The sequence below is a fragment of the Yersinia sp. 2542 StPb PI genome (assembly GCF_048593855.1).
Taxonomy (GTDB): Bacteria; Pseudomonadota; Gammaproteobacteria; order Enterobacterales; family Enterobacteriaceae; genus Yersinia; species Yersinia enterocolitica_E.
Window position 1 is genome coordinate 1 of the sequence record NZ_JAZGQA010000012.1, and the last position, 45009, is coordinate 45009.

The window sequence follows — 45009 nt, forward strand, 5'->3', positions numbered from 1 at the left end:
GAATGGTTTCAGCCGATGCAATAAAGCCTGCGTATTCTCTTAATGAAATAGGGCTTTTCTCTCAGTTAATTCGTAAAGCGAATATTTAAGAAAGACTTACAGACAGCCGCTTTGTTGCTAAAAAAAGGAGCAATATGTCGACATTGACCAGGGGATAAAACGCAGCAGTGGAAAAGAGAAAGGGAGTTATTAGTGTTTAGTACAATAAACAATTTCAGTTTTATTTCTAATAAACCGGGTGTGCCACCAGACAACGCACAGCTATCTGGATGAACTTACGCAGTCATGTAATTTGGGTGAATACCCGTTGTTAACATCAAATTTGCAGGAACTCAGGGCATAAAAAAAGCGTGGACTAAGCCACGCCAATTCTACTGTTCTGAGTGAGAACTAAAACTTAACTGGTCGCTTTTGCCGCCCAGGTATCACGCAAACCGACAGTACGGTTAAATACCAAGGCATCAGGGCGTGAATAGCGGCTATCAGTACAGAAATAACCTTCACGTTCAAATTGATAGGTTCGCTCTGGAACTGCATCAACCAAACCTGGTTCAACAAAACCCTGACGGATAATCAACGACTCAGGATTGATGGTAGACAAGAAGTCTTCCGCCGCCGCAGGGTTTGGTACGCTAAACAGACGGTCATACAGGCGAATTTCTGCCGGCAATGCATGCTTAACAGAAACCCAATGAATAACGCCTTTAACTTTGCGCCCATCGGCTGGATCTTTGTTTAAGGTTTCGGCGTCATAACTGCAATAAAGCGTAGTCACATTGCCTTCTGCGTCCTTTTCGACACGTTCAGCTTTGATAACATAGGCATTACGTAAGCGCACTTCTTTGCCTAGTACCAAACGCTTGTACTGTTTATTCGCTTCTTCACGGAAATCGGCGCGATCGATATAAAGCTCGCTATCGAAAGGAACCTGACGCGTGCCCATCTCCGGGTTATTCGGGTGATTTGGCATAGTCAGCCACTCTTCCCCGGCCACACGATTTTCAATAATGACCTTGATTGGGTCAAGAACCGCCATGGCCCGTGGGGCATTTTCGTTGAGATCATCACGGATACAAGACTCCAGTGACATCATTTCAACGTTGTTATCCTGCTTGGTCACCCCAATACGGCGGCAGAACTCACGGATGGAAGCCGCGGTGTAGCCACGGCGACGCAAACCAGAAATCGTTGGCATACGTGGATCATCCCAGCCTTCCACGACTTTCTCGGTCACCAATTGATTCAGCTTACGCTTAGACATAATGGCGTATTCTAGATTCAGGCGAGAGAATTCATACTGACGCGGATGACATTCGATAGAGATATTATCCAGCACCCAATCATATAAGCGGCGGTTATCCTGGAATTCCAGCGTACAGAGTGAATGGGTGATCCCTTCAATCGCATCAGAAATACAATGGGTAAAGTCATACATCGGGTAGATGCACCACTTGTTACCAGACTGATGGTGTTCGGCGAACTTAATACGATACAGCACCGGGTCACGCATCACGATAAACGGTGACGCCATATCGATTTTGGCACGCAGACACGCAGTACCCTCAGCAAAACCACCAGCACGCATCTTTTCAAACAGCGCCAGATTCTCTTCCACACTGCGATCACGGTACGGGCTATTTTTCCCCGGCGCAGTCAGTGTGCCACGATATTCGCGCATCTGCTCAGCGGTTAACTCATCAACATACGCCAGGCCCTTATTAATCAGCTCGACAGCGTACTGATACAGTTGATCGAAATAGTCTGAGGAGTAACGCACATCACCGCTCCAGGTGAAGCCTAGCCACTCTACGTCGTGTTTAATCGACTCAACGAACTCAACATCTTCTTTCACCGGGTTGGTGTCGTCGAAACGCAAATTACACTGACCCTGATAATCTTGTGCGATGCCAAAGTTCAGGCAGATAGATTTGGCGTGACCAATATGCAGGTAGCCATTTGGCTCTGGCGGAAAGCGGGTATGAACCGACGTATGTTTACCGCTGGCTAAATCTTCGTCAATTATCTGACGGATAAAATTACTCGGGCGGGCTTCTGCCTCACTCATTGTTCTATTCCTCAATGCAAACGCAACAAATATAACCGCATATTTACCTAATAGATTTCAAGGATGCAGGAAGGCGGCAAACGAGAGACAAATCGGTCGGGAACCGATTTGAATAGCATCTATGCTAGCCCGCAGGGTGAGCCTCAAGGATGAGGCTCATTCATCCCGATGAGCTTACACAAGTAAGTGATTCGGGTGAATGAGAGCGGCCAACACACCTGCAACTTGAAAGATGACAGGTATAATCCAACAAGCCCGACTTGGAAACAACCGTTTGTTACAGGAAATAAAACAAAAAAACGGGAAGAGATTGCTCTCTTCCCGTTGGTTCAGCTAAAAGTTAAATTGGTTATTCAGGACAGCAGTCCCTTTTCACCATTAACCTTAAGCTGATTATTTGCCACGGATCTCAAACAACGGGCTTTGACCGGCAACAACAGAGCTGCCTGCCAATACCGAGATACCGGCATAATCATCAATATTGCTCACCACAACCGGGCTAATCATTGAGCGCGCATTGGCGTTCAGATAAGCCAAGTCCAGTTCCAACACCGGTTGACCAGCAACGACAGTGGCTCCCTCATCGACCAAACGAGCAAAGCCCTGACCGTTCAGTTTTACCGTATCAATCCCGATATGAACCACAATTTCAGCGCCGGTTTCAGTTTCCAGACAGAATGCATGGTCAGTATTGAAGATTTTAACGATAGTCCCGTTCGCCGGAGAAACCACCATTTTATCAGTAGGACGGATGGCAACACCCTCACCGACTGCTTTGCTGGCAAAAGCTTCATCAGGAACTTGATCCAGTGCGACAACATCACCGGTAATAGGTGAAACCAGTACCAGAGAAGCGGTCTTAGTGGTGTTAATAACTGCCTGAGGCTTGGCTGCTGCTGGTGCCACAGAACTGCTGGCGGCAGGAACCGAACCACTTGCCAACACCGTACGCATTGCCGAAGCAATCAATTCTGCGCGGGTACCTACAATGATTTGCACACTTTGTTTATTCAGACGAATGACACCTGACGCACCTAAGCGTTTGGCAACACTGTCATTAACCTGGGCAGAATCTTTTACGTTCAGACGCAGACGAGTGATGCAGGCATCAATGCCAGTCAGGTTATCTGAACCACCGATAGCGCCAATATAGCGACGCGCCAGCCCGTTGATTTCACTTTCGTTCACTGCTGGGGTGTTATCAACATTGACGTCATAACCATCTTCTTCACTGCCTTCAACTGCCAATTCACGCCCAGGTGTCAGCAAGTTGAATTTCTGGATGGTGAAACGGAACACCACGTAGTAAATGGCGAAGAACACCAAACCTTGTGGGATAAGCATGTACCACTGTGTGGCTAACGGGTTGCGAGAAGAGAGCACCATATCCACTAAACCGGCGCTGAAACCAAAGCCGGCAATCCAATGCATGCTGGCAGCAATGAACACCGAAATACCGGTCAGCACGGCGTGCAAGAAGTACAGCACGGGTGCGACAAACATGAAGGAGAATTCAAGTGGTTCGGTGATACCGGTGAAGAAGGCTGCAAATGCACCCGCCAACATGATACCGGCCACTTTCGCTCTATTTTCAGGACGCGCGCAGTGATAAATCGCCAACGCCGCACCAGGTAAACCAAACATCATGATTGGGAAGAAGCCAGCCTGATAACGGCCAGTGATACCCACAACAGCTTTACCAGAATCGATAGATTGTTGGCCACCGAGGAAGTTAGGAATATCGTTAATACCAGCAACGTCAAACCAGAACACTGAGTTCAGGGCATGGTGCAGGCCGACTGGGATAAGCAAGCGGTTGAAGAAGGCATAGATACCCGCCCCCACTGAACCCATATCTTTGATATATTCGCCGAAGGTCACCAGTGCGTTATAAATCAGTGGCCAAACGTACATCAGAATGAAGGCAACCACGATCATCAGGAAGGACGTCAGAATTGGAACCAGACGGCGGCCGCTGAAGAAGGAGAGTGCTTTTGGCAATTCAACGCTGCTAAAGCGGTTGTACAACTCAGCAGAGATAATACCCACCAGAATACCCACGAACTGGTTGTTGATTTTACCAAAAGCTGCCGGAACCTGATCAACCGGGATCTTTTGAATCATCGACACCGCAGCAGGCGAGCACAGCGTGGTTAATACCAGGAAACCTACAAAGCCGGTCAGTGCAGCCGCACCGTCTTTGTCTTTTGACATACCGTAAGCAACACCAATTGCGAACAGCACGGACATGTTGTCGATAATCGCCGCACCGGATTTGATAAATAATGCCGCCAGTGCATTATCACCCCCCCAGCTTACCGGATCGATCCAATAGCCTACGCCCATCAGTATCGCGGCTGCTGGCAGTGTGGCCACTGGGACCATCAAGGCCCGGCCCACTTTTTGTAAGTAACTAAGAATATTCACCTTTCCCCCTATTCGTCCGCTATCGGACCCTTTAAGTAGTTTATTTATTTGATTCACTACCTTTTAGAAAAACGCATGGCACATCTTTAATTTATTCACGGCATGTATTACTCATTGCGGAGTGTAAAAAATTTATTTCGTAACGCAAATTAAAACCCCCTATTCTGTGATAAACGTCACCAAAAAACAGTCAAAAAGCACCAATGCACTAGCCATAACACAAAACTTATTTTATCATTCGAAAAATGAACAAAGTATTGTACCAGCGCATGAGTCAAAATCTGAGTTACGCTTAGCTGAATGATTCAATCCGCGTAGAGTATAGCCACTATTAGCAATCAAAGAGGTGCAAGATGAGACTTATCCCACTGAAAAACACCACAGAAGTTGGTAAATGGGCAGCACGTCATATCGTTAGCCGTATCAACGCATTTAAACCAACCGCTGATCGCCCATTTGTTCTGGGGCTGCCAACTGGCGGCACACCGATGGAAGCGTATAAGCACTTGGTTGCGATGCACAAAGCCGGTGAAGTGAGTTTCAAAAATGTGGTCACTTTCAACATGGATGAATATGTTGGGCTGCCACAAGAACATCCCGAAAGTTACTACACCTTCATGCACTCCAATTTCTTCGATCATGTTGATATCCCAGCCGAGAACATCAACCTGTTAAATGGCAACGCGCCAGATATCGATGAAGAATGTCGTCGTTACGAAGAAAAAATTAAGTCTTACGGTAAAATTAACCTGTTTATGGGTGGCGTGGGCGTTGACGGTCACATCGCATTTAATGAACCGGCATCGTCTTTAGCATCCCGTACCCGTATCAAAACGCTGACGCAAGAAACCCGCATCGCTAACTCCCGCTTCTTTGGTGGTGATGCAAACCTCGTGCCGAAATATGCGCTTACCGTAGGTGTAGGTACCTTGCTGGATGCGGAAGAAGTGATGATTCTGGTCACCGGCCACGGTAAAGCACAAGCCTTGCAAGCTGCGGTCGAAGGTAGCATCAACCACATGTGGACCATCAGTTGCCTGCAACTGCATGCCAAAGCCATCATGGTGTGTGATGAACCTTCCACTATGGAATTGAAGGTTAAAACTGTAAAATACTTCCACGAATTGGAAGCTGAAAATATCAAAGGTCTGTAACAGTCATCAGGGGGCTAAGATGTACGCTTTAACTCACGGCCGTATTTATACCAGCCACGAAGTACTGGATAATCATGCTGTTGTCGTGGCTGATGGATTGATCGAACGTATCTGTCCTGCCGATGAACTTCCGGCTGATATTGAGGTGCGCGATTTGGGTGGCGCCATTCTGGCCCCCGGTTTTATTGATGTGCAGTTAAATGGCTGCGGCGGCGTGCAATTCAATGATTCTCTCGAAGCTATCTCCGAAGAGACGTTGGATATCATGCAGCGCGCGAATGAAAAGTCTGGTTGCACCAGCTTCCTGCCAACACTCATCACATGTAGTGATGAGTTTATGAAGCACGGCATTAATGTCATGCGTTCATACCTGCAAAAAAACCAACATAAAGCGTTGGGTCTGCATCTGGAGGGGCCATATCTTAGCCCGCTCAAGAAAGGCACACATAACCCAGCGTTTATTCGCAAACCAACCGCAGAGATGATTGATTATCTGTGTGCAAATGCGGATGTGATTACCCAATTCACTCTGGCACCAGAGATGGTTGATGACAAATACATTCGCCAGTTGACTGAAGCCGGTATTCTGGTTTCAGCCGGTCACTCGAATGCCACTTATCAGCAAGCCCGCCAAGGCTTTGCGGCCGGTATCCGCTTTGCGACACATCTGTATAATGCCATGCCATACATCACCGGGCGTGAACCCGGCTTGATCGGAGCGATTTTTGATACGCCGGAAATCTACACCGGGGTGATAGCAGATGGCCTGCATGTCGACTGGGCCAATATCCGCAACGCAAAACGCCTGAAAGGTGACAAGCTGGTACTGGTAACTGATGCTACCGCTCCGGCCGGTGCTGAAATTGATCAATTTATTTTTGCTGGCAAAACAATATACTATCGCGATGGTTTATGTGTGGATGAGAATGGCACATTAAGCGGTTCAGCACTGACGATGATCGAAGCGGTACAAAATAGTGTGGAACACGTTGGCATCGCACTGGACGAAACATTGCGTATGGCGACACTGTATGCGGCCCGCGCTATCGGCGTGGATAAGCAGTTAGGGAGTATTGAAGTCGGCAAAGTGGCCAACCTGACTGCCTTTACCCGCGATTATAAAATCACTAAAACCATCGTTAACGGTAACGAGGTTTTAAAATAAGCGAGTAATTTTATTGATGAGCACCGGCGGACAGTCACAAATTGGTAATGTGGATCTTGTGAAACAACTCAATGGTGCCGTTGTTTACCGGCTTATTGATCAGCAAGGCCCTATCTCGCGCATTCAGATTGCCGATCTCAGCCAACTCGCCCCCGCCAGTGTCACCAAAATTACGCGTCAGCTGCTGGAACGGGGGCTTATCAAGGAAGTTGATCAGCAAGCCTCTACCGGCGGTCGCCGTGCTATATCTATAGTGACAGAAAACCGCCAGTTCCATACCATTGCGGTGCGTCTGGGCCGCCATGATGCAACTATTACCCTGTTTGATATGAGCGGTAAATCACTGGGTGAAGAACATTATTCGCTACCTGAACGCACGCAAGAAACGCTGGAACACGCGCTGTTTACTATTATCAGCCAGTTTATTGAAGCCTATCAGCGCAAATTGCGTGAGCTGATTGCCATTGCGGTTATCCTCCCAGGTCTGGTTGAACCGCACAAAGGTATCGTGCGCTATATGCCCCATATCAGTGTCAGCAACTGGCCATTAGTCGAAAATCTGCAAAATCGTTTTAATGTCACCAGTTTTGTTGGCCACGATATTCGCAGTTTGGCGCTGGCGGAGCACTACTTTGGTGCAACTCGTGACTGTGAAGACTCCATATTGGTTCGTCTGCACCGTGGTACCGGTGCGGGTATTATCGTTAACAGCCAGATATTCTTGGGCAGTAACGGTAACGTGGGTGAAATCGGCCATATCCAGATTGACCCATTGGGTGAACGCTGTTATTGCGGCAATTTTGGCTGCCTGGAAACGGTTGCCTCCAATGCCGCCATTGAAAATCGAGTGCGCCACCTGCTCGCTCAGGGCTACCCAAGCAAATTAACGTTGGATGATTGTCATATCGGCGCTATCTGCAAAGCGGCTAACCGGGGTGACTTGCTGGCAAGCGAAGTGATTGAACACGTGGGCCGCTATCTGGGCAAAGCCATTTCTATCGCCATCAACTTATTTAATCCGCAAAAAGTCGTTATTGCGGGTGAAATCATTGAAGCCGATAAAATCCTACTGCCAGCCATTCAGAGCTGCATCAATACACAAGTATTGAAAAACTTCCGCCTGAATCTGCCTATCGTGACGTCGCAGCTTGATCATCAGTCTGCAATTGGTGCTTTTGCTCTGGCTAAGCGCGCCATGTTGAACGGTGTATTATTGCAACGCCTGCTGGAAAGCTAACGCGTAGATGCAAATAAGGCAACGGCAGGGGTAAACGCCTTATCGGTCATGTTATAGTGGACCATTGCCGTGCAAAAATGAGTAATATAATACCCTTCTGACTTGAGGCTGCTGCTCTCACTGACCCGAATACTGACCAGCGTCAGCGCATCGGGATGCACTCATTTGCTGCCTAACTGTAACTCCAATTAATTTGGGTTTAACCATGACAATTAAAAGCGTTATTTGCGATATCGATGGTGTGTTGTTACATGATAATAAAGCGATACCGGGCGCTAACGACTTTCTGGCCCGGATCCAAAATGCCGGAATGCCGCTGGTTATTCTGACCAACTATCCGTCACAAACCGCGCAGGATCTGGCTAACCGCTTCAGTTCTGCTGGGTTGGACGTACCAGAAAGCGCCTTTTATACCTCGGCGATGGCCACTGCCGACTTCCTGCGCAATCAGGAAGGTAAAAAAGCCTATGTTGTGGGTGAAGGTGCATTAGTACACGAACTCTATAAAGCTGGCTTTACTATCACCGATATCAATCCTGACTTTGTGATTGTCGGTGAAACCCGGTCCTACAACTGGGACATGATGCATAAAGCCGCCTATTTTGTCGCCAATGGTGCGCGTTTTATTGCCACCAACCCCGATAGCCACGGGCACGGGTTTGCTCCGGCGTGTGGCGCATTGTGCGCACCTATTGAGAAAATCTCCGGTCGCAAGCCGTTTTATGTGGGCAAGCCCAGCCCGTGGATCATTCGCGCGGCGCTGAATAAAATGCATGCCCATTCAGAAAGCACGGTGATTGTCGGTGATAACCTACGTACCGATATTCTGGCCGGTTTCCAGGCTGGGTTGAAAACGATTTTGGTCCTGTCCGGTGTTTCAACGCTAACAGATATTGAAGCCATGCCATTTCGCCCGAACTACGTTTTCTCTTCCGTGGTTGATATCAATATTATCTAATCTCTATTGGCGGTCATGTCATGGCCGCCACTCTCTTTTTTGCCCCCTCCTCCTTTAGCGCTATGCCTTTTTTTAGTGCAGTGCACCAAAGTTTCTTGCCATTACGCCCTATTTTGGCGCATTTTCTTTTATAGCCTTCGTCCTTGAAGCTGCTGGGGTGTTAGCTGGGTTCACTCACCCGAATCACTTGGCTGAGTTAAGCTCATCGGGACTGACTCGCTGGCTGCCTGCCTGCAACGTCAAGTGCTTTGGGTATAGGTACCCATTGCCGTACCAACCATTGCACCAAAATAATAGCGCTGTGAATTGGCGTATAAATTGCATGTATTTCTCACATCTAGTTTAGAAATAATTTGGATGACTGCATCGTCATGGGGCATAACTTGCATCACTCATAAGCAAGTGTGAAAAAACAGATCCAGCGATGAACGACTCAAATTCAACATCATCACCGCCAAAGCAGAGAAGTTAGGGAGATTATTATGTGTTCTATTTTCGGGGTCCTCGACCTTAAAACCGACCCCATTGAGTTACGTAAAAAAGCGCTGGAAATGTCACGTTTAATGCGCCATCGTGGCCCGGATTGGTCTGGTGTGTGGGCAAATGATAAAGCCATTCTCGCCCACGAACGTTTGTCTATCGTTGACGTCAATACCGGAGCCCAGCCCCTGTTTAATGCGGCCCACACGCATATTCTGGCCGTTAACGGTGAAATCTATAATCATCAGGCATTACGTCAGCAATATGGTGACCGTTACGCGTTTCAAACCGGCTCAGATTGTGAAGTGATTCTGGCGTTGTATCAGGAAAAAGGCCCAGAATTCCTTGATGACCTGCAAGGTATGTTCGCTTTCGTCCTGTACGATACAGAAAAAGATGCCTATCTGATTGGCCGTGACCATTTGGGGATTATCCCGCTGTATATGGGCCATGATGAAAACGGCAACATGTTTGTTGCTTCAGAGATGAAAGCATTAGTACCGGTGTGCCGCACCATTAAAGAGTTCCCAGCGGGCAGCTATCTGTGGAGTAAAGAGGGTGAGATTCGCGAATACTATCATCGCGATTGGTTTGATTTCGACAACGTCAAAGACAATGTAACTGACAAAGTTCAGTTGGCTAACGCGTTAGAAGAAGCGGTAAAAAGCCACTTGATGTCTGACGTGCCTTACGGTGTATTGCTGTCCGGCGGTCTGGACTCTTCCGTTATCTCTGCTATCACCAAAAAATTTGCCGCCCGTCGTGTCGAAGACGATGAGCGCAGTGAAGCCTGGTGGCCACAACTGCACTCCTTTGCAGTAGGTCTGATTGGCTCACCGGATTTACGTGCTGCGAAAGAAGTCGCCAACCATTTAGGTACCGTGCACCATGAAATTCATTTCACCGTGCAAGAAGGTTTGGATGCTATCCGTGATGTGATTTATCACATTGAAACCTATGATGTCACCACCATCCGCGCCTCAACACCAATGTATCTGATGTCGCGTAAAATCAAAGCGATGGGGATCAAGATGGTGCTATCTGGCGAAGGGTCTGACGAAGTGTTCGGCGGCTACCTCTACTTCCACAAAGCACCAAATGCGAAAGAATTGCATGAAGAGACTGTGCGTAAATTGCTGGCCCTGCACATGTATGACTGTGCGCGTGCCAACAAAGCGATGTCTGCCTGGGGTGTTGAGGCCCGCGTCCCCTTCCTGGATAAGAACTTCCTCGATGTTGCGATGCGTATCAATCCGCAGGACAAAATGTGTGGTAATGGCAAAATGGAAAAACATGTCCTGCGTGAATGTTTTGAATCTTACCTACCACACAGCGTTGCATGGCGTCAGAAAGAACAATTCTCTGATGGTGTCGGCTATAGCTGGATTGACACACTAAAAGAGAAAGCCGCAGAGCAAGTCACTGATCAACAGATGGAAACTGCCCACTTCCGTTTCCCATACAACACGCCATCGTCAAAAGAAGGTTACTTGTATCGCGAAATTTTTGAAGAGCTGTTCCCGCTGCCAAGTGCCGCTGAATGTGTCCCTGGTGGCCCATCAGTCGCCTGTTCATCAGCAAAAGCCATCGAGTGGGATGAATCATTCAAAAGTATGGATGACCCTTCCGGACGTGCGGTTGGCGTGCATCAGGACGCTTATAAATAATTGAATGTGATGGTCTGCCTATATTGACTGTCCAATCTCAAGGCTGCCCTAGGGTAGCCTTGTTTTTTGCTGGCAAATTCAACAATTAATCACCATAAGTGCTGCTTTAATCACCAGACTGTTCACAAGCCACACAAACGAACCCTTTCAGCGCTTTTTTGGGAAAAAATTAGTTGACGCAATTCGGCCATATACGCATAATGCGCCCCGCAACGCCGATGAAGGTAATGCGGAAAAAGATGGCTACGTAGCTCAGCTGGTTAGAGCACAGCACTCATAATGCTGGGGTCACAGGTTCGATTCCCGTCGTAGCCACCATCTTTTTGCGGGAGTGGCGAAATTGGTAGACGCACTAGATTTAGGTTCTAGCGCCGCAAGGTGTGCGAGTTCAAGTCTCGCCTCCCGCACCATTATTCGTTCATCGGTTTGTCACAGCGGATGGGATATCGCCAAGCGGTAAGGCACCAGGTTTTGATCCTGGCATTCCCAGGTTCGAATCCTGGTATCCCAGCCATCTTTTTTTTTGGATGGATAGCTGTAAGGCAAGAGAGTTGTCATATAAAAAAGAATTGTATTTCAGTTGGGATATCGCCAAGCGGTAAGGCACCAGGTTTTGATCCTGGCATTCCCAGGTTCGAATCCTGGTATCCCAGCCATACAACTTCTCAAGATTAAAGATTTAAAGATGGCTACGTAGCTCAGCTGGTTAGAGCACAGCACTCATAATGCTGGGGTCACAGGTTCGATTCCCGTCGTAGCCACCATCTTTTGGGGTATCGCCAAGCGGTAAGGCACTGGATTCTGATTCCAGCATTCCGAGGTTCGAATCCTCGTACCCCAGCCAAATTTAGAAAAGCTCGCTTCGGCGAGCTTTTTGCATTCTGGGATTTCACTATATTCCCTCTTATTGAGTCCGATGTCTCAAGTCCAGGTTGGATTAGGTTTCGATTGATGGTTGGTTGAGGCGACAAAGCCCGCAAAGAGAACAGATCGAATTTCAACCGAAACCAGCTCCGAACTGTCCTAAGTATTAACTATTGAACTCAAAAAAAACAGATCCCCCCTACAGCCCCAATGCATATCTCAACGCATGTTCTTTCAATTTGCCCGCACGCTGAGCGGCTATCAACGCCAGATTCCGTACGAATTTCACCGGTGGCAGATCATTGCTGAATGTGGTGTAAAACACATCCATACCACTTTGCATAATCAGATTATCAGTGCGGCGGCGGCGTTGATAACGCAGTAATACCCGCTCGCTGTGCCACGGTTCTGCCCGTTCACGCGCTTGATTTAGCACCTCCAACAGCGCATCGACATCGCGATATCCCAGATTCACCCCCTGCCCGGCCAGTGGATTAATGGTATGGGCTGCATCCCCGAGTAAGACCAATCCCGGCTGTACATAACGTTGTGCATGGCGACGCACTAGCGGGAAAGAGCCAGCAGCAATCGCTTTGACAGCCCCCAAACGTGATGGGAAAGCCTTGGCAATTTCCTGATTCAACTGTGCCATCGGCAGCGCCTGAAGCTGACGAATACGCTGCGGGCTGTCGTACCACACCAATGATGCCCACTGGCCAAATAGCGGTAAGAAAGCACGCGGCCCCGTTGGGAAAAACTGCTGCCAGGTGGTGTCTTGCTGAGCTGTATCCGTCTCTACCGTAATTAACATGCAAGACTGGCGATACTGCCAGCCATTGGTGCCGATACCGGCTAACCGTCGTACCAGAGAGTTGGCACCATCAGCACCTATCACTAAACGGCCCTGTATCTGTTGCTGAGCGTCTAACGTGATTTGCCAGCACTCATCTACTCTAACCATAGTTTGCAGCCGTGACGGGCACAGCAACGTTAAATTGGGGCACTCCGCTATCTGTTGCCATAATGCCAACTGCAAAATCCGGTTCTCAACCATAAACCCCAGCTCAGGCAAAGAGAGCGAGGCGGCATCAAACACCACCTGTGAACCGGGCTGCTCCCAGGTCTCCAACCGACGATAAGGTGCATAACGCATCTGCTGTACCTGCGGCCAGACACCGAGCTGTTTCAGCAACGATACCGAAGTGCAGCCGATAGCGGAAACCCGTAAATCGGGGGCACTGCTGGCATCAAACGGGGTGGGTGCTTCATGCTCGAGTAACGCGACTGACCAGCCTGTTTGTGCCAGCCCAAGCGCGGCAGCAGCACCGACCATACCGCCCCCCACCACCACAACATCATAATTTGGTTGCGATTTATTCATTTTGGCCATTCTTTAAAAGTTAAAATAACATCCATACTTTATCTGCCCTCAGTGTACCGGATTTTTCATCACCCCACAGAATAACTAAGCCGAACTGCGGTGGTCATCGCAACTGCAAATGACTACAATACCCCGCAACTAGTGAGCCTTTGCGCCTGGCGAACACATGGATCACCGCACCGCGCGATGTGACATTTATGATGAATTTTTGATGGTAGATAAGCCATGACGAAAAAACTGCATATTAAAACCTGGGGCTGCCAGATGAATGAATATGATTCATCTAAAATGGCAGATTTGCTGGCCAGCACCCATGGCTACCAGTTGACAGAGATCCCGGAAGAAGCCGATTTACTGCTACTGAATACCTGTTCAATTCGCGAAAAAGCACAAGAAAAAGTGTTCAGCCTGCTGGGCCATTGGAAGCTCCTGAAAGAAAAGAATCCCAATCTGATTATTGGTGTCGGTGGATGTGTAGCATCACAGGAAGGCGAACATCTGCGCCAACGCGCGCCCTGTGTTGATGTCATTTTCGGGCCGCAAACCCTGCATCGCCTGCCAGAAATGATTAACCACGTCCAAGGCACGCACAGTCCGGTGGTAGATATCAGCTTCCCTGAGATTGAAAAGTTTGATCGGCTGCCAGAGCCGCGTGCTGAAGGCCCGACCGCGTTCGTGTCTATCATGGAAGGATGCAATAAATATTGTACCTTCTGCGTGGTGCCTTACACTCGTGGCGAAGAGATCAGCCGCCCAAGTGACGATATTCTGTTTGAAATTGCACAGTTAGCGTCCCAAGGGGTGCGGGAAGTGAATCTGCTCGGCCAGAATGTCAATGCCTATCGCGGTGCCACCTATGACGGCGATATCTGTAGTTTTGCCGAGTTATTGCGACTGGTTGCCGCCATTGACGGTATCGATCGCATTCGCTTTACCACCAGCCATCCGATTGAGTTTACCGACGATATCATCGATGTTTATCGCGATACGCCAGAACTGGTGAGTTTTCTGCATCTGCCAGTGCAAAGTGGTTCCGACCGAATTTTAACCATGATGAAACGCGCCCACACCGCACTGGAGTACAAAGCTATCATCCGCAAACTGCAGCAGGCGCGGCCAGATATCCAGATAAGTTCCGATTTTATTATCGGTTTCCCTGGTGAAACTCAGCAGGATTTTGCACAAACCATCAAGCTGGTCGCGGAGATTCATTTCGATACCAGTTACAGCTTTATTTACTCTCCACGCCCTGGCACACCCGCGGCAGAGCTACCAGACGATGTCAGTGAAGAGGAGAAAAAACAGCGACTGCATATTTTGCAACAGCGTATCACTCAGCAGGCCATGGAAATCAGCCGCGAGATGGTTGGCAGTGTGCAACGTATTCTGGTAGAAGGCCCCTCCCGTAAAAGTGCGATGGAGCTGGCTGGGCGTACCGAAAATAACCGGGTGGTGAATTTTGAAGGTACACCAGAGATGATTGGCAAATTCGTTGATGTCGAAATTGTAGACGTTTATGCCAGTTCACTGCGCGGTATTTTGCAGCGAACCGAAGACCAGATGGCGCTACGGGTTCATGAATCGCCACAATCGGTTCATTGCGCGGACCCGAAAAGAAAATGAGATTGGCGTGGGGCAGTATCAACCCTGACCATAGTTGTTCGAGTTGACTCGCATTAGCAGGCGCTGCATTGTCAGTGCCTGTTTTATTTTAGTGGGCTGCTGCGCAGATTCGTACTTTTTAAGTTGCACCTCCAGAGGGTCGCTACTTGAATAGAGCGTGAAAGCACGGATTGATAAGTAAACTTGCGTCAGCACCATGCACCATGAATAATTCTTAAATGACATGTATGATTGACGTTATATGCCCAAGGCCATTTCCAGTACGAAAGGTATAATCGGGTATCAGACAAATAATATCCGTGAATGATATATCCAGAGGAACACAGTGACTCAGAGAAATAGTTTGCACGTAGTGACACAAGAAATCTTGCTAGAGCCCACCGACAATCAGCGTTTGTTGAGTCTGTGCGGCCCTTTTGATGACAACATCAAGCAGTTGGAGCGCCGGTTAGGTATTGAAATTAATCGCCGAGACAACCGTTTCAAGTTAGTCGGTAAGAATATCTGCGTTGTTGCAGCGGCAGATATCCTGCGCCATCTGTATGTTGACACCGCCCCCATTCGGGGTGTTACCCCAGAGATATCCCCGGAAGATATCCACCTTGCGGTGAAAGAGAGTCATGTATTGGAGCAAACGGCACAGAGCGTGCCCGATTACGGAAAAGCCGTGAATATCCGTACCAAGCGCGGCATGGTTAAACCGCGTACCCCCAATCAGGCGCAATACATCGCCAATATTCTTGATCACGATATTACCTTTGGGATTGGTCCTGCCGGGACCGGTAAAACCTATCTGGCGGTAGCCGCGGCAGTTGATGCTCTGGAACGCCAGAATGTGCGCCGTATCTTACTGACCCGCCCGGCCGTTGAAGCGGGCGAAAAATTGGGTTTCCTGCCCGGGGACCTGAGTCAGAAAGTCGATCCATACCTGCGCCCACTTTATGATGCACTGTTTGAAATGCTTGGCTTTGAGCGCGTTGAAAAATTGATCGAACGTAACGTGATTGAAGTGGCTCCGCTGGCGTATATGCGGGGCCGGACACTCAATGATGCCTTTATCATTCTGGATGAGAGCCAGAACACCACCATCGAACAGATGAAGATGTTTCTCACCCGTATGGGCTTTAACTCCAAGGCAGTTATTACCGGTGATGTGACGCAAACCGACTTACCGCGCCACCAAAAATCTGGCTTAAGTCATGCCATTGAAGTGCTGTCTGAGGTAGAAGAGCTGAGCTTTAACTTCTTCCATAGCGAAGATGTAGTGCGTCACCCCGTGGTGGCCCGTGTGGTTATTGCCTATGAGGCCTGGGAAGCGGCGGAACAAAAACGCAAAGAGACTATTGCCGAACAACGTAAGCGGGAAAACCATACCCCGTCTGAGCAGGAGGCTCCGTGAGCCAAGTTATACTCGATTTACAAATTGCCTGCGCCGATAGCCAGGGTTTACCTGCCGAAGCTGACTTTCAGCGTTGGCTGGAGGCGGTATTACCGCAGTTTCAAGACGTGGCAGAAGTGACCATTCGGTTGGTTGATGAAGCTGAAAGCCATGAGCTGAATCTAACCTATCGCGGTAAAGATAAACCGACCAATGTCTTGTCTTTTCCTTTTGAGGCCCCACCTGAAATTGAACTGCCACTATTGGGTGATTTAATCATTTGCCGTCAGGTGGTTGAACAAGAAGCTATCGAGCAAGAAAAAGCACTATTAGCTCATTGGGCGCATATGGTTGTTCACGGCAGTCTCCATCTGCTAGGGTATGACCACATCGTGGACGATGAAGCAGAAGAAATGGAGTCAATCGAAACTGAAATTATGCAAAGTCTGGGTTATCCAGATCCGTACATTTCGGAGAAAGACCCCGAATAAACCCATCATATCGGGTGTTATAATGCCCTGTTAGTCGGGGAAAACTGTCGGCGGTGTGAGTCTACTGCTGCCGATAAAATATAATCTTTACCCAACGTTATTGGAATTGCAGGTAGGCGGCAAGCAAACCTCGCTAGCCCCTACGGCATCAGATACAAGGGTATAACATGAGTAAACTTAACTAAAACGCCATGAGCGACGACCACTCACAAAACAACGATAGCCCCAGTCCCAAGAAAGGGTTCTTTACTCTTATCCTTAACCAGTTATTTCACGGTGAACCTAAAAACCGTGGTGATTTGGTAGAGCTTATCCGTGATTCTGAACAAAACGATCTGATCGATCCCGATACCCGTGACATGCTGGAAGGCGTGATGGATATTGCCGAGCAGCGCGTGCGGGACATCATGATCCCCCGTTCTCAAATGGTCACATTAAAGCGTAACCAAACGCTGGATGAGTGTTTGGATGTGATTATTGAATCTGCTCACTCCCGCTTTCCGGTGATTAGCGAAGATAAAGATCACATCGAAGGTATCCTGATGGCCAAGGATTTGTTGCCGTTTATGCGCACCGACTCCGAGCCATTTAGTATTGATAAAGTGTTACGGACGGCGGTTGTAGTGCCAGAAAGTAAGCGTGTCGATCGGATGCTGAAGGAGTTCCGTTCCCAGCGCTACCACATGGCCATTGTCATTGATGAGTTTGGTGGCGTTTCAGGGCTGGTGACCATTGAAGATATTCTTGAGCTGATCGTTGGCGAAATAGAAGATGAGTATGACGATGAAGAAGACAGAGATGTGCGTCAACTCAGCAAGCATACCTATACCATTCGTGCGCTGACGCAAATTGAAGATTTCAATGAAGTGTTCAATACCCATTTCAGCGACGATGAGGTTGACACCATTGGTGGCTTGGTAATGCAGGCATTTGGCCATTTACCTGCCCGGGGTGAAACCATTGAAATTGAAGGTTACTTATTTAAAGTTGCCATGGCGGATAGCCGACGTATCATTCAGGTTCATGTAAAAATCCCGGATGATGCTCCGCAACCCAAACTGGAAGAATAAATCCTTGATGCCTATTGCTTCATATCTTCAACGCCAGTGGGTTCGCGCCCTACTGGCGCTATTTTTTGGTGCCTGCGGTACGCTGGCCTATTCACCGTTTGATTACTGGCCGGCAGCCATTGTTTCACTGTTTGGCTTACTCAGTCTAACCCTGAACCGTAATACCCGACAGTCCGCCTTTATTGGCTTTTGTTGGGGAATGGGGCTATTCGGTAGCGGTATTAACTGGGTCTATGTCAGTATTTCCGAGTTCGGCGGAATGCCAACGGCAATCAATATTTTCCTGGTGGTACTACTGGCGGCCTACCTATCGCTCTACACCCTGCTATTTGCCGGTGTGTTAGCGCGTCTCTGCCCAAAAGCGACATGGTGGCGGCTAGCGATTGCCGCACCGGTTGTATGGCAACTGACAGAATTCTTACGCGGCTGGGTGTTGACCGGCTTCCCGTGGCTGCAATTTGGCTACAGCCAGATTAATGGCCCGCTGCGTGGGATTGCCCCAATACTCGGGGTTGATGGCATCACCTTTGTACTGATGGCAATCAGTGGATTACTGGCCTACGCCTGCTATCAGCGCCGGGTGACTGCGGCAATAGTGGCGATGGCACTGTTATTGTTACCATGGCCACTGCGCCAAGTGCATTGGTTCACGCCAGAGCCTGAACGCGCTGTCAATATCGCCATGGTGCAAGGTAACATTGCTCAGTCCATGAAGTGGGACCCTAAAGTCCTGCTTTCGACCCTGCAAGTCTATCTGGATGAAACTCGCCCATTTATGGGCAAAGCGCCGATCATCATCTGGCCGGAATCTGCCATTCCTGATATTGAAACCGATCAAACCGGCTTCCTGACAATGGTTGATGATCTGATGCGAGCCAATCATAGCAGCTTGATCACAGGGATTGTCGATGCCCAGCGCCGGCCTGAAGGTCAGGGGTATCATTTCTTTAATAGCGTCATCGTCTTAGGCGATAAAGAACCGTATCAATATCCGAGCCGAAACCGTTACAGCAAACACCATCTGGTCCCATTTGGTGAATTTGTGCCGCTAGAATCCTTACTGCGTCCGCTGGCACCGCTGTTTGACCTACCGATGTCAACGTTCAGCCGTGGCAGTTATGTGCAACCATCGCTCAAGGTGGCAGGATATAACCTGACTGCGGCTATTTGTTATGAAATCGTGTTAGGCCAGCAGGTACGGGATAATTTCAATCCTGATACTAATTTCCTGCTGACCGTCTCGAATGATGCCTGGTTCGGCCACTCAATTGGGCCATGGCAACATTTCCAGATGGCACGGATGCGCGCGCTTGAATTGGGTCGCCCTCTGCTGCGTAGTACCAATAACGGTATCACTGCGGTGGTTGGCCCGAGCGGTGAAGTGCTCGCCCAGATCCCGCAATTTACCCAACAGGTGTTAGAGGCCAAAGTTACACCAACAACGGGCGTCACCCCCTATGCCCGTTTGGGTTCATGGCCGATGTGGATTATCACGCTGGTGCTTGGCGCCCTCACGCTGTACCGCGCGATCCGTAATCGTTCTGATAACAAATAACATAATATGTGGGCATGTTATCTGCATGCCCGTTAATCTTGAGAGCCTTATGTCACTGAAGCCTGAATTTATCCTCACCAGCGAAGCACAACTCAGCGAGCACTACGCCGCCCCCTTTGAAACCGTGTTGAAGAAACAAATAGATCACATTGATGATTATGCTAAAAAACTCATCGCGGCAGCCCCCTTCGCCGTACTGGGTACCCTCGGCGCCAATGGGATCGACTGCTCACCCAAAGGTGGGGAACCGGGTTTTATCCATGTACAGGACAGTAAAACCCTGATGCTACCAGACCGCCCGGGGAACAACCGCCTGGATGGTATCCGCAACCTGCTGCATAACCCCGCTATCGGTATCTTGTTCCTGATCCCCAACTGGGACGAAGGTTTTCGGGTGAATGGCCGGGCTAAGATTTCGGTCGATCCTGAACTGTGTGAGCGCTTTAGCCAAAATGGCCACCCCGCCCGCAGTGTGTTAGTGATCGAGGTTGATGAAGTGTTTATTCATTGTGGCCGCGCGATTACCTTTGCCAAGCTGTGGAATCCAGAAAAACACGCCGCAAAAGAGACCATTCCGACAGCATTGGATGTGTTTAAGGCCCATTTGGCTATCAACAACCAGCAATTAGGCTAACTGGCAGTAAAGCCGCTGTTTGGCGGCTGATTAATACCCACAACTCCCCGTGGGTATTCTATAGCTCTCAATTTGTAGAGCTATTATCCTCATCTCTTCGCCGCGACTGGCACAGACCTTGCATTGTTTCTAACCATTATGTGTTAACTCTCGGCCAATGCCCGCCAATCTTTTAGCCGTGGTCGGGGATTACCGCAACAAGTAGGGAACACAGCGTTTCAAATGCGGGATCACGATTATTTACACGCTCGTTTATAGGGCATAGCCCGCACCATAGAAGTGCATTGCTGTTTTATTGCCTCTATTTGGTGCGATTTGCGTCCCAAAAAACAAACATTTATTCATCATTCGCATAACATTTGGCTATTTTTTAAAGATAATCTGATACAAGTAACAGCGAAAACCACGTACCGGCCAACAAAACATCGGTGGTTGTACCGCTGAAACGAAACAAAACGATTTCTCGCCTGACGAGATTTAGCAACAACGTATTTTTAGCATCACAACATCAAGTAATAAAACAACAGCAAAGGAGTTGGACCATGCATATGCGTAAATTGGCGTTAGCGCTACTGTTAGCTGGGATGGCAAGTGGCGTAGCCCAAGCAGAAGAAGCGGCAGCACAACCCGCAGCGAAAGCTGAAGCCCAGGCTGATACTCTGAAAAAGATTAAAGACAGTGGCGTTATCGTAGTGGGTCACCGTGAATCTTCCGTTCCCTTCTCTTATTACGATAATCAGCAGAAAGTTGTTGGTTACGCACAAGATTATTCTAATCTGATCATTGATGCAGTTAAGAAAAAACTTAATGCTCCAGACTTACAGGTCAAACTGATCCCAATCACCTCGCAGAACCGTATTCCACTACTGCAAAACGGCACCTTTGACTTTGAGTGTGGTTCCACCACCAATAATCTGGAGCGTCAGCAACAAGCGGCGTTCAGTAATACCATTTTTGTCGTCGGTACCCGTTTACTGACCAAAAAAGGGTCTGAAGTTAAAGATTTCAAAGATTTGGCCGGTAAAGCAGTGGTTGTAACTTCAGGTACTACATCTGAAGTCCTGCTGAATAAGCTAAATGAAAAAGACAAAATGGATATGCGCATCATCAGCGCCAAAGACCACGGTGACTCTTTCCGCACCTTGGAAAGTGGCCGCGCAGTGGCCTTTATGATGGATGATGCTCTGCTAGCCGGTGAGCGAGCCAAAGCCAAGAAACCAGACCAATGGGATATCGTCGGTACTCCGCAGTCTCAGGAAGCTTACGGCTGTATGTTGCGCAAAAATGATCCGGCCTTTAAAGCCTTATTGGATGAAACCATTGCCAGTGCACAAACTTCTGGTGTGGCTGAAAAATCATTCGATCGCTGGTTCAAAAACCCAATTCCACCTAAAAATCTTAACCTGAATTTCTCACTGTCTGATGAAATGAAGGCGCTGTTCAAAGCACCTAACGATAAAGCATTGAACTAACAATAATAATCAGGGCGGGCGGTTGCCTGCTCGATTCGATTGATGATGGGCCGATTGGGATACAGGAAATGAATGCGGGGTGGCCGTTCCCCACTCCGCATTTTTTTGTGAGTCCTCAAGGTCGCCACGCATTAAATCATCAGTCATCAGGATGGCTTATCCATCCTTTTAAGGGAGTTTGTTATGTCAATAGACTGGAACTGGGGCATCTTCTTGCAACCTGCCCCCTTCGGCAATACCACCTACCTCGGCTGGATCTGGTCCGGCTTTCAAGTCACCGTCGCTTTATCACTGTGCGCCTGGGTGATCGCGTTTTTTGTCGGTTCACTGTTTGGTATTTTAAGAACCGTGCCCAATCGAGTCCTGTCAGGGATTGGGACCTGCTACGTTGAGCTGTTTCGTAACGTACCCTTGATTGTGCAATTCTTTACCTGGTATCTGGTGGTACCTGAACTGTTGCCAGTTGATATTGGCATGTGGTTTAAAAGTGAACTTGACCCGAATATACAGTTCTTTCTTTCATCGATGCTTTGCCTTGGCTTATTTACCGCAGCACGTGTTTGTGAACAAGTCCGTGCCGGGATTCAGTCACTGCCTCGAGGCCAGAAAGCAGCGGGTTTGGCTATGGGGTTGACCCTGCCACAAACCTATCGCTATGTGTTACTGCCCAATGCTTATCGGGTGATCATTCCCCCGATGACCTCAGAAATGCTCAACCTGGTAAAAAACTCCGCCATTGCTTCAACAATCGGATTGGTCGATATGGCCGCTCAAGCAGGTAAATTGCTGGATTATTCAGCTCACGCCTATGAGTCCTTCACCGCCATCACTCTTGGTTATGTACTGATCAACGCCGTGATCATGCTGTTGATGCGATTAGTTGAGAAGAAAGTGCAGTTACCCGGCAATCTGGGGAGTAAATAATGTACGAATTTGATTGGAGTTCTATCGCCCCCAGCATGCCCTATCTGCTGCAAGGGTTAGTGGTCACCGCCAAGATAACCATTACCGCTATCGTATTTGGCATTATCTGGGGGACAGTTCTGGCGGTCATGCGCTTGTCGCCGATTAAAGCCATCAGTTGGTTTGCAACTGCCTATGTCAACGTGTTCCGCTCTATTCCGTTGGTGATGGTGCTGCTGTGGTTTTATTTGGTTGTCCCGAGCTTATTACAAAATGTGCTGGGCTTATCACCAAAAACTGATATTCGGTTAATCTCAGCCATGGTAGCCTTTTCGCTGTTTGAAGCGGCCTATTACTCGGAAATTATCCGCGCCGGGATCATGAGTATTTCCCGTGGGCAATCCTCTGCTGCGCTGGCATTGGGCATGACCCATGGGCAGTCAATGCGGCTGGTTATCCTGCCCCAGGCTTTCCGCGCAATGGTGCCGCTCCTGTTAACTCAGGGGATAGTGTTATTTCAGGATACTTCACTGGTGTATGTCCTTAGCCTGGCCGATTTCTTCCGCACCGCCACCACCATTGGCGAGCGGGACGGTACTCAGGTCGAAATGGTGCTGTTTGCCGGTTTGGTTTATTTCGTTATCAGCATTGCCGCGTCGATGCTGGTTAACTATTTGAAGAAAAGGACTGTTTGATGATTTCCCTGAAAAATGTTTCTAAGTGGTACGGCCACTTTCAGGTGCTGGCTGACTGCACCACCGAAGTTAAAAAAGGTGAGGTTGTGGTGGTCTGTGGTCCTTCAGGCTCAGGCAAATCAACCTTAATCAAAACTGTTAATGGGCTGGAACCTATTCAAAAAGGCAGCATTACAGTTAATGGTATTGGTGTGAATGATAAAGGTACCAATCTGGCCCAACTGCGTTCCAAAGTGGGCATGGTGTTCCAACATTTCGAGCTGTTCCCACACCTGTCTATCATTGAAAATCTGACGCTGGCGCAAATCAAAGTACTCAAACGTGATAAAGCAGAAGCGCGTGAAAAGGGGTTGAAACTGTTAGATCGCGTGGGCCTTTCTACCCATGCAGATAAATTTCCTTCTCAGTTATCGGGTGGCCAGCAGCAGCGCGTGGCAATTGCCCGTGCACTCTGCATGGACCCCATTGCCATGCTGTTTGATGAACCCACCTCCGCACTTGACCCGGAAATGATCAACGAAGTGTTGGACGTGATGGTCAAACTGGCATTGGAAGGGATGACCATGATGGTAGTTACCCACGAAATGGGCTTCGCCCGCAAAGTGGCTAACCGCGTTATTTTTATGGATGAAGGGAAAATCGTCGAAGACAGCAACAAAGATGATTTCTTTAATAATCCTAAATCAGATCGCGCCAAAGACTTCCTGGCAAAAATCCTGCATTAATCATATTGCCTCCCCTGCATCCGTAGGGGAGGAATTTGCGCCTGTTCTCTTTTTACGCCCTGCGTGATTGCTTATCCGTTTTTTTGTGCGCATCCTCTGGTTAACACTGTGACTAACAAGAGGAAAAGTGATGCCCCGCTCTATTATCATTGATTGCGATCCCGGCCATGACGATGCTATTGCATTGATTCTGGCGTTGGCCTCCCCCGAACTCAACGTAGCAGCGGTTACCACTTGCGCCGGTAACCAAACTCCCGACAAAACTTTGCGTAATGCCCTGCGCATTCTGACACTGCTCAAGCGTCAGGATATTCCGGTGGCAGGCGGCGCACTCAAACCATTACTGCGCGAATTGATTATTGCCGACAATGTTCACGGTGAAAGCGGGTTAGATGGCCCCTCATTACCGGATCCAGATTTTGCCCCGCAAACTGACAATGCGGTGGAGCTAATGGCGAGAATATTGCGTGCCAGCCCTCATCCGGTGACCCTTGTGGCGACAGGCCCATTGACTAACATTGCCTTGCTGCTGGCCGGTCATGGCGCTCTGACGGCCAAAATAGAGCGTATCGTCATCATGGGGGGGGCCGTGATGCTAGGAAACTGGACCGCCGCTGCTGAATTTAATATTTTTGTCGACCCTGAGGCCGCTGTTCGGGTATTTAAATCAGGTATTCCGATTACTATGGCCGGGTTGGATGTGACCCATCAGGCACAAGTGATGGATGAAGATATCGATCGCATTCGTCAGTTGAATAATCCGGTCGCCGACGTGGTAGCAGGCTTACTGGACTTCTTCATGCTGTATCACCGCCAGGAACGCTGGGGTTTTCAAGGTGCCCCGCTACATGACCCTTGCACCATTGCCTGGTTATTAGCCCCCGAGTTATTCACTAGCATTGAACGCTGGGTCGGCATCGAAACGCGTGGTGAATACACCCAAGGCATGACGGTGGTCGATTATTATCAGCTCACAGATAATGTGCCTAATGCAGAAGTGTTGATGGGTATCGACAGGAAAGGATTTATTGATTTGCTGGTTGAACGGGTTGCCCGCTACAGCGAATAATCGAATGACACTCCGCCACTGCGGAGTGTCTCTTTTTAGCCCAAATTAATGTTAGGGCTGGAATGGCCGGCGGTTAAATTGATCATGCCCACACTTAGGGCAGAGCGGCAACACTTCAGGGGTATAGAAAGCCAGGTGATGGTGGCACTTTTCACACACCAGATTCCCTAATCCAACCACCTCACCACTGTGATACACCCCATGGTGGCTGACATCTTTAAACACTTCACGCCACTCTAGCTGTGTTTTGTCAGTGATATCCGCCAGCTCCTGCCACAGGCTCTCTTTAATCACCCGCATAAATACACTGTCAGTGAATTCGTCCTTACTCTCTTCATAACTACGGGCAAACTCCTCCAGATCGCGGCGCACCGCCTGAATGATTTGCTCAACCTCACTGCGGCTCAACTCTTCTACTGCGTCTAACCGCTGCTCGGCGCTTTCCACCAGCTTATCGATATCACGTTCACCATTTTTCAAGCGTTCAGTCAGTGATGCCACCAACTCACGATAATATTGAGCTACCTTGTTCATACTGTCTCCTCGATCCGCGATTGTGGTACAGCAAAGGTTGTTACAAAGAAAATAGTGATAGAGCCAATCTCTCGCCTGCTTATGGTTGCCCCGCTGCTGTTGTCTGCTGGTACTTACTCTGATATTAAAGCTAACGTTTATTATTTTAGCCGTAAATGACTGAAGTCACGTCATCATAAGGTTGTTACTCCCTCACTTTGATGATTTCTGCCATTCACCGCGCAGAAAAACCGTTCTGCGGGATGCTGAGTGTTGTTGCGCCTGCCGCTTATCAGCTATGCTATGCGGATCTCTCTTTATGATATGAAACAGATGATGCTACAGGCGTAGCTGTTTTTCACTATAGGACCACTGGCCGCCATGCAAGAGCAATACCGCCCAGAAGATATCGAAACGCAAGTACAGCTTCACTGGCAAGAGAAGCAAACATTTAAAGTCACTGAAGATACCAGCAAAGAAAAATATTACTGCCTATCTATGCTGCCATACCCTTCAGGACGCCTACATATGGGGCACGTTCGTAACTACACCATTGGTGATGTTATCTCACGCTACCAACGTATGCTGGGCAAGAACGTCCTACAGCCGATTGGCTGGGATGCGTTTGGCCTGCCGGCAGAAGGTGCAGCAGTTAAAAATAACACCGCACCGGCCCCATGGACTTACGACAACATCGAATATATGAAGAACCAGTTGAAACTACTGGGCTTCGGTTACGACTGGGATCGCGAGATTGCCACCTGTAAACCTGACTATTACCGTTGGGAACAGTGGTTCTTCACCAAGTTGTATGAAAAAGGCATGGTCTACAAAAAGACCTCTGCGGTTAACTGGTGTCCACAAGATATGACCGTGTTAGCCAACGAACAGGTGATTGACGGCTGCTGTTGGCGTTGTGATACCAAGGTTGAACGCAAAGAGATCCCGCAGTGGTTTATTAAAATCACCGATTACGCTGATCAGTTGCTTAATGATCTGGACACTCTGGAAAGCTGGCCGGAGCAGGTGAAAACCATGCAACGCAACTGGATTGGCCGCTCCGAAGGGGTTGATATCGTTTTCGACGTGCAAGATAGCGAAGAAAAACTGTCAGTTTATACCACCCGCCCAGACACCTTTATGGGTGTGACCTATGTAGCGGTTGCTGCCGGTCACCCACTGTCACTGCAAGCGGCTGCCACCAACCCGGCGCTGGCTGATTTTGTGGCTGAATGTCGCAATACCAAAGTTGCCGAAGCTGAAATGGCAACGATGGAGAAAAAAGGCATGGCGACCGGCCTATACGCCATCCATCCACTGACAGGTGAGAAGCTGGCTATCTGGGCCGCTAACTTTGTCTTGATGGATTACGGTACTGGCGCGGTAATGGCGGTTCCAGGCCACGATGCCCGTGACTGGGAATTTGCCACCAAATACCACCTGCCAATCAAGCCCGTTATTTTAGCCGCTGACGGTAGCGAGCCTGATTTGAGTCAGGAAGCCATGACCGAAAAAGGCACCCTGTTCAACTCCGGCGAGTTCGACGGTCTGGATTATGAAGCGGGCTTTAATGCCATTGCTGACAAACTGGTGGCTCTCGGTGTTGGCCAGCGTAAAGTGAATTATCGCCTGCGCGATTGGGGTGTATCACGTCAGCGTTATTGGGGTGCGCCTATCCCAATGGTGACATTGGAAGATGGCACCGTCGTGCCAACACCAGAAGACCAACTGCCGGTTATCCTGCCAGAAGATGTTGTAATGGACGGTATTACCAGCCCGATCAAGGCTAATCCCGAGTGGGCGAAAACCACCGTTAACGGGATGCCGGGCCTGCGTGAAACGGATACTTTCGATACCTTTATGGAATCATCTTGGTATTACGCACGCTACACCTGCCCACAATTTGACGAAGGCATGCTGGACCCTGCCGCCGCCAACTACTGGCTGCCCGTTGATCAGTATGTAGGCGGTATTGAACACGCCATCATGCACCTGATGTACTTCCGTTTCTTCCACAAACTATTGCGTGATGCCGGTCTGGTGAACTCCGACGAACCAGCCAAACGCCTGTTGTGCCAAGGCATGGTATTGGCTGACGCCTTCTACTACACCGGTACCAGCGGTGAACGTATCTGGGTTTCACCGGCTGATGCTATTGTCGAGCGTGATGAGAAAGGGCGGATTGTTAAAGCGACCGACGCGCAAGGCCATGAACTGGTGTATGCCGGTATGAGCAAAATGTCGAAATCGAAAAACAACGGTATCGACCCGCAAGTTATGGTAGAAAAATACGGTGCCGATACTGTGCGCCTGTTTATGATGTTTGCATCGCCGGCAGAAATGACGTTGGAATGGCAGGAGTCTGGCGTTGAAGGGGCTAACCGCTTCTTAAAACGTGTCTGGCGTCTGGTGTTTGAAAGCACTGCCAAAGGTGCAACTGCGCCGCTGGATATTGCCAGCCTGACAGAAGAGCAAAAATCACTGCGTCGTGATCTGCACAAAACGATTGCCAAAGTCACTGATGACGTGGGCCGCCGTCAAACCTTCAACACCGCCATCGCTGCGGTGATGGAGTTGATGAACAAGCTGGGCCGTGCACCTCAGGAAACTGAGCAAGATCGTGCTCTGCTGCAAGAAGCATTACTGGCAGTGGTACGTATGCTTTATCCATTCACCCCGCACGTTTGCTTCAGTTTGTGGCAAGCTCTCGGTGGTGAAGGTGATATCGATACCGCACCATGGCCAATTGCTGATGAACAGGCGATGGTCGAAGACTCTAAATTAGTAGTCGTACAGGTTAATGGTAAAGTGCGTGGCAGAATTACTGTGCCTGCCGATGCCACTGAACAGCAAGTTCGCGAACGCGCTGGTCAAGAGCACCTGGTGGCTAAATACCTGGATGGGGTTACTGTGCGTAAAGTAATCTACGTCCCTGGCAAACTGCTTAACCTGGTTGTAGGTTAAGACAAGGAGGAGTTGTGCGACATCGTATTCTGACATTGTTGCTGGGGTTAGCGGTGCTGGTCACCGCTGGCTGTGGCTTTAATCTGCGAGGCACCACTCAGGTGCCACCTGAACTGCAAAAACTGTTGCTGGAAAGTAGTGACCCTTATGGCCCGTTAACCCGAGCTGTACGTCAACAGTTGCGTTTAAGCAATGTCACCATTGTTGATGACCCGATGCGTAAAGACTTACCCGCCTTGCGGATCCTTGGTTCATCAGAAAATCAGGATACCGTGTCAATCTTCCGCAACGGGGTAACGGCGGAGTATCAGTTAGTGTTGCATGTGCAGGCGCAGGTATTGATACCGGGCCATGATATTTACCCATTACGGGTTAATATCTTCCGCACATTGTTCGATAACCCGTTAACAGCGCTCGCCAAAGATGCTGAAGCTCAGGTTCTCCGTCAGGAAATGCGTGAACAAGCCGCTCAGCAGTTAGTGCGTCAGCTTCTGACCGTACATGCTGCAGAAGTCAAAAATGCGCAAGAAAATGGTGACAAGCCGGTTGGTAATAATACAGCAACAGGCGCCGCCAAGATGGCAGAAACTAAAGAAATCAATATTGGCAAACCCGCAGTCAGTACCCCGGCCCAATGATCCGAGTCTATCCTGAACAACTTGTCGCGCAGCTCCATGAGGGGCTGCGCGCTTGCTATCTGTTATGCGGCAATGAGCCATTGCTGTTACAAGAAAGTCAGGACCACATTCGTCGGGTAGCAATAGAGCATGATTTCACCGAACATTTCAGTTTTGCGCTGGATACTCATACCGAGTGGGACAATATCTTTAGTCTTTGTCAGGCACTCAGTCTATTTGCCAGCCGCCAGACATTGACGCTGAGCTTCCCTGACAGTGGTTTAACCGCACCAATGAACGAACAATTGGTCAAGTTATCGGGCCTGTTACATCCAGATATTTTATTGATTTTGCGCGCAAATAAACTAACCAAAGCACAAGAAAACAGTGCCTGGTTTAAAGCACTCGGTAGCAATGGCGTATTGGTCAGTTGCCAAACGCCGGAGCAGGCACAACTGCCACGTTGGGTCAGTACACGGGCCAAAAGCCTGAATCTGGAGGTCGATGACCCCGCCATTCAACTGCTTTGTTACTGCTACGAAGGCAATCTGCTGGCGCTATCACAAGCTTTGGAACGGTTATCGTTGCTCTACCCTGACGGTAAACTGACGCTGCCTAAAGTTGAGCAAGCGGTCAACGATGCCGCGCATTTCACCCCTTACCACTGGCTCGATGCCCTAATAGCAGGCAAAAGCAAACGCGCCTGGCATATCCTGCAACAATTGCAGCAGGAAGAGAGTGAACCGGTTATTTTGCTGCGCACCTTACAGCGAGAACTGCTCTTGCTGCTAACGTTAAAGCGCCGCATGGATCAGGTGCCACTGCGCACGCTATTTGATCAATTAAAAGTGTGGCAAAATCGCCGGCCCATGATGACACAGGCTCTGCAACGCCTTTCGCTGCCACAATTGCAACAAGCCGTTCATTTGCTGGCACAGATAGAAGTTCGCTTGAAACAGGATTATGGTCAGTCAATTTGGCCTGAATTAGAAACGCTATCTATGCTGATGTGTGGCAAAATATTACCTGAGAGCTTTTTTGATGCCCAATAAATCCCCGACTCGCGCCCTACATGCCCTGTTCGGCGGTACCTTTGACCCCATTCATTACGGCCACTTGACGCCGGTTGAAGCATTGGCTCAACAAGTGGGTCTGCAACATATTATTTTATTACCCAACAATGTCCCACCTCACCGCCCACAACCCGAGGCCAATGCACAGCAACGGCTGAAAATGGTGGAACTGGCGGTAGCCGGTAACCCGCTGTTCAGCGTCGACTCGCGGGAGTTATTGCGCGATACCCCCTCATTTACCATTGATACCCTGGAATCACTGCGTAAAGAACGTGGTGTTGAACTGCCTTTAGCGTTTATCATTGGGCAGGATTCATTATTGTCGCTGCATAAATGGCATCGCTGGCAATCGATATTGGATGTGTGCCATTTGCTGGTTTGCGCCCGCCCTGGTTACTCACAAACGCTGGAAACACCTGAGTTACAGCAATGGCTTGATGAGCGACGGGTCTTGGATCCGCAAGCATTAAACCTGCAACCACAAGGGTTAATCTATCTGGCTGATACACCTTTATTGAATATTTCAGCTACCGATATTCGCCATCGGCGTCATAATGGTGAAAGCTGCGATGACCTGCTGCCACGTGCTGTCCAGCGATATATTGAGTTACAAGGTTTATATCGCCAAAAGAATTGAAGTTGCAGGTAGGCAGCAAGAGAATAAATCCCGATGAGCTTACTCAGGTAAGTGATTCGGGTGAGTGAACGTAGCGAACACCCCTGCGACTTCAAGTATGAAAGCGATTCGCGGCTGAGGGTTTATATCGCGACGCATTCACCCATGTTATACTCCGCCGCTAAATTTCAGGTATTCGCTGGAAACCCGATACATTATAACCGTTCATGTCAATAACTGTTTGCCGGATCACTCGCAAAACACGACCGAAGAACGTTATATACCCAAAGAACTTGGCGTTGCAGGTAGGCAGCAAGCGAACGAATTCCGATGAGCTTATTTATGTAGGGTCAACTACAGGTGAGTGATTCGAGTGAGTATGCGCAGCTAACACCCCGGCGACTTCAAGTACGAAGGGTATGGACAGAAATCACCCGAGGGGGAACCTTTGCAAGGTAAAGCGCTCCAAGAATTTGTTATCGACAAGCTCGATGACTTGAAAGGTCAGGACATTATCACTCTGGATGTTCAGGGTAAGTCCAGCATCACTGATTACATGATCATCTGTACCGGGACTTCTACCCGCCATGTTATGGCGCTGGCAGACAATCTGGTGCAGGAATCCCGTGTTGCAGGCATGATACCGCTGGGCGTAGAAGGCCAGGGTGTGTCTGACTGGGTTGTTGTGGATTTAGGCGAAATCATTGTGCATGTCATGCAAGAAGAAAGCCGCCGTCTGTATGAACTGGAAAAACTCTGGAGCTAAGCGGTGAAACTGCAACTGGTGGCTGTCGGCACCAAAATGCCAGACTGGGTGCAGACAGGTTTCATGGATTACCTGCGCCGCTTTCCCAAAGATATGCCCTTCGAGCTGGTAGAAATACCGGCCGGTAAGCGGGGCAAAAATGCGGATATTAAACGCATTTTGGAAAAAGAAGGCGAACTGATGCTGGCGGCGGTTGGCAAGAATAACCGCATTGTCACGCTGGATATCCCAGGCACTCCCTGGGAAACCCCACAATTGGCTCAGCAATTAGAACGCTGGAAGCAGGACGGCCGTGATGTCAGTCTGCTGATTGGCGGGCCGGAGGGATTAGCCCCAGCCTGTAAAGCTGCCGCAGAGCAGAGCTGGTCGCTCTCTGTGCTTACGCTACCCCATCCTTTAGTGCGTGTTTTAGTGGCTGAAAGCCTCTATCGCGCCTGGAGTATTACGACCAATCACCCTTATCACCGGGAATAAGCGGCGATGAACCTGAGTAAAGTGATGGCTTTGAGTAACGTGTTGGTTTTGGACAAGATGAAGTAGCTGCGGGATGAAAAAAGAACCTAACCCTTTTCGCGACTATTCAGCTGAATCAGCCTTGTTTGTCCGCCGCGCCCTTGTGGCTTTCCTCGGTATCCTGCTGCTAAGCGGAATATTGATCGTAAACTTGTACAATTTGCAGATAGTGCGTTTCGAAGACTATCGCACCCGTTCCAATGAAAACCGCATTAAGCTAGTCCCTATCGCCCCTAGCCGCGGTATGATATTTGATCGCAACGGCACCCCGTTGGCGATGAACCGGACCATTTATCAATTAGAATTGATGCCGGAAAAAATCGAAGACCTCCCCGCGACACTCAATGCACTACGCCCGATAGTGGATCTGACGGATGAGGATATCGCTAATTTTGAAAAAGAGCGTAAGCGCTCACGCCGCTTTACCTCCATTGCCGTTAAGACCCCCCTTACCGAGGTGCAGGTCGCCCGTTTCGCCGTTAACCAATTCCGCTTCCCCGGTATTGAAGTCAAAGGCTATCAACGCCGCTTCTATCCCTATGGTTCAGCCCTGACTCACGTTATCGGTTATGTATCGAAAATTAACGATAAAGATGTCGAACGGTTGGATAAAGAAGGTATTCTGGCTAACTATGCCGCAACCCACGATATCGGCAAGCTGGGTATTGAGCGCTATTATGAATCCGTATTACACGGCAAAACCGGTTATGAAGAAGTTGAAGTCAATAACCGTGGCCGGGTAATCCGCCAGCTACATGAGCAGCCGCCGCAGGCCGGTAAAGATATTTACCTGACGCTTGATTTACACCTGCAAACCTATATTGAAAAACTGCTGAGTGGCAGCCGCGCCGCAGTGGTGGTCACGGACCCACGCACCGGCGCTATCTTAGCCTTGGTATCGAACCCAAGTTATGACCCGAACCTATTTGTCGATGGGATCTCCAGCAAAGATTATCAGGGGTTGTTGAACGATCCTGACCGCCCGCTGATTAACCGTGCCACTCAGGGTGTCTACCCCCCTGCGTCTACCGTAAAACCTTATATTGCCGTTTCTGCCCTGAGTGCCGGTGTTATCACCAAAAATACCAGCTTGTTTGACCCTGGCTGGTGGCAACTGCCTGGCTCAGAAAAACGCTTTCGCGACTGGAAAAAATGGGGTCATGGTCGGTTGAATGTCACCAAGGCGCTGGAAGAGTCGGCGGATACCTTCTTCTATCAGGTTTCCTATGACATGGGGATTGACCGTTTGTCCTCATGGATGAGTAAATTCGGCTACGGTGAATATACCGGTATCGATCTATCCGAAGAGCGCGCGGGCCTGATGCCGACCCGTGAGTGGAAACAAAAACGCCACAAAAAACCGTGGTACCAAGGGGATACCATTCCGGTGGGTATCGGCCAAGGGTATTGGACCGCCACCCCAATCCAGATGGCAAAAGCGTTAATGACGCTGATTAATGATGGGGCGGTTAAAACGCCACATCTGCTACAAAGCACCCGGATTAATGGAGAGTTAGTCCCCTATCAACAAGAAGATCGCACGCAAATTGGTGATATACACTCCGGTTATTGGGAAATTGCTAAAGATGGCATGTATGGTGTAGCCAACCGCCCGAACGGAACGGGGCGTAAGTTTTTTGAAGGTACACCTTATAAAGCAGCGGCAAAATCTGGTACCGCCCAGGTGTATAGCTATGAAACCTATAATGCCCATAAAGTGGCAGAACACTTACGCGACCATAAATTGATGGTTGCGTTTGCGCCCTACGAAAATCCAACGGTATCTGTCGCCATGATTTTAGAAAATGGGGGTGCCGGGCCTGCGGTGGGGACCATTACTCGCCAAATTCTCGACCACATTTTGTTGGGTGATAACAATACTGAATTACCGGATGCGGCCCCTCTGCCTCCAGGTGTTGAAGCAGATTAATTGAAGTGGACTAAGGTAACTCATGACTGATAATCAACAAAAAGGCTCTTTGTGGTACAAAATGCACATCGATCTGCCGTTTTTGATTTGCATCCTGGCGCTGTTGGCTTATAGCGCCTTTGTGATGTGGAGCGCCAGCGGGCAAGATATCGGCATGATGGAACGCAAAGTTGGCCAAATCGCAATGGGCCTGATTGTCATGCTGGTTATGGCGCAGATACCGCCGCGCGTCTATGAAAACTGGGCACCCTACCTCTATTTCGTGTGCGTAATTTTGTTGGTATTGGTTGATGCCTTTGGCCAAATAAGTAAAGGTGCACAGCGCTGGCTGGACTTGGGTTTTATCCGCTTCCAACCTTCTGAAATTGCTAAAATTGCGGTTCCGCTGATGGTGGCTCGCTTTATGAACCGTGACGTCTGTCCGCCCTCATTGAAAAACACCGGTATTGCGCTAATTTTAATCTTTATGCCCACCTTATTAGTTGCCGCTCAGCCCGATTTGGGTACCTCTATCCTGATTGCGGCCTCTGGCCTGTTCGTACTGTTTCTCTCCGGTATGAGTTGGCGTTTAATCGCTATTGCCGCCGTATTGGTCGCTGCATTTATCCCGATATTGTGGTTCTTCCTGATGCACGGCTATCAGCGCGACCGCGTGATGATGCTGCTGGACCCGGAAAGTGATCCGCTCGGCGCCGGTTATCATATTATCCAATCAAAAATCGCCATCGGCTCAGGTGGCTTATCAGGGAAAGGCTGGCTACACGGGACTCAGTCACAACTGGAGTTTTTACCGGAACGCCATACTGATTTTATCTTTGCCGTACTGGCAGAGGAGCTAGGTTTAATTGGCGTGCTGGTACTATTAGCGCTTTATCTCTGTCTCATTATGCGTGGTTTGGTGATTGCCGCCCACGCACAAACCACCTTCGGCCGAGTGATGGTCGGAGGATTAATGCTGATACTATTTGTATATGTGTTTGTTAACATAGGTATGGTCAGTGGAATTTTACCTGTGGTTGGCGTACCTTTGCCTTTGGTCAGTTATGGAGGCTCGGCACTGATAGTTCTGATGGCCGGGTTTGGTATCGTGATGTCGATACATACTCATCGCAAAATGTTATCGAAGAATTTATAGAGGTGAGCAATGCGTAAGGAATGGCTTTGGATAGGCATCGCAGGCGTGCTGTTATCAGCATGTACCAGTCAGCCTCCGGCACCCCAGCAACAGGTGCAACAGACGTACAACGGCCCGGTTGAAGAGATTGGCGGGGCAGAACCGCGCTATGAACCCTTTAATCCTAATTTTAATCAGGATTATAAAGCCAATGGCCAGTCTTACAGCATTATTAAAGATCCACAAAACTTCACTCAGGTGGGTCTTGCCGCTTGGTATGGCGAAGAAGCTAACGGCAATACAACCGCCACTGGCGAAACGTTCGATCCTAATGCATTGACCGCCGCCCACCCTACTTTGCCTATTCCAAGTTATGTGCGCGTCACCAATGTCAGTAATGGCCGCCAGATTGTAGTGCGCGTGAATGACCGTGGCCCGTATACCCCTGGGCGAGTAATTGATTTATCCAAAGCGGCCGCTGATCGCCTGAATATTTCGAATAACACCAAAGTGAAAATTGATTTTATCAATGTCGCACCTGATGGCTCGCTGTCAGGCCCAGGTATGGTCGGTACCACCATTGCCAAGCAAAGTTATGCCTTACCAAGTCGCCCGGACTTGACCTCCAGCGGGATGGGGACGCCAGTGCAACAGGATGCGCCCGCAGTAAGTGCGCCAGTGCGCCCTATCGCTAACAGTAATTTGTCTGGTGCGGATGCCACTCAACCGGTCGCGCCACAAAGTAGCGGCTTCCTGCGGGCATCGACCCCGGTACCGGCTGGCGTGTTGGAAAGCTCAGAACCTGCCGTGGATTCTGTATCCACCCAGGGTGCAGGGCCGGTGACACCACCGGTTGTTGCCAACCCCGGTCCCGTGACCTCATCAGTAGCAACAACAGGTGCTGCGACCGCTGGTGGTTATGTGGTTCAGGTCGGTGCGTTGAGTGATGCTCAACGGGCGCAAACCTGGCAGCAAAGCCTGAGCCAACGTTTTGGGGTACCGGGTAAAGTAGACACCAATGGTAGCGTGCATCGTGTCCAACTTGGGCCATTCAGTAGCCGCCAACAAGCCGTAGAACTGCAACAGCGCCTATCGAGCGAAGCTCAGCAGCAATCATTTGTGGTCGCGGCGCCTTAAAACATACATACCTTGTAGCAATTTAAGGTCTGTCAGATAAAAATAACCGTAACCCCCTGTGCAAACAGGATGTTACGGTGAAACCAATAAACGCCACACAGGTGTATAGCCAAATTTATTGGCGTTGCAGCAAGGCCGCAAATGAATGCATCCCGATGAGCATGTGATTCGGATGAGTGAGTGCCGCTAACGCCGCTACAACGTTAAGTAAGTAAGGGTATGGTATAGTGTGGCACTTTCTTAACTTACTCCCACGGATGTTGTTGTCCTGATCATGAAATATGTAACTACTTCTCGCATTATCAAGAGCCTGGCGCTCAGCACTGTTATTGTTATGAGCACAGCGTCTGCTGCAAACGCTGATGACGTCAATCTGAAAACCATGATCCCCGGCGTGCCACAGATCGACTCCGAAGCGTATGTGCTGATTGATTACAACTCCGGCAAAGTATTGGCAGAAATGAATGCTGATGCGCGTCGTAATCCGGCCAGCTTGACCAAAATGATGACCAGTTATGTTATCGGCCAAGCAATCAAAGCAGGCAAAATCGGGCCAGAAGATATGGTTACCGTGGGGAAAGATGCCTGGGCAACCGGCAATCCAGAATTCAAAGGCTCTTCGTTGATGTTTTTGAAACCCGGTGACCGTGTACCGGTTTCTAAACTGACTCGGGGTATCAATCTGCAATCCGGTAATGACGCCTGTGTCGCGATGGCTGATTATGTTGCTGGCAGCCAGGACTCATTCGTCAACCTGATGAACAACTACGTTAAAGCACTGGGCCTGCAAAATACCCAGTTCAAAACAGTTCACGGTTTAGATGCTGAAGGCCAGTACAGCTCTGCGCGCGATATGGCGCTGATTGGTCAAGCACTGATTCGCGATGTACCGGATGAGTATGCCATTTATAAAGAGAAAGAATTCACCTTCAACAATATCCGTCAGATGAACCGTAACGGTTTACTGTGGGATACCAGTTTGAATGTTGATGGTATTAAAACCGGTCATACCGATGCTGCTGGCTACAATCTGGTGGCCTCCGCTACCGATGGTCAAATGCGTTTGATCTCAGCCGTGCTGGGCGGTCATACCTATAAAGGTCGTGAAACCGAGAGTAAAAAATTACTGACCTGGGGCTTCCGTTTCTTTGAAACTGTCGCACCATTGAAAGTGGGTAAAGAGTTTGCGTCAGAGCCAGTCTGGTTCGGCGACAGTGACCGGGTGCAGTTGGGTGTTGATAAAGACGTCTACCTGACTATTCCACGTGGCCGTATGAAAGACCTGAAAGCCAGCTATGTACTGAATACCCCAGAGATTCATGCGCCACTGGCGAAGAATCAGGTTGTTGGCATGATTAACTTCCAGTTAGATGGCAAAACTATTGATCAGCGCCCATTAGTGGTGATGAATGAAGTTAAAGAAGGCGGATTCTTTAGCCGCATGGTGGACTACATCAAACTGATGTTCCACCGCTGGTTCGGTTAGTTGGCGGGCTTGAAAATCAGCAGACTATCCCCATATTATAAATAATCTGAAACTCCCGCCCCGGCGGGAGTTATAATTTTAAGGTCGGATAATTTTTTCTTTATCCTGGCACCTATCCGGCAGTAATCTGTCCGTCAACACCCCAGGAGCGCACATGAAAACTAAACTGAACGAACTGCTTGAGTTCCCTTGTTCTTTTACCTACAAGGTAATGGGCATTGCAGAACCACAGTTGGTAAACCAGGTGGTAGAAGTGGTACAGCGCCATGCTCCGGGTGATTATACCCCGCAGGTAAAACCGAGCAGCAAAGGCAACTTTCACTCCGTCTCCATCACCATTACAGCCACCCATATTGATCAAGTGGAAATCCTGTATAAAGAGCTGGCCGACCTTGAACTGGTGCGAATGGTACTGTAGTTAAGACCATATAGTTAAGACCATATAGTTAGGAGCATCGAGTTAAGTCCATATTGCCTACGAGCAAGATACTTAATTTGTACCAAGCCCGCCTTATTATGGCCCGGAGCGGTTATTCACGCTCTGGGCCTTATTTTACCTTTTAACCCCATGGTTGAACCGCAAACCTGCTTTTTTAAATGTCAAAATAGTAGCCCCACACCGCTGGGCTGGTATACTGACGCCACCATTTCTGTAACCAGATGATGCCTCGCTTGCAACAACACAAGATCATTTTACGAAAGCTAGGGCTACAACCCTATGCCCCCGTATCTCAAGCTATGCATAATTTCACTGAGTTCCGTACTGACGCCACTCCAGATGAAATCTGGCTGGTTGAGCATCAGCACGTTTTCACTCAAGGTCAGGCGGGGAAAGCCGAACATGTACTGATGCCCGGTGATATTCCGGTTATCCAAAGCGATAGAGGTGGTCAGGTCACCTATCATGGCCCCGGCCAGCAAGTCATGTATGTCATGATTGACCTCAAGCGTGCCAAAATTGGTGTGCGGCAATTGGTTACCGCGATTGAGAATACCGTGATTCAGACATTGGCTCATTTTGCTATTGATTCACAAGCCCGCCCAGATGCCCCCGGTGTCTATGTCGGCCAGCAGAAAATATGCTCGTTGGGATTACGCATCCGTAGAGGTTGCTCGTTTCACGGGCTGGCCTTGAATATCGATATGGACCTGGAGCCGTTCCAACGCATAAACCCATGCGGTTATGCTGGCATGCAAATGACCCAAGTCAGTGCCTTAAAAACAGGGACAACTGTTGCTGATATCCAGCCAATCTTGGTGCGCGAATTTACCCGCCAATTGGGCTATCCGCAAGCGGAGCAGCAGCCATGGTCACTGGCAGACTATTTATCATCTGACGTATCCTAAGTTAGCCAATTGAAATCGTGGATGCCCTGACTCTTTTAATATAACCCACGTAATTGGGGGCTGAATAGGATAGGGTAATGATGATATAATTTTTAAACAATTTTCAAAAAATTTTTAACGCAAGCCATATCACGTTGAATTTAATGAAAAATCTCAAATTGAGAGATTCAGAACTGGAACCTGTACGATTATGAGTAAACCGATTCAGATGGAACGTGGCGTAAAATACCGCGACGCAGATAAAATGGCGTTAATCCCGATAAAAACCGTGGTTACCGAACGTCAGGAACTGTTACGTAAACCCGAATGGATGAAAATCAAGCTACCCGCTGACTCCAGCCGCATTCAGGGTATCAAGGCAGCAATGCGTAAAAACGGTCTGCACTCGGTTTGCGAAGAGGCATCCTGCCCTAACTTGTCAGAGTGCTTCAACCACGGAACGGCGACCTTTATGATCCTCGGCGCAATTTGTACCCGCCGCTGCCCATTCTGTGACGTTGCCCATGGTCGTCCGGTTACACCTGATGCCAATGAGCCAGAAAAGCTGGCTCAAACAATCAAAGATATGGGATTGCGCTATGTGGTTATCACCTCGGTTGACCGTGATGACTTACGCGATGGTGGCGCTCAACATTTTGCAGATTGTATCGCAGCCATTCGAGCCAAAAATCCGACCATAAAAATTGAAACATTGGTGCCTGACTTCCGTGGCCGTATGGATCGCGCGTTAGATATTTTGACTGTCACCCCACCGGATGTGTTTAACCATAATCTGGAAAACGTACCACGGGTGTATCGCCAAGTGCGACCTGGGGCTAACTATGAGTGGTCGCTTAAATTACTTGAGCGCTTTAAAGAGGCTCATCCTGATATTCCGACTAAATCAGGTTTGATGGTTGGCTTGGGAGAAACCAATGCCGAAATCGTTGAGGTTATGCATGATCTGCGCCGCCATGGAGTAACCATGCTGACGCTGGGGCAATATTTGCAACCAAGCCGCCACCATTTACCCGTACAGCGCTACGTCAGCCCGGCTGAGTTTGACGAAATGAAAGCAGAAGCTATGGCAATGGGCTTTACCCACGCTGCTTGTGGCCCGTTTGTTCGCTCTTCTTATCATGCCGATCTGCAAGCAAAAGGGTTGGAAGTAAAATAAATAAATTGGCCTGATGAGACTTTTAGGCCAATTTTATGAAATGTTTAGTTACACCTTAAATGCCAGACAAACAAAAACGGATTTCCATTGGAGATCCGTTTTCTGTTATCAGACATAATAAGTTTGCTGATAATAGCTAAGCTAAAGAATTTTCATGCTGCCGCTTTCACCGGAATACCGGTTATCTCGAGCGAGGGCAATCAGTCCTTATGCTCAATTGGCGGTGCTGTTTTGGTTTCAACGGCCGTTTTAGCTTCAGCAACAGGCGTCGCCGCAGGTGCATCATCATTACCCATAGCCTTTTTAAAGCCTTTCAGGGCAGCCCCCAGATCCGCGCCCAACGTGCGCAATTTGCTGGTTCCAAACAACAACACAATCAATATGCCAACTACCAACAATTTGGTAATACTGATACCTTCCATACTCACCTTCTTGATTAGCTCTGTTCATTAAACAATGAATATATCCTTCTTACTGGATATTGCGCCAATGTGAGCACATCTCACGCCCTGAATCATTCACATGAGTCAGAATGGTGGGATTCACTCGCGAGCGACAACGCCAATGACGTTGGATATTGTTAAATAATGGCCTATTTACGAATAAATTACCGATTAAAACAACAGTAATATGTAACAGATTTCGTTAGTGAACTATGATTACTCAGAGTCTATTATCACTTATTTTGACTCATTCCGGATGAGACATTGCCGTTAATATCCCCCCAAAGAAAAAAGAAAGAGGGAGCCGCCAATTGCCTTATTCAAGTAGAATAAACACCCGTCGGTCAGGGTTAAGTTTTGCTAAAAGAACTTATTTACCTCGAGCATTTGGCTTAGGTGTAGGTATGTTTTGTGTAGGCTCAGTGCTCTATACACAGCATTCCCCATTATGGTTATGGCTGATGCTAGCTATTAATGGGTTGATATGGCCACATATTGCATTCTTGCTGGCGTTGCGGTCTGAACAACCGTTTGAGCAAGAAATAATCAACATGAAAATAGACTCTGCGTTGGGTGGCGTCTGGGTGGCAATAATGTCGTTCAATGCTTTGCCATCCATTGTTATTCTATCCATGATGAGTATGAATAATATTGCTTCCGGGGGTAAGAACATTTTTTGCAAAGGTTTAGCCTTGCAAATCTCCTGTAGTTTATTGACCGCATGGATATTTAACTTGCCCTTTGAACCTGAAACTTCCCCCATTCAGGTTTATGCTTGTTTGCCGATGATAATTATCTACCCTTCCCTACTCGGATTAGTTACCTATCGAACTGCCAAGCGTTTGGCCGAAAACAAAGAAGAGCTATTACGTATTAGTGTAAGAGATGGGTTAACTGGTTTGTATAACCGCAGACATTGGGAACACCAGTTACATAATCAATTTGACAGTTGCCGGCGCTATCAGCACGGCGCAACACTCATTTTACTTGATATTGATAACTTCAAAGCCATAAATGACACCTTTGGCCATGCTGTCGGCGATGAAGCCATTACGGTTCTTGCTGAGGAGTTATTATTAGGGCTGCGAGCCATTGATATTGTCGGTCGCTATGGTGGCGACGAGTTCGGTGCTATTTTGCCCAATACCACCGCCGAACAAACCCGCGAAGTATTAACGCGAATTCAAGAAAAACTGGCTGAATTAGCCTTTACGCAAGCCCCCACGCTGCAACTTAGAGTAAGTGCTGGCATTGCTGATTACAGGCACGACATGATTAATTATCAGCAATGGTTGAAAGCGGCTGACTCCGCACTGTACCAGGCAAAAGATAATGGTCGTAATCGTATTGAGCTGGCCAGTTAAAAACTATTCCCAATAGATTTCATGATGTAAAAAGTCAGTGTATTATTGATTCGCAAGCTCTGGAGATGACATTCCTCCATAACCGCCCTTCAAGGCTGATGATGTCTACGTAACCTTTTCATTAAGGTGCGTAGTATTGCGCCTAAGCCTTTCTGAAAAGCCCATTAATAATGACCAACTACCCCGCACTATGGGTATCCATAATGAAAGGTATTTATGTTTAATACATTACTCGCAGTATTTATTGGTGGTGGCGTGGGCAGCGTTGCTCGCTGGCTGGTCAGTATGAAGCTAAACAGCTTATCACCCCATGTCCCCGTGGGAACACTGCTGGTAAACCTGATAGGTGCTTTTATCATTGGTCTGACATTAGCGCTGTTTACCCGCATTGCACATATTGATCCCGTATGGAAGCTTCTGATTACGACAGGTTTTTGTGGTGGTCTAACGACATTTTCCACCTTCTCTGTGGAAGTGGTTTATCTCATTCAGGAAGGTAAGCTGGCATGGGCGGCGGGGACTGTTTTACTTAATCTGGCCGGGTCACTTGCGATGACGATGCTGGCCTTTATATTGGTCAATCATTTCGCGGGGCAATAATAGCGAGTAACTATAAATAGTTTAACTTTCCGGGTAGTCCATTATATTGCCCGGAAACGCGCAAGATAAAGAAAGTCGCGGGTCGGGTGGTATCGTCTTAATGTTTTCTTAATCTACGAACCGGATAATCATTTGCCAGAGAACAGTTAGCCGATGGTGGTGACTGATGTGCTGGATAACACTATGTTTGGATTACCGAAAAAACGGGCTGAGTGGCTAACAGTTATTTTTTGCCTGGTCATCACCGTGATGTTTCTCAAAGCCTATCTGTTCTAACCTTGGTGTGTTACTTCTCTCAATTCTGCTTTGTTGATTGTAAAACAACGAGTTGTGTCGTGTCGTTCAACAAAAGCACTCTTTTTACCTTATTGGTAATACCCATAAAAAACCCGCCTATAGAGGCGGGTTTTAACAAATATGGGCTACTTAGATAGCGATAACATTAGCAGCAGATGGGCCTTTGGCACCGTTCGTGATTTCAAATTCTACACGCTGGCCTTCAGCAAGAGTTTTGAAACCATTGCTAGCGATGGCTGAGAAATGAACGAAAACGTCCTTGCTGCCATCTTCTGGGGTAATGAAGCCGAAACCTTTGGACTCATTGAACCACTTAACGCTACCTTTAATCTTAGACATCAAACTTACCTTTACGTGAATGTTGGACACAAATAGTGTGTCAACTACAGTACAGCAATAGAACCGTTTTTTGTCCACAGCCGAGATCACAAAAAGAAGAGAAAAAGTGAAAAACGCCGTTTTTTGGCTCTGTTTCTAGCACAGAAAACCACATTTTTTTGCTTTTGTAGTTCACCATTATGGCGCTGATAAGCGCCTCAGCGAACTGACAGGCTGTATCTGAACGCTATTCACCTGTATTATACTTAGCCATTGGATACGCTAATATGAGATGCATGATGAACGGTAGAATAACAACTTTTTTTGAAGATAAAGGCTTTGGTTTTATCACCGATGAGAACGGAGATAACCGTTATTTTCACGTTATTAAAGTTGCTAATCCCGAGATGATCAAAAAAGGGGCCGAGGTTACCTTTGAGCCAACAACCAATACCAAAGGGTTGTCGGCATTTGCGGTAAAAGTAGCAATTGAGAGTAAATACATATTCATTGCTAACGAGAGAATCAAACTCACCAGCATCAAGTCATTCAATACTTTTACTAAAGAAGTCCCTGCACAGGCCGAGGTAGACAAGGCTAATACTATACTTTCAGTAAATTTACTGATGAACAAAATCCGGCCGCAGGAAGAAGATATTTCAGAAAAAACTGTGCCATTGAAAATGTTATCGATAACGACATTCCAGAATGTAACTTATACGTTTTCTGAACATGAGGTTGATATCGAGAGTACGGTTGCTAAATTGAAGAGTATTTAATACTGATTCTATTTTTCTTGAAACTAGGGGATATCAGCACCCTCAAGCAGCCCCAAATGCCTTTGGGGCTGTCCGGTCTACCCGGAGAGTTAGATGCTGGCATCCCTGCCCGCTAACGCAAGAACATCCCTTTGATATCCTCTGGTGTTGACGCTAGAAATAATAAAAAATCAGATTATTTTCATTAACTACTTGAACATAAACATTTTAATCAACTCAACGTCAGTACGAGCACCTAGCTTCTTCATAGCAGAACGTTTTTGTCCGCTAACTGTCTTCTCACTTTTCTTCAAAATTCTGGCGATATCACCGCCTGAAAAACCTTCATTAAATAGTTTCAACACAATATTTTCATTTGGCGTCAAATATTGCCGCTCTGATGATGCCAGCCCCAACACCTTAGTAACTTTACGTTCGACCAGATTCTCTTTAAGTCCGCGCAGTTTTCGTTTAAATACCGAGGTAATCTTGTTGATTACTGTATCAACCGAATCTTCTCTGAAAATCATGGTTACATTGCTGAATCTGGGAATACCTTGTAAAAAGCTATTCAGTCTGGCATCACAAATCAAAAAAACATCTGCTTCAGAAGGAGCCTTATCCAAACGTTTCAGCGCTTCGAAAAAGCTGAATTCATCAACACCAATAAAAATCACATCTGCTGAATAAAATGCTTTTCGATAGAATTTAATCTCTTTTTTAAAACCTAACGATGCAAATATTTTTTTTACGACAGTTACCATACCCAGTGTTTGATATTTATCGTTATCGACTATCATACAGCTTATCATATTGGCCACACCCGTTAGCGCTTCAGCACCCCATGAATGGTTAACTCATATCTGTTTGCAATGAATTAAATATCATTACAAATCAAATAGATAACACAATATACTTTCCTACTTGTTAGTAGAACATAGGGGAAAGGAGAGCGATATAGGATGACAACACCGGAGGGTGTAG

At 48.3% G+C, this 45009-nt stretch carries 39 protein-coding genes, 6 tRNA genes, 1 pseudogene and 1 riboswitch; of the genes and pseudogenes, 39 read left to right on the forward strand and 7 right to left on the reverse strand.

Annotated elements, in window-relative coordinates; genetic code table 11:
• Positions 1–397: 397 nt before the first annotated feature.
• Together glnS and nagE are read right to left on the reverse strand one after the other, a co-directional pair.
• The gene (gene glnS / locus V1952_RS03110) at positions 398–2065 is read right to left on the reverse strand and encodes a glutamine--tRNA ligase (protein WP_420070762.1); all 1668 of its coding nucleotides are present in this window, start codon (positions 2063–2065) and stop codon (positions 398–400) included.
• A 393-nt stretch (positions 2066–2458) separates the two neighbouring features.
• Positions 2459–4492 (reverse strand): N-acetylglucosamine-specific PTS transporter subunit IIBC, encoded by a 2034-nt coding sequence (gene nagE / locus V1952_RS03115; protein WP_372558340.1) that lies wholly within the window; start codon positions 4490–4492, stop codon positions 2459–2461.
• Between the two features lie 353 nt (positions 4493–4845).
• On the opposite strand from nagE, the gene nagB reads away from it, so the two are divergent.
• From nagB to V1952_RS03170, 11 genes are all read left to right on the forward strand, one after another.
• Positions 4846–5646: a glucosamine-6-phosphate deaminase gene (gene nagB, locus V1952_RS03120; protein WP_372558339.1), complete on the forward strand. Its 801-nt coding sequence runs from the start codon at positions 4846–4848 to the stop codon at positions 5644–5646.
• Positions 5647–5665: 19 nt separating this feature from the next.
• Positions 5666–6811 (forward strand): N-acetylglucosamine-6-phosphate deacetylase, encoded by a 1146-nt coding sequence (nagA, locus tag V1952_RS03125; RefSeq protein ID WP_372558338.1) that lies wholly within the window; start codon positions 5666–5668, stop codon positions 6809–6811.
• 16 nt (positions 6812–6827) lie between these two features.
• Positions 6828–8048 carry a DNA-binding transcriptional regulator NagC gene (gene nagC, locus V1952_RS03130; RefSeq protein ID WP_193784698.1) on the forward strand — a complete coding sequence of 407 codons (1221 nt, stop codon included), beginning with the start codon at positions 6828–6830 and terminating at the stop codon, positions 8046–8048.
• A 205-nt stretch (positions 8049–8253) separates the two neighbouring features.
• On the forward strand, positions 8254–9006 hold the full coding sequence (locus V1952_RS03135) for an HAD-IIA family hydrolase (RefSeq protein ID WP_032908027.1): 753 nt from the start codon (positions 8254–8256) through the stop codon (positions 9004–9006).
• A 482-nt stretch (positions 9007–9488) separates the two neighbouring features.
• Positions 9489–11153, forward strand: a complete 1665-nt coding sequence (gene asnB / locus V1952_RS03140) for an asparagine synthase B (RefSeq protein WP_005193277.1) — start codon at positions 9489–9491, stop codon at positions 11151–11153.
• A gap of 241 nt (positions 11154–11394) precedes the next feature.
• A tRNA-Met gene (locus V1952_RS03145) sits at positions 11395–11471 on the forward strand.
• A 7-nt stretch (positions 11472–11478) separates the two neighbouring features.
• Positions 11479–11563 (forward strand) — tRNA-Leu (locus tag V1952_RS03150).
• Between the two features lie 29 nt (positions 11564–11592).
• Positions 11593–11667 (forward strand) — tRNA-Gln (locus tag V1952_RS03155).
• 67 nt (positions 11668–11734) lie between these two features.
• Positions 11735–11809 (forward strand) — tRNA-Gln (locus V1952_RS03160).
• Positions 11810–11840: 31 nt separating this feature from the next.
• Positions 11841–11917 (forward strand) — tRNA-Met (locus V1952_RS03165).
• Between the two features lie 5 nt (positions 11918–11922).
• Positions 11923–11997 (forward strand) — tRNA-Gln (locus V1952_RS03170).
• A gap of 219 nt (positions 11998–12216) precedes the next feature.
• Here the strand turns inward: V1952_RS03170 and ubiF are convergent.
• Complete coding sequence (gene ubiF / locus V1952_RS03175) at positions 12217–13398, reverse strand: 3-demethoxyubiquinol 3-hydroxylase (RefSeq protein ID WP_420074301.1); 1182 nt, start codon at positions 13396–13398, stop codon at positions 12217–12219.
• A gap of 225 nt (positions 13399–13623) precedes the next feature.
• Between ubiF and miaB the strand changes: the two are divergent.
• The 11 genes and pseudogenes from miaB to rihA all read left to right on the forward strand — a co-directional run bounded on the left by miaB (position 13624) and on the right by rihA (position 25013).
• Positions 13624–15049, forward strand: a pseudogene (gene miaB, locus V1952_RS03180) (tRNA (N6-isopentenyl adenosine(37)-C2)-methylthiotransferase MiaB).
• 297 nt (positions 15050–15346) lie between these two features.
• The gene (locus tag V1952_RS03185; RefSeq protein ID WP_193784699.1) at positions 15347–16420 is read left to right on the forward strand and encodes a PhoH family protein; all 1074 of its coding nucleotides are present in this window, start codon (positions 15347–15349) and stop codon (positions 16418–16420) included.
• On the forward strand, positions 16417–16890 hold the full coding sequence (ybeY, locus tag V1952_RS03190; protein WP_083159651.1) for an rRNA maturation RNase YbeY: 474 nt from the start codon (positions 16417–16419) through the stop codon (positions 16888–16890). The genes V1952_RS03185 and ybeY overlap by 4 nt, the downstream gene beginning before the upstream one ends.
• 191 nt (positions 16891–17081) lie before the next feature.
• Entirely contained in the window at positions 17082–17960 is an 879-nt protein-coding gene (gene corC / locus V1952_RS03195; RefSeq protein ID WP_083159653.1) for a CNNM family magnesium/cobalt transport protein CorC, read from the forward strand.
• 7 nt (positions 17961–17967) lie between these two features.
• The gene (gene lnt / locus V1952_RS03200; protein WP_420074302.1) at positions 17968–19515 is read left to right on the forward strand and encodes an apolipoprotein N-acyltransferase; all 1548 of its coding nucleotides are present in this window, start codon (positions 17968–17970) and stop codon (positions 19513–19515) included.
• 49 nt (positions 19516–19564) lie between these two features.
• Complete coding sequence (locus V1952_RS03205) at positions 19565–20149, forward strand: MSMEG_1061 family FMN-dependent PPOX-type flavoprotein (RefSeq protein WP_372558333.1); 585 nt, start codon at positions 19565–19567, stop codon at positions 20147–20149.
• Between the two features lie 542 nt (positions 20150–20691).
• The gene (locus V1952_RS03210) at positions 20692–21621 is read left to right on the forward strand and encodes an amino acid ABC transporter substrate-binding protein (RefSeq protein ID WP_083159659.1); all 930 of its coding nucleotides are present in this window, start codon (positions 20692–20694) and stop codon (positions 21619–21621) included.
• Between the two features lie 183 nt (positions 21622–21804).
• Entirely contained in the window at positions 21805–22545 is a 741-nt protein-coding gene (locus V1952_RS03215) for an amino acid ABC transporter permease (protein WP_372558332.1), read from the forward strand.
• A complete protein-coding gene (gene gltK, locus V1952_RS03220; RefSeq protein WP_032905734.1) occupies positions 22545–23219 on the forward strand; it encodes a glutamate/aspartate ABC transporter permease GltK in 675 nt (224 codons plus the stop codon). Before V1952_RS03215 ends, gltK begins: the two co-directional genes overlap by 1 nt.
• Entirely contained in the window at positions 23219–23944 is a 726-nt protein-coding gene (locus V1952_RS03225) for an amino acid ABC transporter ATP-binding protein (RefSeq protein WP_025377565.1), read from the forward strand. The genes gltK and V1952_RS03225 overlap by 1 nt, the downstream gene beginning before the upstream one ends.
• Before the next feature lie 130 nt (positions 23945–24074).
• Positions 24075–25013 carry a pyrimidine-specific ribonucleoside hydrolase RihA gene (rihA, locus tag V1952_RS03230; RefSeq protein WP_420074303.1) on the forward strand — a complete coding sequence of 313 codons (939 nt, stop codon included), beginning with the start codon at positions 24075–24077 and terminating at the stop codon, positions 25011–25013.
• Positions 25014–25064: 51 nt separating this feature from the next.
• Here rihA and V1952_RS03235 read toward each other — a convergent pair whose 3' ends face one another.
• Complete coding sequence (locus V1952_RS03235) at positions 25065–25547, reverse strand: zinc ribbon-containing protein (RefSeq protein ID WP_372558329.1); 483 nt, start codon at positions 25545–25547, stop codon at positions 25065–25067.
• A gap of 360 nt (positions 25548–25907) precedes the next feature.
• Between V1952_RS03235 and leuS the strand changes: the two genes are divergently transcribed.
• From leuS to lipA, 13 genes are all read left to right on the forward strand, one after another.
• Complete coding sequence (gene leuS, locus V1952_RS03240; RefSeq protein WP_083159665.1) at positions 25908–28490, forward strand: leucine--tRNA ligase; 2583 nt, start codon at positions 25908–25910, stop codon at positions 28488–28490.
• Positions 28491–28504: 14 nt separating this feature from the next.
• Positions 28505–29128: an LPS assembly lipoprotein LptE gene (gene lptE / locus V1952_RS03245; protein ID WP_420074304.1), complete on the forward strand. Its 624-nt coding sequence runs from the start codon at positions 28505–28507 to the stop codon at positions 29126–29128.
• On the forward strand, positions 29125–30159 hold the full coding sequence (gene holA, locus V1952_RS03250; RefSeq protein WP_372558328.1) for a DNA polymerase III subunit delta: 1035 nt from the start codon (positions 29125–29127) through the stop codon (positions 30157–30159). Before lptE ends, holA begins: the two co-directional genes overlap by 4 nt.
• Positions 30149–30817 (forward strand): nicotinate-nucleotide adenylyltransferase, encoded by a 669-nt coding sequence (gene nadD / locus V1952_RS03255; RefSeq protein WP_372558327.1) that lies wholly within the window; start codon positions 30149–30151, stop codon positions 30815–30817. The genes holA and nadD overlap by 11 nt, the downstream gene beginning before the upstream one ends.
• Positions 30818–31244: 427 nt before the next feature.
• Positions 31245–31562 (forward strand): ribosome silencing factor, encoded by a 318-nt coding sequence (gene rsfS, locus V1952_RS03260; RefSeq protein WP_083159674.1) that lies wholly within the window; start codon positions 31245–31247, stop codon positions 31560–31562.
• Between the two features lie 3 nt (positions 31563–31565).
• Positions 31566–32036 (forward strand): 23S rRNA (pseudouridine(1915)-N(3))-methyltransferase RlmH, encoded by a 471-nt coding sequence (rlmH, locus tag V1952_RS03265; protein ID WP_083159676.1) that lies wholly within the window; start codon positions 31566–31568, stop codon positions 32034–32036.
• Positions 32037–32109: 73 nt separating this feature from the next.
• Positions 32110–34005 (forward strand): peptidoglycan DD-transpeptidase MrdA, encoded by a 1896-nt coding sequence (gene mrdA / locus V1952_RS03270; protein ID WP_372558326.1) that lies wholly within the window; start codon positions 32110–32112, stop codon positions 34003–34005.
• Positions 34006–34027: 22 nt separating this feature from the next.
• Positions 34028–35140, forward strand: a complete 1113-nt coding sequence (gene mrdB / locus V1952_RS03275) for a peptidoglycan glycosyltransferase MrdB (protein WP_005182719.1) — start codon at positions 34028–34030, stop codon at positions 35138–35140.
• A 9-nt stretch (positions 35141–35149) separates the two neighbouring features.
• The gene (gene rlpA, locus V1952_RS03280) at positions 35150–36256 is read left to right on the forward strand and encodes an endolytic peptidoglycan transglycosylase RlpA (RefSeq protein WP_420074305.1); all 1107 of its coding nucleotides are present in this window, start codon (positions 35150–35152) and stop codon (positions 36254–36256) included.
• Between the two features lie 274 nt (positions 36257–36530).
• A complete protein-coding gene (gene dacA / locus V1952_RS03285; RefSeq protein ID WP_083159682.1) occupies positions 36531–37742 on the forward strand; it encodes a D-alanyl-D-alanine carboxypeptidase DacA in 1212 nt (403 codons plus the stop codon).
• 154 nt (positions 37743–37896) lie between these two features.
• Entirely contained in the window at positions 37897–38160 is a 264-nt protein-coding gene (ybeD, locus tag V1952_RS03290) for a DUF493 family protein YbeD (RefSeq protein ID WP_032905731.1), read from the forward strand.
• 242 nt (positions 38161–38402) lie between these two features.
• Positions 38403–39089 carry a lipoyl(octanoyl) transferase LipB gene (gene lipB / locus V1952_RS03295; RefSeq protein WP_420070757.1) on the forward strand — a complete coding sequence of 229 codons (687 nt, stop codon included), beginning with the start codon at positions 38403–38405 and terminating at the stop codon, positions 39087–39089.
• Between the two features lie 190 nt (positions 39090–39279).
• A complete protein-coding gene (gene lipA / locus V1952_RS03300) occupies positions 39280–40245 on the forward strand; it encodes a lipoyl synthase (RefSeq protein ID WP_083159686.1) in 966 nt (321 codons plus the stop codon).
• A 200-nt stretch (positions 40246–40445) separates the two neighbouring features.
• Here the strand turns inward: lipA and tatA are convergent, their stop codons facing one another.
• Positions 40446–40667, reverse strand: coding sequence for a Sec-independent protein translocase subunit TatA (gene tatA, locus V1952_RS03305; protein ID WP_372558323.1), 222 nt, complete (start codon positions 40665–40667; stop codon positions 40446–40448).
• Between the two features lie 332 nt (positions 40668–40999).
• Here tatA and V1952_RS03310 point away from each other — a divergent pair, with 332 nt between their 5' ends.
• The 3 genes from V1952_RS03310 to V1952_RS03320 all read left to right on the forward strand — a co-directional run bounded on the left by V1952_RS03310 (position 41000) and on the right by V1952_RS03320 (position 42928).
• Complete coding sequence (locus V1952_RS03310) at positions 41000–42052, forward strand: diguanylate cyclase (protein WP_083159690.1); 1053 nt, start codon at positions 41000–41002, stop codon at positions 42050–42052.
• A 52-nt stretch (positions 42053–42104) separates the two neighbouring features.
• A riboswitch (Fluoride riboswitch) is annotated at positions 42105–42167 on the forward strand.
• Between the two features lie 101 nt (positions 42168–42268).
• A complete protein-coding gene (crcB, locus tag V1952_RS03315) occupies positions 42269–42652 on the forward strand; it encodes a fluoride efflux transporter CrcB (protein WP_083159692.1) in 384 nt (127 codons plus the stop codon).
• A gap of 153 nt (positions 42653–42805) precedes the next feature.
• Entirely contained in the window at positions 42806–42928 is a 123-nt protein-coding gene (locus V1952_RS03320; RefSeq protein WP_420070756.1) for a hypothetical protein, read from the forward strand.
• A 150-nt stretch (positions 42929–43078) separates the two neighbouring features.
• On the opposite strand, the gene cspE is transcribed toward V1952_RS03320, so the two are convergent.
• A complete protein-coding gene (gene cspE, locus V1952_RS03325; protein ID WP_002210315.1) occupies positions 43079–43288 on the reverse strand; it encodes a transcription antiterminator/RNA stability regulator CspE in 210 nt (69 codons plus the stop codon).
• Positions 43289–43566: 278 nt separating this feature from the next.
• On the opposite strand from cspE, the gene V1952_RS03330 reads away from it, so the two are divergent.
• Entirely contained in the window at positions 43567–44046 is a 480-nt protein-coding gene (locus tag V1952_RS03330) for a cold-shock protein (RefSeq protein ID WP_083159694.1), read from the forward strand.
• A 188-nt stretch (positions 44047–44234) separates the two neighbouring features.
• Here V1952_RS03330 and V1952_RS03335 read toward each other — a convergent pair whose 3' ends face one another.
• Positions 44235–44825 (reverse strand): helix-turn-helix transcriptional regulator, encoded by a 591-nt coding sequence (locus V1952_RS03335; protein ID WP_102970450.1) that lies wholly within the window; start codon positions 44823–44825, stop codon positions 44235–44237.
• Positions 44826–45009 lie beyond the last annotated feature (184 nt).

Coding starts and splice junctions, on each gene's coding strand:
- V1952_RS03135 (WP_032908027.1), top strand. CDS start 8,254: ATGACAATTAAAAGCGTTATTTGCGATATCGATGGTGTGTTGTTACAT.
- V1952_RS03215 (WP_372558332.1), top strand. CDS start 21,805: ATGTCAATAGACTGGAACTGGGGCATCTTCTTGCAACCTGCCCCCTTC.
- V1952_RS03205 (WP_372558333.1), top strand. CDS start 19,565: ATGTCACTGAAGCCTGAATTTATCCTCACCAGCGAAGCACAACTCAGC.
- nagC (WP_193784698.1), top strand. CDS start 6,828: ATGAGCACCGGCGGACAGTCACAAATTGGTAATGTGGATCTTGTGAAA.
- V1952_RS03225 (WP_025377565.1), top strand. CDS start 23,219: ATGATTTCCCTGAAAAATGTTTCTAAGTGGTACGGCCACTTTCAGGTG.
- rihA (WP_420074303.1), top strand. CDS start 24,075: ATGCCCCGCTCTATTATCATTGATTGCGATCCCGGCCATGACGATGCT.
- V1952_RS03235 (WP_372558329.1), bottom strand. CDS start 25,547: ATGAACAAGGTAGCTCAATATTATCGTGAGTTGGTGGCATCACTGACT.
- V1952_RS03210 (WP_083159659.1), top strand. CDS start 20,692: ATGCATATGCGTAAATTGGCGTTAGCGCTACTGTTAGCTGGGATGGCA.
- asnB (WP_005193277.1), top strand. CDS start 9,489: ATGTGTTCTATTTTCGGGGTCCTCGACCTTAAAACCGACCCCATTGAG.
- dacA (WP_083159682.1), top strand. CDS start 36,531: ATGAAATATGTAACTACTTCTCGCATTATCAAGAGCCTGGCGCTCAGC.
- holA (WP_372558328.1), top strand. CDS start 29,125: ATGATCCGAGTCTATCCTGAACAACTTGTCGCGCAGCTCCATGAGGGG.
- cspE (WP_002210315.1), bottom strand. CDS start 43,288: ATGTCTAAGATTAAAGGTAGCGTTAAGTGGTTCAATGAGTCCAAAGGT.
- leuS (WP_083159665.1), top strand. CDS start 25,908: ATGCAAGAGCAATACCGCCCAGAAGATATCGAAACGCAAGTACAGCTT.
- V1952_RS03335 (WP_102970450.1), bottom strand. CDS start 44,825: ATGATAGTCGATAACGATAAATATCAAACACTGGGTATGGTAACTGTC.
- lipA (WP_083159686.1), top strand. CDS start 39,280: ATGAGTAAACCGATTCAGATGGAACGTGGCGTAAAATACCGCGACGCA.
- nagB (WP_372558339.1), top strand. CDS start 4,846: ATGAGACTTATCCCACTGAAAAACACCACAGAAGTTGGTAAATGGGCA.
- rlpA (WP_420074305.1), top strand. CDS start 35,150: ATGCGTAAGGAATGGCTTTGGATAGGCATCGCAGGCGTGCTGTTATCA.
- gltK (WP_032905734.1), top strand. CDS start 22,545: ATGTACGAATTTGATTGGAGTTCTATCGCCCCCAGCATGCCCTATCTG.
- mrdA (WP_372558326.1), top strand. CDS start 32,110: ATGAAAAAAGAACCTAACCCTTTTCGCGACTATTCAGCTGAATCAGCC.
- nadD (WP_372558327.1), top strand. CDS start 30,149: ATGCCCAATAAATCCCCGACTCGCGCCCTACATGCCCTGTTCGGCGGT.
- glnS (WP_420070762.1), bottom strand. CDS start 2,065: ATGAGTGAGGCAGAAGCCCGCCCGAGTAATTTTATCCGTCAGATAATT.
- nagA (WP_372558338.1), top strand. CDS start 5,666: ATGTACGCTTTAACTCACGGCCGTATTTATACCAGCCACGAAGTACTG.
- mrdB (WP_005182719.1), top strand. CDS start 34,028: ATGACTGATAATCAACAAAAAGGCTCTTTGTGGTACAAAATGCACATC.
- lipB (WP_420070757.1), top strand. CDS start 38,403: ATGATGCCTCGCTTGCAACAACACAAGATCATTTTACGAAAGCTAGGG.
- V1952_RS03320 (WP_420070756.1), top strand. CDS start 42,806: ATGGTGGTGACTGATGTGCTGGATAACACTATGTTTGGATTACCGAAA.
- tatA (WP_372558323.1), bottom strand. CDS start 40,667: ATGGAAGGTATCAGTATTACCAAATTGTTGGTAGTTGGCATATTGATT.
- ybeD (WP_032905731.1), top strand. CDS start 37,897: ATGAAAACTAAACTGAACGAACTGCTTGAGTTCCCTTGTTCTTTTACC.
- crcB (WP_083159692.1), top strand. CDS start 42,269: ATGTTTAATACATTACTCGCAGTATTTATTGGTGGTGGCGTGGGCAGC.
- lnt (WP_420074302.1), top strand. CDS start 17,968: ATGCCTATTGCTTCATATCTTCAACGCCAGTGGGTTCGCGCCCTACTG.
- corC (WP_083159653.1), top strand. CDS start 17,082: ATGAGCGACGACCACTCACAAAACAACGATAGCCCCAGTCCCAAGAAA.
- V1952_RS03330 (WP_083159694.1), top strand. CDS start 43,567: ATGAACGGTAGAATAACAACTTTTTTTGAAGATAAAGGCTTTGGTTTT.
- ubiF (WP_420074301.1), bottom strand. CDS start 13,398: ATGAATAAATCGCAACCAAATTATGATGTTGTGGTGGTGGGGGGCGGT.